The following is a 56,467-nucleotide window of genomic DNA, read 5'->3' on the forward strand; positions in this document are numbered from 1 at the left end:
GAGGTAGAGGTCTTCCTTGTCGGCGAAGTGCCGGTAGAGGACGGTCTTGGAGGTTCCGGCGGCGGCCGCGACCTCGTCCATGCCCACCTCGGCGCCGTGCCGGGAGATGGCCCGCATGGCGGCGGAGACGAGTTCCTCGCGACGGGCACGCCGGTGCGCGGCCCAACGGGTGCTCCGACCGTCGGGTCTCGTCGCGGGGGGTGGGGCCACGGTGTCCACGTCCCGACGGTACCCGGTGCGAGCGGTATCCGGTACCCGAGGTACCTGGTAGCTTGACCGGACCGCCCCGCCCCCGGAGGTCCGATGTCGCACCCGTCCGTCGCCCGCCCCGAACGCCCGCGCCGGGCCGCCGTCCTGGCCGGCAACCGCACCCCGTTCGCCCGCTCGGGTCGCCGCTACGCCCGTGCCAGTGCCCAGGACCTGCTCACCGCTGCGCTCGACGGGCTCGTCGCCCGGACCGGGCTGGCGGGTCAGCCGGTCGGCGAGGTCGTGGCCGGGGCCGTCCTCAAGCACAGCCGCGACCTCAACCTCACGCGCGAGGCGCTCCTGTCGACCGCGCTGGACCCTCGGACCCCCACCTACGACGTGCAGCAGGCCTGCGCGACCGGGCTCGAGGCCGGGGTGCTCGTCGCCAACAAGATCGCGCTGGGCCAGATCGACTCCGGCATCGCCGGGGGCGCGGACAGCGCCAGCGACGCCCCGATCGCCGTCGACGACGACCTGCGACGGGTCCTGCTCGACCTCTCCCACGCGCGCAGCACGGGGCAGCGCCTACGGGCGTTGTCGCGGTTGCGCCCCGGGCAGATCCGACCGTCGTTCCCGCGCAACGTCGAGGCCCGCACCGGGCTCTCGATGGGGGAGCACGCCGCTCGCACGGCGCTGGAGTGGGGCATCGGCCGCGAGGAGCAGGACGAACTGGCCCTGGCCTCCCACCGGAACCTCGCCGCGGCCTACGACCGCGGTTTCTTCGACGACCTCCTGACCCCCTACCTCGGGCTGCGCCGCGACGACACGCTGCGCCCCGACACCAGTCTCGAGAAACTCGCCGCCCTGCCGCCGGTGTTCGGACGAGGATCGGCCGGGACCGCCACGATGACCGCGGGGAACTCCACCCCGTTGACCGACGGGGCCGCCGCCGTCCTGCTCGGGTCGCACGAGTGGGCGGCCCAGCACCGGCTCGAGGTGCTCGCCGACGTGGTCGACGCGCAGACCGCCGCGGTCGACCACGCCCGGGCGGGGGAGGGTCTGCTCACCGCCCCCGTCCACGCCGTCCCGGTCCTGCTGCAGCGCAACGGTCTCACGCTGGACGACCTCGACGTCGTGGAGATCCACGAGGCGTTCGCCTCGACCGTGCTGGCCACCCTCAAGGCCTGGGAGAGCGAGGAGTTCTGCCGGGACCGGTTGGGTCTGCCCGGTGCGCTGGGTTCCGTCGACCGGTCCCGGCTGAACGTCGCCGGGTCCTCCCTCGCCACCGGTCACCCCTTCGCGGCGACCGGTGCCCGCCTCCTGGCGAGCACGGCGAAGCTCCTGGCCGAGCGCGGCGGCGGGCGGGCCCTCATCTCCGTCTGCGCGGCCGGGGGTCAGGGGATCGTCGTCCTGCTGGAGCGCTCGTGAGCGCCGACGCCTACGCCGACCTGGTCCGCAGCGGGGTGGGGGCGGCGGTGGCGAAGCGGGTCGGGGCCCCCCGCCCGCCGCGGTTGCGCCGCCACCGCCCCGGGGACGACCTCCTCGTCGGCCCGGCCGTGCTGCTGCCCGGCCCGGACGCCTCGCCCGACGTGGCCGCGCTGCTCGCGGGGTTCGCGGACGGGTCGGTCGCACCCGAGGAGGACACCCGGTACGGGGCGGTCGTGCTGGACGCGCGCCACGTCCGCGAGATCTGCGACCTCGCCCCGATCCGGCGGGACCTGGCGCCGGTGTTCCGGGGGATGCGGGGCAACGGCCGGGTGATCCTGCTCGGGGCCGACCTCGCCCCGCTCCCGGGGATCGAGGCCCGGGCGGCCCAGCGTGCCCTCGACGGCATCGTGCGCACCCTGGGCAAGGAGGCCCGGGGCGGGACGACCGTGAACCTGCTGCGGGTCGCCGAGGGCAGCCGCGGGCTCGGCCCGGCGCTGGAGTTCTTCCTCTCGGCCCGGTCGGCCTTCGTCGACGGGCAGGTCCTCACCGTGGGGCCGACGTCGGAGGACCCGACTGGTCCGCAGACCCCGGAGGAGCCGCGGGTCGCGGTCGTCACCGGTGCGGCGCAGGGGATCGGGGCCTCGATCGCCGAAATCCTGGCCCGGGAGGGCGCGCACGTGGTCTGCGTCGACCTCGCGGCCCAGGGCGAGGGCCTGGCCCGGGTCGCCAACCGGGTCGGGGGTTCGACCCTGCACCTGGACATCACCGCCCCGGCCGCGGCCCAGCGGCTCGGGGAGCACCTGCGCCGCCGGTTCGACGGGGTCGACGTCGTCGTGCACAACGCGGGGATCACCCGCGACCGGAGTTTCGTCAACCTCGACGACCGCGGCTGGGACTCCGTCCTGGCGGTGAACCTGCAGGCTCCGCTCCGGCTGACCGAGGGTCTGCTGGACCAGGGCGACGTGCTGCGGGCGGGCGCGCGGATCGTCTGCCTCTCCTCGATCAACGGCATCGCCGGGGCCAAGGGGCAGAGCAACTACGCGGCCAGCAAGTCCGGGGTCATCGGCCTGGTCGAGGCGCTGGCCCCGGTCCTGGCCGAACGGGGGATGACGGTGAACGCGGTCGCCCCGGGTTTCATCGAGACCGCGATGACGGCCGCGATCCCGGTGGTGGCCCGCGAGGTCGGCCGCCGGGCCAACAGCCTGCAGCAGGGCGGTCTCCCCGTGGACGTCGCCGAGGCCGTCGCCTGGTTGGCCGCTCCCGGCACCCTCGGGGTGACGGGGCAGGTCCTGCGGGTGTGCGGGCAGAACCTGGTGGGCGCGTGATGGTCGACGTCGCCGACCGGTCCCCGGGACTCGCCGGGAACTACGTGCGAGCCCTGCTGCCGGCCCGCGCGGGCCGACCGGAACTGCCCCGCACCGTGCTGGGGGCCGACGCCGTCCGCGTCGATCCCGGTCGGTTCGCCGCCCACGCCCGGCTCTGCGGCTTCCCCCTGCGCGACGAGATCCCCCTGTCCTTCGTGCACCTGCTGGCCTTCCCGCTGCAGGTGCAGCTCCTGGTCCGGGAGCGGTTCCCGTTCCGAGTGCTGGGTCTCGTGCACCTCCGCCAGGAGTTCGAGCAGACCCGTCCGCTGCGGGCGGAGGAGCCCCTCGACCTCCGCGTCCGGGCGACGGCGCTGCGGGCGCACGCCAAGGGGACCGTCGTCGACCTGGTGGCGACCGCCGCCCCCCACGGGTCGGAGGTGGTCTGGACCGGGCGCAGCTCATACCTGGCCCGTGGTCGGCGGTTCCCCGGACGCGAGGCGCCCGAACTCGAACCCCTGCCGGTCCCCGACGGCCCCGGACAACGGTGGACCGTCCCGGCGGGTACCGGGCGCGCCTTCGCCGCGGTCAGCGGGGACGTGAACCCCATCCACCTCAGCGCCGCGACCGCGAAACTCTTCGGGTTCCCCCGCGCGCTGGCGCACGGGATGTGGACCGCGTCGCGGTCCTTGGCGGCGTTGGGGGCGGCCCCCGCCGGGCCGTCCCGGTTCCGGGTGGAGTTCCGCAAACCCCTGCTGCTGCCCGCCACCGTCGAGCACGTCGTCGCCGCCGCCCCGGACGGGAACGGCTGGAGCACCGCCGTCCGCAGCCGGGACGGGTCGAGGCTGCACCTGGTCGGCCGGGCGGACTGACGGCCCGGGCGCCGGCCCCGGATGGGAGAGTGGCGGCCATGGTGACCCCTGCCGCCCCCCACCGCCCGGTCCTCCTGCTCGGTGGACGCAGCGAGATCGGCCTGGAGGTCGCCGAGCGGCTGGTCCGCGGCGGGGCCCGGACCGTGGTGCTCGCCGCCCGCCGCAGCGGCGAGCTCACCGCGGAGTCGGGTCGGTTGCGCGAGGCGGGCGCCACGCGGGTCGACGTCGTGGAGTTCGACGCGGACGACCTGGCCGGGCACGCCGGGCTGCTCTCCGGGGTCGTCGCCGAGCACGGGGCCCTGGACGTCGTCGTCGCCTTCGGGATCCTGGGGGACCAGGCGCGCGCCGAGCGGGACGCCGCGCACGCCGTGGCGGTCGTGCACACCGACTACGTCGCCCACGTCTCGGTCCTCACCCATCTGGTCCGCGAGCTCACCGACGTCGGCGGGCGGATCGTGGTGTTCTCCTCCATCGCCGGGTGGCGGGTGCGACGCGCCAACTACGTCTACGGCTCGGCCAAGGCCGGGCTCGACGGGTTCACCAGCGGGTTGCAGGACGCCTTGCACGGCAGCCGGATCCACCTCCTGCTGGCCCGCCCGGGTTTCGTGGTCGGACGGATGAGCGCCGGGATGAAGCCGGCGCCGCTGTCGAGCACCCCGGCCCAGGTGGCCGACGCCGTGCTCGCCGGCCTGGCCTCCGGGGCGGGGACGGTCTGGATCCCGGGCCGTCTCAAACTGCTGGCGGCCGCCATGGCCGTCACCCCGCGCGCGGTGTGGCGGCGGGCTCCGCGCTGAGTTCCCGTCCGGGGGATAGCGTGAGTGCCCGTGCCCGCCACGCCCCCCGGTCCGGCCCCGCTGAGCGTCGCCGACCGCCTCGACGACCTCCCCTTCACGCCGCGGCACCGCCGCCTCCTGCTGGGGTCCGGCGTCGGCTGGGCGCTCGACGCGATGGACGTGGGTCTCGTGGCCTTCGTGCTGCTCGCGGTGACCGCGCAGTGGGGGCTGAGCCCGTCCACCGCGTCGCTGATCGCGTCGGCCGGGTTCGCGGGGATGGCCTTGGGGGCGAGCCTGGGCGGGCTGCTGGCCGACCGGATCGGGCGCCGCCAGGTGTTCGCCCTGACCCTGCTGGTCTACGGCGTCGCGACGGGTGCGGCCGCGCTGGCCTGGTCGGTGACCGCCTTGATCGTGTTCCGGTTCGTGGTCGGGTTGGGGCTCGGTGCGGAACTCCCGGTCGCCTCGACCCTGGTCAGCGAGTTCGCCCCCCGGCGGATCCGCGGGCGCGTGGTCGTCGCGCTGGAAGCGTTCTGGGCGGTCGGATGGACCGCGGCCGCCCTGCTCGGCTACCTGCTCGTGCCGATCTCCGACGACGGGTGGCGCTGGGCGTTGGCGGTCGGAGCGATCCCCGCCCTGTACGCCATCGTGGTGCGGCGGGGGTTGCCGGAGTCCCCACGGTTCCTGCTCTCCCGTGGCCGTACCGGCGAGGCGGAGGCCGTCGTGGCGCAGTTCGAACGATCGGCCGGCCGGACGCCACCGCGGGCCGTCCTCGTCGCCGAAGCCCCGCCGGCCCGGACCGGGGACGAATCCGCCGCCGGGGGACCGGGGCTGTTCTCCCCGGCGCTGCGCCGTCGCACGGCCGGCCTGTGGCTGGTGTGGTTCTGCGTCAACTTCAGCTACTACGGGGCCTTCACCTGGATCCCGACGCTGCTGGTCGCCGACGGGTTCACCCTGATCCGGTCGCTGCAGTTCACCCTCGTCATCACCCTGGCCCAGCTGCCGGGGTACGCCCTCTCGGCGATCCTGGTCGAGACGTGGGGGCGGCGGCGCACGCTCGCGGCGTTCCTGACCGGTTCGGCGGTGGCGGCGTTCCTCTACGCCGGGGCCGACGGGTCGGGTCAGGTGCTGGCGGCCGGGATGTTCCTGTCGTTCTGCAACCTGGGCGCCTGGGGCGCCCTCTACGCGACCACCCCGGAGGTCTACCCGACCGCGGTCCGGGCTCGGGGGGCCGGCGCCGCGGCCGGGTTCGGGCGGATCGCCTCGATCGCCGCCCCCGTGGTGGTGGCGGCCATCTTCACCGGCGCCGGCAGCGGCCCGGTGTTCGTGGTGCTGGGGGCGGCGTTCGTCGTCGCCGCCCTGGGGAGTTTCCTGCTCCCCGAGATGCGGCGCCAGGCCCTGGACGGCTGACGTCCGGGGTGGTCACCAGCCCCGTTCGCGCCACTCCGGCAGGTGCGGCCGCTCGGCGCCGATCGTCGTGGGCGCGCCGTGCCCGGGGTGGACGACGGTGTCGTCGTCGAGGCTCCCGAAGAGACGCTCCTCGACGTCGGCCACCAGCGAGCGGAAGTTCTCGGCGCTGCCGAACGTGTTGCCGACCCCGCCCGGGAACAGGGAGTCCCCGGTGAACACGTGGTCGGGACCGTGCGCGTCCCGCAGCACCAGGGCGACGGAACCCGGCGTGTGACCGCGCAGGTGGACGACGTCGAGCCGGACCCCACCGACGATGACGGCCTCCCCGTGCGTCAACCGGCGGTCGACGGTGACGGGCAGGTGGTCGGCGTCGTCCTCCCCGGCCGCGGTGTGCGCCCCGGTCGCCTCCACCACCGCCGCGAGCGCTCCCACGTGGTCGTGGTGGCGGTGGGTGGTGATGACGGTGGCCAGCGTCGTGCTGCCGTCCGGACTGCCGGCGCGGACGAGGTCCAGCAACCGTTCCGGCTCGGCGGCGGCGTCGACGAGGACCTGGCTGCCGCTGCTGCGGCAGGTGATCAGGTAGGCGACGTTGTCCATGTCGCCGACGTGCAGCTCGCGCACGTCGGCGGAATCGGTCCGGGCCACCTCGTCCATGAGGGTCTCCTCCGCGGTCGTCGGTCGACGGGTTCCGCGAGGCTACTGACCGGTGCCGGGGTCGGCGCGGCGGGGGCCGTCCGGCCCGGATGGTCAGCCCGGCAGCTGCTCGAGGACGAGCGCACCCGCGATCAGCACGTAGGTGGCGGCGAACACGCGGTTGGCCCGGCCCGCCAACCGGGGGCGCCGCACGAGCACGGGACGCAGGGCGGTGGCCGCCAGCCCGTAGGCGCAGAAGACCACCAGCGTCACCGCCGTGAAGACCGCGGCCAGCAGGGCCATCCGTCTTGCGCTGCCCGGTCCGGGCGGGACGAACTGCGGCAGGAACGCGACGAAGAAGAGGGTGAGCTTGGGGTTGAGCAGGTTGAGGACGACGCCGTCGCGCAGCACCCGCGCCGTGGTCGGTGCCGTCGTCGATGCCGTCGAGGGGGTGGTCGCGTCCCGCCGGGGATCCGCGGCCCGGACCAGTCGGTCCCCGGGGTCCGACCAGGTCAGCACCGCCAGGTGGAGCAGGTAGGCGATGCCCGCCCAGGTCAGCAGGGCGTAGGCCAAGGAGCTGGTGCGCAGCAGCGCCGCCAGCCCGGTGATCGAGCAGACCAGGTGCGGGACGATCCCCAGGGTGCAGGCTCCGGCGGCCAGGACCGCCGTCCGCCGACCGTGCCGCAGACCGGCGTCGAGGGTGTAGACCACGCCGGTGCCGGGGGTGGCGACCAGGACGAGGGTGGTCATCAGGAAGGCCGGGGTCACGACGACCGGCCCGGGGCTCGGCGCTGGGGCCGGGGCGGCCGCGCGGTGGGTCCGGACCGCGTGGAGGTGGGGGTGCGGGGGAGGGGGTCGGTCACGTCATGATGCTGACCAGTCGGATGGTCGCCGTAGAAGGGCCAATCCTGGGCCGGGAGGACGGACCAATGACCACGGGTGCCGATTTCCTGCAGCTCGACCCCGCGGCGGCGCCGCCCAGTGGCCGGGCGTCGTGGTTAGCCGCGCGGATCCACGACGCGGTGCTCGACGGTGTGGTCGGGGTCGGCGACCGGCTGCCCCCGAGCCGGCAGCTGGCCGCCGAGCTGGGGTGGTCGCGGGGGGTCGTCGTGGAGGCCTACCAGCGGTTGACCGAGCAGGGTCTCCTCACGGCCCGCTCGCGGGCCGGCACCCGGGTCGCGCTGGTCCCTGCGCCGCTCGCGACCCCGGACGCCGCGACCCCGGACGCCGCGCCGTTCACCGCCGCCGCGACGACGGCCCCACCGGCGATCGACCTCGGTCCGGGCGTCCCGGACCTGGACCGCTTCCCCCGCGCCGCGTGGCTGCGGGCGGAGCGGGAGGTGCTGACCCGGTCGTCGGTGACCGCGCTGCGCTACGGCGACCCCGCGGGGGACCTCGGCCTGCGCACGGCCCTGGCGGGGTGGTTGGCCACCCACCGCGGACTGCGGACCACCCCCGAGGCGGTGGTGATCGTCTCCGGGGTCGCCCAGACCCTGGCGCTGACCGCGCACGTCCTGCGTCGTTCCGGGCACCGTGCCATCGCCGTGGAGGACCCCGGCTCACGCGGCGCCCGCGACGAACTCGCCTACTGGGGTCTGCGCCCGGTCGGCGTCCCCGTGGACGACGAGGGCCTCCGGGTCGACGAGCTGGAGGCGGGCCCCGCGCGGGTCGTGCTCACCACACCCGCCCACCAGTACCCGACGGGCGTCGCCATGAGCCCGCGGCGACGCACCCGGTTGCTGGGCTGGGCGGCGCGCACCGGCGGGCTGGTGATCGAGGACGACTACGACGCCGAGCACCGCTACGACCGGACCCCGACGCCGGCGCTGCACCCGTCGGCCCCGGAGTCGGTGCTGCACACCGGCAGCGTGTCCAAGGCGCTGGCCCCGGCGCTGCGCCTGGGGTGGGCGGTGGTCCCCGCGCACCTGCGGGCGGCCTTCCTGGAGGCCAAGTACGCCAGCGACATCTGCGCCCCCGGCCTGCCGCAGCTGGTCCTGGAGCGGCTCATCGGCAACGGCGCCTACGACCAGCACCTGCGTCGCGCCCGGCGCCACCAGCGGAATCGGCGCGACGTGCTCGTGGCGGCGCTCAATACCGCGGTCGCCCAGGTACCCGGTGCCAGGATCTCCGGTGTCGCGGCGGGACTGCACCTGCTGGTGGACCTGCCCGGCGTCGACGACGTCGCCCTGGCCCGAGCGCTGCTGGCCGACGGCGTGGTCGTGGACACCCTGAGCCGGCACCGCCTCGCGCCCGGACCCGGTGGCCTGGTCCTCGGTTACGCCGCGCGCAGCCCCCACCAGCTCAGGGCGGCGGCCGACGCGATCGCCCGAGCGCTGGCGCGCTGAGCGGCCAGGCCCGTCGCGGAGCCCGTCTCAGGAGGACCGGACGGGGGCCACCGCGGTGTCGCGGAGGTCCAGGGTCCGCACGTCGACGACCCGGACGGGGCGGGTGGACGGACGCGGGCGGCGGCGCTCGCGCAGGGCCAGGACGAACAGTGTCGCGGCGACGGCGTAGAACAAGGCCCGGGCGGGCGTCCCCTCGAGACCGAAACCGATCACGAGCAGCGCGCACCCGACGGCGCCGATCCCGTGCACGACGTCGATGAAGGACGACCAGATCTCTTCCACGTCGGCATCGTGCCGTGTGATCACGCAGGGTGTCGCGTTGGATCAAGATGAGTAACTACTCGGACGTGCTTTCGTTGCGCTGGGTAGCGATACGCCACGGAGGGTGGTTGTCATGGTGGAGTTGAAGACCCCGGGCGAGATCGAGGCCATGCGGGCGGCGGGGATCGTGGTCGCCGACGCGCTCGCGGCCGCCCGCACGGCGGCAGCGCCCGGGGTGAGCCTGCGCGAGCTGGACGAGGCGGCACGGGCGGTGCTCGCCGCCGCGGGGGCGACCTCGCCGTTCCTCGGTTACCAACCCCGGTTCGCCCCGGTCCCCTTCGACGGGGTCCTCTGCCTGTCGGTGAACGACGCGGTCCTGCACGGGCTGCCCACCGACTACCGCCTGCAGGAGGGGGACCTGCTGTGCGTCGACGGGGGAGCCACCCTCGACGGGTGGACGGGGGACTCGGCCACCACGTTCTCGGTCGGGGAACCGCGACCGGGCGACACGGCCCTCGTCGAGACCACCCGTTCGGCCCTGCACGCAGGGATCGCCGCGGCCGTTCCCGGCAACCGGATCGGGGACATCTCGGCGGCGATCGCGGCGATCGGCCACGCCGGCGGATGCGGGATCAACACGCAGTTCGGCGGGCACGGGGTGGGTCGGACCATGCACGAGGAACCCTCGGTGCCCAACGACGGACGGGCCGGACGCGGCCTCGTGCTGCGGCCGGGTCTCGTCATCGCGATCGAGCCGTGGTTCCTGGCCGGGGGTCGTCCCGAGATCGTCACCGATCCCGACGGGTGGACCCTGCGCAGCGCCGACGGGAGTTCCGGCGCCCACGAGGAGCACACCGTCGCGGTCACCGAGGACGGGCCGCGCGTCCTCACCGCCCCGCGGGACTGAGGCGACCGGCGCCCCCGCGGGTCCCGTGCCGTCCCTCGGTCAGAGACCGCCGATGGGCGGTTCCCCGGTGTCCGGCACGAGGACGGGGGTGTCGGCGCGCAGCGTCTCGCCCCGGAAGAAGTCCCGCAGGCCGAACACCTTCAGGCGGAGGGCGCAGGCCAGCATCAGGGGGACACCGAGGACGAGCATGCCGACCCCGATGACGAAGACGCCGCCCAGACCGCCGATGACGGTGTAGCCGTAGTCCGGGGCGATCATGTCGATCGCGCTCTGCCCGAAGGCCCACAGCATCGCCAGCCCGCCGAGCAGGGGCAGGACCCCGCGCAGCAGGAGGTGGCGGGGGGAGCGGAACAGGGTGGCGCGGAAGAACCAGACGCAGGCGAAGGCGGTGACGCCGTAGTAGAAGGCCACCGCCAGACCCAGCGAGGCGACCGAGTCCTGCAACGCGTTCTGGCTGACGAGGGCCAGGACGAGGTAGAACACGACCGCGGAGACGCCCATGACGACGGTCGCGAAACCCGGGACCTTGTAGCGCGGGTGCATCGAGGCGAAGCGTTCCGGGACGGCCCCGTAGACCGCCATCGACAACGCGCCGCGGGCGGTGGGCAGGATCGTGGTCTGCGTCGAGGACGCGGCCGAGGCGGCGACCGTGAGCAGCAGCAGCGCACCGAGGGCGGGTCCGCCCACCGGTTCGCCGAGCAGGGTGAGGACGTCGTCGGCGTTCTCGGGGTTGCCCAGGCCGATCCCCGTCGTGCCGAAGCCGGCGAAGGCGCTGACGGCCACCGACACCAGGACGAACGTGACCAGCAGGATCACGGTCGCCAGCAGGGCGGCGCGCCCCGGCGTCCGGTCGGCGTCCTTCGTCTCCTCGGCCACGGCCAGGCAGGCGTCCCAGCCCCAGTAGACGAAGATGCACAGGATCATCGCCTCGGCCAGGGCGTGCTCGGGGACCCCGCGCGGGTCGAACCAGCCCCACTCGGGGCGGACCGCCTGCGGGCCGGCCTGACCGGAGTAGACCAACCAGAGCGCGCCGACCGCCATCACCCCGAGCACCGCGAACTGCAGGAGGATCAGGACGTTCTGCAGGCGTTCGGAGATCGTGATGCCGCGGTAGCTGACCCAGGTCGCCCCCACGATGAACGCGACCCCGAGCAGCACCCGGACGAGCAGGTTGTCGGCGGCGGCGTCGAGTCCCATCAGGCGCAGCGAGTAGATCGAGGCGATCTCGGCGACGTTGGCGAGCACGATGATCGCGGAGACCGCGACGCCCCAGCCGCCCATCCAGCCGACCCAGGGGCCGAACGCCTTGGTGCCCCAGGTGAACGTCGTGCCGCAGTCGGGCACCGCGCGGTTCAGCTCCCGGTAGGCGACGGCGACGAGCAGCATGGGCAGGAACGCCAGGAGGAACATCGCCGGCGCCTTGTCGCCGACGGCCAGCACGACGTAGCCGAGGGTCGCCGCCAGACCGTAGGCCGGCGCGGTCGCGCCCAGACCGATGACGGTGTTCCCCCACAGGGACAGGGCTCCGGTCTTCAGACCCTTGCCGTCCACCCCCGCCGTGTGCGTGCTCATGGGCGGGAAGGTTACCGAAGATCGAGCATCGTCCCGTTTCCGCTCGATCCGAGGGATGACTCCTCGTGGACGACGGAATGCGTGGCGTTCATGCTTGCCAAGCGTGATTCGGGGAGCCAGACTGCCGACGTGCCGCACCCGTTGTCACCGTTGACCACCGCCGAGTTCGAGGCGAACCGCGACATCCTCCGGGCCTCGGGCCGGATCGCGGAGACCGTGCGCTTCGCGACCGTCACCCTGGCCGAACCGCCCAAGGTCGACGTCCAGGCCTGGCGCAGCGGCGACCCGGTCCCCCGACGCGCCCGCTCGATCATGTGGGACCGCGCCGACAACAAGACCTACGAGGCGGTCGTCGACCTCGTCGCCGGGGAGGTCGCCGAGTTCGAGCATCTGCCCGGGGTCACCCCGAACTTCACGGTCGACGAGTGGCACGACTGCAACGACGTGCTCAAGGAGGAGCCCCGGGTCGTCGCGGCGCTCGCCGCGCGCGGGATCACCGACCTCGACCTCGTCCTGCTCGACGTGTGGACCTACGGCCACGGCGTCATGCCCGAGATCCACCGCGACCGACGACTCGGCTGGGTCGACGTGTGGGTGCGCGAGACCCCGCACGGCAGCCCCTACGCCCACCCGCTGTCCGGTCTCAAGTTCGTCGTGGACATGAACACGTTCGAGCTGCTGGAGATCGACGAGGCCGAGGTGGTCGCCGAACCGGCCCCGGTGATGGGGGAGTACGAACCCGACCTGCTGCCCGCCGAGCTGGCCCCGCAGGCCGTGCGCGCCGAGCTGAAGCCGCTGGAGATCACCCAGCCCGAGGGGCCCTCGTTCACCGTCGAGGACGGCGAGCTGCGCTGGCAGAACTTCTCGGTGCGTCTCGGGTTCACCGCCCGCGAGGGCCTGGTCCTGCAGCAGCTGCGCTACGACGACCACGGCCGGGTCCGCGACATCGCCTACCGGATGTCGTTCGCGGAGATGATCGTCCCGTACCGCGACCCCGGGTTCGACCACTACCGCCGCACCGCCTACGACATCGGCGAGTGGGGCCTGGGGTACATGACCACGTCGCTCGAGCTCGGCTGCGACTGCCTGGGGGAGATCCGCTACCTGGACGCGGTCCTGACCGACTCCCACGGCACGCCCTACACGATCACCAATGCGATCTGTCTGCACGAGGAGGACGACGCCGTCCTCTGGAAGCACGTCGACAACCTCGGCCGGGCCGAGGTGCGGCGCTCGCGGCGCATGGTGATCTCGTTCCACGCCACCGTCGCCAACTACGAGTACCTCGTCTACTGGCGGCTCTACCTCGACGGCACCATCGAGTGCGAGGTGCGGGCGACGGGGATCATGGTCACCACGCCCATCCCCGTGGGAGAACCGACTCCGGCCACGGGGACGCTGGTCGACGAACGCACCTACGCCCCCTTCCACCAGCACTTCCTGGTGGCCCGCCTCGACCTCGACGTCGACGGCCCCGAGTGCACGGTGTTCGAGGTCGACTCCCACGCGCTGCCGATCGGGGAGGACAACCCGCACGGGCTGGCGGTCGGGACCACCAGCACGCCCATCCGTTCCGAGCGTGAGGCCGGCCGCGACGTGGACTGGCAGCGCCAGCGGACCTGGAAGGTGGCCAGCGCGACCGCGAAGAACGCGTGGGGGGCGCCGACCGCCTACAAGCTCGCCTCGACCGCGGCGATCCCGCACCTGTTCGACCCGGAGGCGCCGCAGTTCAAGCGGGCCCCGGTCATCGGCCACGACGTCTGGGTCACCCGCCACCACGACGACGAGCTCTGGCCGGCCGGGGACCACCCCACCCAGAGCGAGGTCGACCACGGCATGAGCCGATGGATCGCCGACGACGAGTCGCTCGAGGGCACCGACGTCGTGCTCTGGCACGTCTTCGGCATCCACCACGTCACCCGCGTCGAGGACTGGCCGATCATGCCGGTCGACACCGTGTCGTTCCAGCTCAAGGCGGCCGGGTTCTTCGACCGGAACCCGGCCCTGGACGCGCCCGCGACCGTCCGCGCCACGGGGCACGGCTGCCATTGAGCACCCGTCCCGGAGGTCCGCTCGACGACGTGTCCAAGCGCATCGTCGAGCACCTGCAGGTGGACGGGCGGATGTCCTACGCCGCCCTGGCCAAGGTGGTGGGGCTCTCCGAAGCCGCCGTGCGGCAACGGGTCCAGCGCCTGCTGGACAGCCAGGTCATGCAGATCGTCGCGGTCACCGACCCCTTGCAGGTCGGGTTCCGCCGGCAGGCCATGGTCGGCGTGCGCACCGACGGCGACGTCCGGGAGGTCGCCGACCGGCTCGACGAGATCCCCGAGGTCGAGTACATCGTCGTCACCGCCGGCAGTTTCGACCTCTTGGTGGAGGTGGTCTGCGAGGACGACGAAGGCCTCCTCGACGTGATCAACGGGCGCATCCGGGCGACCCCGGGCGTGGTGACCACCGAGACCTTCGTGTACCTCCAACTGCGCAAGCAGCACTACAACTGGGGAACTCGCTGACACCCTGCGTCATCCCTTGTCCTGCGTGCCGCTGCGGCGCACCATGAGAGAGGGGACTTTCCCCCGCGAGGAGGCGGTGGCGATGAGCGGGTCGACGTTCCGGGTCACGGTGGGTTTCTCCGGGTCGGGTGCGTCCCGACGCGCCCTGCGATGGGCGCTGCACGACGCGGCCGAGCACGGGGGCGACGTCCACGTCGTCGCCGTGGACCCGCCCCATCCCGGCGGGCCGGCGGGGCCGTTGAGCCCGCTGTCGCCGTCGCAGTCCCTCGCGGCGCACCTGCCCGAGGAGATCGAGCACCTGGCCGGGCGTGCGCCGACGGTCCGCACGACCACGCTGACGGGGACCCCGGCGACGGCCCTCCTGCTGGCCGCGGCCGACTCCGACGCGCTCGTGCTGGGCTGCGGGCGCAAGGTCTCGCCGGTGGGACCGGGCACCGGGCACGTCGTGCGCGACTGCGTCCCGAACGCCCCCGTCCCGCTGGTCCTGGTCGGACCGCAGGCGGTCGTGGGCGCGTCCCGCCGCCTGCTGGTCGTCACGTCGGAGGACGACGCCGGGGAGCGCTGGGCGCTGCACCGGGCCCAGGAGGCCCGCCTGCCGGTCCGGGTCCTGACGACGTGGGTCCAGAACCCGTTGCTGGCCCTGGCGACCGACCAGGACCGACCGTTGCACCGGGACCAGGCGCAGGCCCGGCACCACCGGGCGTGCGAGACCCTCGCCCCGGTGGCCCGACGGTCGGTGCAGGCCGACGTCGTCGAGGCCTACCTGCGCGACGTGCTCGCGCACCGGGTCGGCGTCGGGGACCTCGTCGTCCTGGGCTCGGCCGAGGCCCACGAGGTTCCGCTGCGGACGTTGCGCGCGCCCGTGCTGCTGGTGCCCCCGGTCCGGCGGACGGTCGATCTGACTGCGCTGGAACGGGAGTCGAGCTTCAGCGGGATGGTCGGCAGCGGGCGGTAGGGCCCGGACGTCAGGGACGCAGGGCCGTCGCCGGGATCCACCCGTCGGTGAGGACCGGTCGACCCCGCCCGTCGAGCCGGACGAAGGCGACACGGCCGAACCAGGTGGGGCCCTCGCGCCGCCAGGCCAGGAGCACCCCGGGGAAGGGGCCCGGGTCCTCGGCCGGACCCAGCACCCAGCAGTGCCGTCCCGCGCTCAGCTCCGGCCCCGGGTCGGGGGCGCCTCCCGTGGGCCCGGTGGGCCCGGTGGGGGTGCCGGCGGGATCGCGAGCGGGGTGCGGGACCGCTGTGCCGCCGTCGGGTCCGGTGGTTGGTCCGGTGGTGGGTCCGGCGAAGGGCGACGGTTCGCCGCGGCGCCGCGCAGCCCGGTAGCGGTCCTCGTAGGACTTGCTCCACCGCCCGCCCGCCACCGGCCCAGGATGCCAGAACTTCCGTACACCCGTTCTATTGCGGGTTCGGCATCCGCACCCCTCCCTCCCCCGTGATCAAGGAATGACTGAGCTGCCGTCCCATCCGTCGCCGTCGACACGAGGTGGGTGGCACGGGGTGGCCCGCTCACCCCACCCGGAGGCGTTCGCGCAGCGCCGGCACCCCCGGGCCGTCCAGGGCGCGCAGTCCCTCGGGCCGGCCGGAGACGGCGAGCAGGAGGTCCAGGTCCGGTCCGCGGACCTCGGCGCCGGACCCGTGCGACCACGAGGAGTCGGTGGACGCCAGGTGCAGTCCCCGTACGCGCCGGGGCGCGCCCATGAAGCGGTTGCCGACGACGTGGGCCAGGCAGGCGGTGACGACGTGAGCGGGCGGCGACCAGGCCAGTCGCAGGGGACGCGCGACGTCCTGGGCGTGGACGACCAGGTCCATCAGCGGGTCCAGGGGGCTGCTGCCGGGGAAGCGACGGGTGGACCGGGCGCTCTCGTGCAGGTGCTCGAGGAGCTCGGTGGTGCCGTGCCGCCCGGCGCGCTCGGCGGCCAGGTTGATCTCCATGCGGTCGAAGGAACCGCGGGCCCGGACCGCTTCGCGGACCAGGAGCGGCACCGTCAGACGCGTGGTGGTGGTCAGGTGGGCCAGGACGTCTCGCACCGTCCACGCGGCGCACAAGGACGGTGCGCCCCACTGCTCCGGGCCGAGGGTCGCCAGGCGGTCGACGAGCCGGAGGCGTTCGTCGCGGACCGCGGCGGCCGTCTGTGCGGCGGTCAGCGGGAACGGGGTCGTCACCATGACCCGGAGACCGTCGCCGGGCCCGGAACTCATCGACGACGCGCGCCCGGGGACGGGCGGGAGATCGCGGTCGTCGGTGGGGGTCGCCGCTACCGTCCGAGGATGGAGCTGCCGGGAGCCGACCTGCGCGTCGTTCCGCCGTCCACCGGGACGGTGCGCGGTGGGTGAGTCTTTCGCCGGGTTGCGTCCGGTCGAGGACCCGGACGCGGTGGGTGGAGGGATCGCCCCGCGCACCGGGGGGCTGGGCAGTTCCGTGACGGACGTGGTCCCCCGGGGTTTCCCGGCCTACGCCCGCATCCTGCACCCCGTCGACCTGGGGGGCGACGAAGAACCGGGCACCTGGGCGGGCGTCGCCGCCCGGACCGGCCGGGTCGTGCACGCCCTCGCGCAGTGGCGTTCGATCGTCACCCCCGTCGCGGGGCAGGACCTGCCGGTGGGGCCGGAGGGGCGGTGGGCGGACGTGCAGGTCCGTGAGGGGCACCTGGAGCCCGAGGCGCTGCGGGCCGTGCTGAGCGTGCTCGCGCCGTTCACGGGGGACCAGGAGTGCGTGCTCGGGATGTGGGAGGGGTGGGGGTGGTTGCACGGCTCGACCGGGGTCCGGTACACCTCGGGCGGGAAGGGCTCGCCGCCGCCACCGCTTGCCCGCCCGCCGATCCCCGACGTGGTCAATGCGGCAACGTCCTACCCGCACCTGCACCTGCCCGGTCGGGACTACCTGCTGTTCCAGGGGCCGCTGGACGCGGCGCTGAGGACCGGGAAGCAGATCACCCCCGACTGGTTCGACCCGCAGTCCCCGTCCCTGGTCTGGCCGCTGGACCGGTCGTGGTTCCTCGCCTCCGAGATCGACTTCGACTCGACCCTGCTGGCCGGGTCGGCGGAGCTGGTGGCGGCGCTGCTCGCGGCCCCCGGGATCGAGGCGTGACCGGTCGAACCCGGTGACGACGTGGGGTGGAACGGCGACCTCGTGAACGGCTGACCCGACTCAGACCGCCTCGACGGTCTCCACGGGCTCCACCGCCCGGGAGGACGGGCGCTGCACGAACCGTCCCAGTCGTTCCAGGGGCAGGAACGCCGCCCAGCAGACGACCGTGGGCAGGAAGTGGATGCCGAGGGTGAGCCACGTCGAGAGGTGGAACACCATCGCGGCGCCCACCGCGAACCACAGCCAGCGTCCCCGCAACCACAGCGCGACCGGGGCACAGAACTCGCAGACGAGCACGACCCACTGGGTCACGACCAGGAACTCCGGGAAACGCCCGAGCCAGTCGCCGAGCCCGGAACCCCGCCGCGTCACGGCCCACACGGTCACCGCGCCGTTGGCCCAGGCCCACGGGGTTCCGCTGCGGACCCACTTGCTCACGGCGGATCCGCAGTAGGTGGCCACCGTGGCGATCTGCACGCAGCGCAGGGCCCATCCCGCCCGCCGGGACGGGGTGAGGTCGTCGAGGTCGGCCCGCCCGGCGGTCAGCAGCACGATCATCGCGACGACGATCGCCATGTGGTCGTGGGCGACGTAGCCGAAACCCATCGACCAGAGGATCCAGGCCAGGTAGCCGAGGGACGTGCACCAACCGGCCGCCGTCCGTGTCCGGGGGGCCAGGGCGAGCGCCACCCCGGCCACCAGGGCGGTCATCGCGAGCGTCGCGGTGAGGGTGGTGGGCGGGGGGACGTGCAGGAGTCGACCGAGGAGCGTGGGGCGCCAGAACTCGGCGACGTGGACGTGGCTGAACACGTGGTTGGTGAGCAGGGTCGCGTCGGCCAGGGCGAAGACCGCGAGGATCAGGCGCAACCAGGCGACCCGGGCGCGGGGGAGGGCGGGGACGACGAACGCGCCGACCCGGGCGGCGAGGTTCACCCCTGCCCCCCGGTGGGAGCCCAGGTCGCGAGCACCCGGACCGTCGGGGACCCCACGAGCCGGGAGTTCCGCATCGACTGCTCGCTACGGACCAACCGCAGTTCGCGCAGGGCGGGGGAACCCGGTCGCAACCGGGCGTGCGAGGCGGCCAGCACCCCGAGCAACGACGGGTCGGCGATGATCTCCTGGCCGTGCGCCTCGAGCTCGGCCCGCGACATCCCGACCGAACCGGGACTCAGGGGGACCGGGACGATCCGCCCGTCCGTGGTCAGACCCTCCAACGAGGTGGAGACGACGCTGCCGTCGACGGGGCGCGGGGTCGCGTACTGCGACAGCGACCCCAGCGGGAACCAGTCGTTGGTGTCGGCCAGCTGACCCCCGAGGAGGACGACCAGTCCGACCCCCACCGCGCCGACCCGCCACGCCACCTGCGGCCTCGACAGGTCCGACCCGCTCCCGACGATCACGGGGACAGTCTGGCCGACCCGGCAGTCCCGGGTGGCCGAACACGCGGACGGGGGCTTGTCCCGGCGGGTGCCCCCGGGTGATCGTCGGGGGGTGCGGGAACGCTGGGGGGCGGGGTACCTGGGGCTGGTGGCGCTCGGGGTGCCGGGATGGTGGCTGCTGATGGCCGTCCTACCGCCCTTCCGTGCCTGGTTCGACCTCGGTCCGCCGTCCGTCCTCGACGCGTTCCGCCCCGCCGACGTCGGTCTGTGCCTGGTCGCGGCCGCGGCGAGCCTGGCCGCCGGGCTCCGCCACCCCTCGGCCCGGGCCCTGGCCGGCGCGACCACCGGGGCCCTGGGGTACGCGACGATCCTGACCGCGACGCTGGCCCACCGGAGCGGGTCGGGGTGGGTCGGGTTCGTCGTGATGCTGCTGGGCACCGCGGGGGCGGGTCTCGTCACGACCAGGGTGGGAACCCCGGCCCCGCGGCGGGCGGATCCGTGAGGTTGTACCGGCTCGCCCGTCCGGCGAGCGCCGGGCGGCACCTGCGCGCGACGTTCGGCTGGATGGTCCTCGTCTGGTTCCTGGCCCTGGTCGCCCTGCCGGTCGTCGTGACGACCGGGGAGCGATGGCTGGGGATCGCGCGGGTCGAGATCCCGGGGGCCCCGGTGTGGGCGGCCGTCGTCCTGGTGCCGGCCAGCCTGATCGGCATCCGGTGCGCCACGGTGATGGCCCGCGGGGAGGGAACTCCCGTGCCCTTCGACGCGGCCGCCCGCCTGGTCGTGGAGGGTCCCTACCGGTTCGTGCGCAACCCGATGGCCGTGACCGGGATCGCGCAGACCGTGGGGGTCGCCCTGCTCCTGGGTTCGCCCGGGTACTTCCTCGTCCCACCCGTGGGCGCGCTGGTCTGGCACGTCGTCATCCGCCCGTCCGAGGAGCGCTTCCTGGAACGGTGCTTCGGCCAGGCGTACCGGGACTACCGGGACCGGGTGCCGCTCTGGGTCCCGCGCCGGCGACCGCTGCCGCGGTCCGGGGGTCAGGCGCCCATGTAGCGACCGGGTCGATGGTTCATCGAGAGGACCAGGTTCAGCACGACGGCTCCGGCGGCCGACAACCCCGCCACCGCGAACGGGACGACGGTGAGGGCCGAGAGCACCACGACGGCGTCCAGGGCGAGCTGGACGTACCCGGCCCGCCAGCCGAACCGTTCCTGGGCCAGCAACGCCAGGACGCCGAAACCGCCCAGGCTCGACCCGTGCCGGAACAGGATGAGGATGCCGATGCCGGCGGCAAGGTTGCCGAACAGCACGGCGTACACGGGGCTGACGTCGAGGTGCGGCAGGGCGGCGGCGTGCAGCGGCGACCACAGGGCCAGGGCGAGCACGGCGCCGGCCGAGCGCAGCGTGAACCAACGGCCCTTCACGCGGGCGGCCAGCACGAAGAACGGGAGGTTGACCGCCACGAGGAGGATCGCGAAGGGGACCGGGGCGGCGTAGCTGAGCAGCAGGGCCAGACCGGCCGTGCCGCCCGTCACCGCGGTGGTGGCGTGCAGCAGGTGCAGGCCGAAGGAAGCCAGGAACGTCCCGACCAGCAGCCCGACCAGGTCCTCCACGGGCGAGTGCGGTGGGGCGGGGACGCGGGCGGCGGGCGGCGCGGACAGGCTCACCCGCCCAGGGTCACGGGACGGAGCTGGTGGAGGCAAGCGAGGGTCGACGAACTGAGCAGACTGTCGACATGGACGGCCGCATCCGAGCAGAATGCTCAGGCGGGACCGATCCGGGTCCTCGGCGGACGAATCGCGGTGGGTCACGGGGCGTTCACGTCGCCGCGACAGCTGGTCACGACGAATCCCGTCGCAGTCGGACCACCGTCACTCGGATCCCGTCGCTCCCTGGACGGTCCGGCGAGGGAAAGGTTACCTTCGGCCCACCGGAGACACCGGTGACGGGAGCGCTCGACATGACCACGACGACGCCGACCTCGGCGACGCAGAACTCGACGACGTACGACTCGACCACACCGACCACCACCCGACGGGGGACACCGCTGGCCCGCGCGGCCCGTGAGCACCTCTGGTTGCACTTCGCCCGGCACGGTCCCCTCGACGAGGGCGCCGAGGTCCCCGTCATCGTCCGGGGCGAGGGGGCCCGGATCTACGACAGCCGCGGCAAGGAGTACCTGGACGGGCTCGCCGGGCTGTTCACCGTCCAGGTGGGGCACGGCCGGACCGAGCTCGCCGAGGCGGCGAGCCGGCAGATGTCCACGCTGGACTACTTCCCGCTGTGGTCCTACGCGCACCCGCCCGCGATCGACCTGGCCGAGCGGTTGGCCGCCGAGGCGCCGGGCGACCTCGACCGCGTCTTCTTCACCACCAGCGGCAGCGAAGCGGTGGAGTCGGCCTGGAAACTCGCCAAGCAGTACTTCAAGCTGGTCGGGAAACCCGGCAAGCACAAGGTGGTCTCGCGCTCGGTCGCCTACCACGGGACGACGGCCGGGGCGCTGTCCATCACGGGGATCCCCGACGTCAAGGCCCCCTACGAACCGCTCGTCCCGGGCGCGTTCCGCGTCCCCGCCACCAACCAGTACCGGGCCCCGCAGGGCCTGCGCGAGGACCCGAAGGCGTTCGGACGGTGGGCGGCCGACCGGATCGCGGAGGCCATCGAGTTCGAGGGTCCGGACACCGTCGCCGCGGTGTTCCTGGAGCCGGTGCAGAACGCGGGCGGGTGCTTCCCGCCCCCACCGGGTTACCTGGAACGGGTCCGCGAGATCTGCGACGAGCACGACGTCCTGCTGGTGGCCGACGAGACGATCTGCGCGGTGGGGCGGATCGGGGGGATGTTCGCCTGCACCGAGTTCGGGGTCGTCCCCGACGTCATCACCTGCGCGAAGGGACTGACCTCCGGGTACGCGCCGCTCGGGGCGATGATCGCCTCCGCCCGGTTGTTCGAACCTTTCCGGCGGGGCAGCACGTCCTTCCTGCACGGCTACACCTTCGGGGGGCACCCGGTGGCCGCCGCGGTCGCGATGGCCAACCTCGACATCCTCGAACGGGAGGGGTTGTTCGACCACGTGCGGGAGAACGCTCCGCTGTTCCGCACGACGCTGGAGCGGTTGCTCGACCTTCCGCTGGTGGGCGACGTCCGCGGGGCCGGGTTCTTCTACGGGATCGAACTGGTGCGGGACAAGGAGACCCGCGAGACGTTCACGGGGGCCGAGGCCGACCGGTTGCTGCGCGGGTTCCTGTCCCCGGCGTTGTGGGAGGCCGGGTTGTACTGCCGGGCCGACGACCGCGGGGACCCGGTCGTCCAGCTCGCCCCGCCGTTGACGATCGGGAGGGCCGAGTTCGACGAGATCGAGCAGAAGCTGCGCGACGTGCTCACCCGCGCCCAGGGCGTGATGTAGTGGCGGACCTCGTCCTGCACTCCGGCCGGGTCTTCGACGGTCGCCGACGGCACCCGACGGCCACGGCCGTCGCCGTCACCGACGGTCGGATCGTCGCCGTGGGGACGGACGCGGAGGTGCGGGCGGCGGTCGGGCGGGCCGACGAATCGGTCGACCTCGCGGGTCGCCTGCTGCACCCCGGTTTCGTCGACGCCCACCTGCACCCGGTGCAGGGCGGCATCGAGCGGCTGGGGTGCGACCTGTCCGAGACCCGTGGGGTCGAGCGGTACCTGGACGTGGTGTCGGCGTTCGCGGCGGCGACCACGGCCTCGCCCGATCCCTGGATCCTCGGCGGGGGCTGGGCCATGGCCGAGTTCCCGGGCGGGGTCCCGCGGCGAGAGCTGCTCGACGCCCGGGTGCCCGACCGACCGGTGTTCCTGGTCAACCGCGACCACCACGGCGCCTGGGCCAACAGCCGCGCCCTGGAACTCGCCGGGATCGACGCGTCCACCCCCGACCCGGCGGACGGGCGCATCGAGCGCGACCCCGACGGCCGCCCGACCGGGACCCTGCACGAGGGGGCGATGGAACTGGTCGTACGCGTCGCGCCCCGTCCCACGGCCGAGCAGGTCCGCGCCGGTCTGCTGGCCGGGCAGGCCTACCTGCACTCGCTCGGGGTCACCGGCTGGCAGGACGCGATCGTCGGGGAGTACGCGGGTATGCCCGACTCCCTCGACGCCTACGTCACCGCGGTCCGCGCGGGGGAGCTGACCGCGCGGGTCGTCGGGGCGCAGTGGTGGCCGCGGGGCGTCGAACCGGACGGGGTGGCCGCTCAGGTCGAGCGCCTCGCCGCGCGCCGCGACCGGGTGCGGGCGGCCCTGGGGCCGGCGGGACGGTTCCGGGCCGACAGCGTCAAGATCATGCTCGACGGGGTGGCCGAGAACCAGACGGCCTCCCTGCTCGAGCCCTACCTCGACCGCTGCGGGTGCGCCGGGGCCGACCGCGGGCTCAGCTACCTGGACGCCGAGCTGCTGCGGCAGGTGGTCCCCGCCCTCGACGAGGCCGGGCTCGACGTCCACGTCCACGTGATCGGCGACCGGGCGGCCCGCGACGCCCTGGACGCGGTGGCCGCCGCCCGTCGGTCCCCGCGCTCGCGGGGTGGTCGCCACCACCTGGCCCACCTGCAGCTCGTGGCCGCCGAGGACGTGCCGCGGTTCGGGGAACTGGGGGTCGCGGCGAACGCCCAGGCGCTCTGGGCCTGCAACGACGCCCAGATGACCGAGCTGACGGTGCCGTTCCTCGGCTCCGACCGGGTGGCCCTGCAGTACCCCTTCGCGGGGCTGGTCCGCGGGGGAGCCCGGCTGGCCATGGGTTCCGACTGGCCGGTCTCGTCCCCGGACCCGTGGGCGGCGATCGCGGTGGCGACCACCCGGCGACCCCCGGGATCGCCCGGCACGCCACCGCTCGTCGCCGAGCAGGCCGTCGGGCTGGAGGTCGCCCTCGGTGCCTACACGGCCGGTTCCGCGTGGGTGAACCGTCGTGAGGACGAGACGGGCCTCGTCCGCGTGGGGGCGCTGGCCGACCTCGTCGTGGCGTCGGTCGACCCCTTCGAGCTGCCGCTCGCCGAGCTGGCCGACGTGCGCAGCGACCTCGTGCTGGTCGACGGTCGGGCGGTGGCCGGCTGACCTGCCCGTGCGGAAGCGACCCCCAGGCGCGAGGATCGGCAGCGGCGGGACGGCGGGTGGTCGGAGGTGGGATGCAACGTCTGGACCTCGACGCCGCCCTCGCCTCGGCCGCCCGGGCCCGTCGCTGGGTGCGTCGCGCCCTGCAGGCCGAGCACGCGAGCACGGACCGCGGGGCTGAGCTCGAACTCCTCGTCACCGAGCTGGTGACCAACGCGGTGCGCTACGGGGGAGCCCCGATCGCACTGACGCTGCGCGCGACGCAGCGCGGGATCCACGTCGAGGTGTCTGACGGCAGTCCCGTCGAACCCGTCCTGCGCCGACCCCCGCCGGAGTCCACCGGGGGGCGGGGGGTCGCGCTGGTCGACGCGCTGGCCCTGCGCTGGGGGGTCCGCCCGGGACCCGGCGGGGGGAAGACCGTCTGGGCGGACCTGCCAGACTCGGCCGGGTGAGCACCCAGGAGCAGATCAACCCCCAGGACAGCACGCTGGACCTCGCCCGGCGCATCCCGAAGGTCTCCCTGCACGACCACCTCGACGGTGGGTTGCGGCCGGGGACGATCGTCGAGATCGCCTCGGCCAACGGTCACACGCTGCCCACCACCGACCCCGAGGAGCTGCGGGCCTGGTTCCGCGACGCCGCGGACTCCGGCTCCCTCGTGCGCTACCTCGAGACGTTCGACCACACCGTCGCGGTCATGCAGGACGCCGAGTCCCTCGCCCGGGTCGCCACCGAGGCGGTCCTCGACCTGGCCGCCGACGGTGTCGTCTACGGCGAGCTGCGCTACGCCCCCGAGCAGCACCTGCGCGGCGGGTTGAGCCTCGACGAGGTCGTCCTCGCCGTCGAGGACGGCATGCGCCGCGGGGAGCAGCTGGCCGTCGAGGCGGGGACCCCGATCCGGGTCGGCACGCTGGTCACCGCGATGCGGCACGCCGACCGGTCCGAGGAGATCGCCGAGCTCGCCCTGCGGCACCGCGAGGCCGGCGTGGTCGGCTTCGACATCGCCGGCGCCGAGCTCGGGTTCCCGCCCGCCCGCCACCTCACCGCGTTCAACCGGCTGCACGCCGAGAACCTCCCCGTGACCATCCACGCCGGGGAGGCCGACGGCCTGGGCAGCATCTCGGAGGCCGTGCACGAGTGCGGGGCCCAGCGCATCGGTCACGGGGTACGGATCGCCGACGACATCACCCTGGGGTCCGGTTCCGACGCCGCCGGGATGCCGGTGGCCGAGCTGGGCCCGCTGGCCACCTGGGTCCGCGACCAGCAGCTCGTCCTCGAACTGTGCCCGTCGTCCAACGTGCAGACCGGGGCGGCCACCAGCGTCGCCGAGCACCCGATCACGCTGCTCAAGGACCTCGGCTTCGCCGTCGCGGTGAACACCGACAACCGGCTCATGTCCGGGACGTCGCTGAGCCGCGAGTTCGCCCTGCTCATGGACCTGTGCGACTGGTCGGTCGAGGACGTCCGCAAGGCGACCCGCACCGCCCTGGCCGCGGCCTTCCTGCACTACGACGAGCGACTCGCCCTCTCCGCCCGCCTCGACTGACCCCTCCCCCCCTCCCACTCCCCCGTGATCAAGGAATTTCCCGCTCCTGCCGTCCCGGGACGCCCGGGCCGGGTGCGAAGAATTCCTTGATCACGGGGGGGCAGGGGTGGGGTCAGCGCAGGACCGGGGTGAGGGCGGTGAGGACGTCGAGCCCGGGGCCCGGGTGGGTCGGGTCGGGGGACGGGGTGAGGACCACCCGCCCGCCCGCCGCGACCAGGGTGTCGCGCAGGGCCTCGACCGGGTCGGGTCCGTCGCGCCCGTCGGACCCGTCGGACCCCGCGGACCCGGGCGGGGCGGGTGCGACGGCGCGACGCAGGTCGAGGGCGGCGCCGACGGCCCCGGCGGCCGTGCCCAGGGGCCCGGCGACCTGGGGGTCGGCCCAGTCGGGGTGGTCGGTGAGCAGGCCGGGTGGGAGGGCCGCGCCGAGGCCCGCCACGAACTGCGCCGTCGCGCGTCCGGCACCGGGTCGGGGGAGCAGCAGGACCGCGCCCCCCGTCGCCAGCACGGGCAGGACCGTGCGTGCCGCCGTCCGGACCGGTTCGCCCCCGCCGCCGAGGACGAGCACGACGGTGCCGGACCCGGGGGCGGGCAGGTCGAGCATCCGTGGGACGAACGCTCCGACCTTGTCCGTCCAGCCCGCCCAGCGGACCGTCTCGTCGACGGCCGCATCGACGTCCGCGACCGCCTCGGAGAGTCGGAACCCGCTGCCGCGCAGCTCTTCCACGACGACCGAGCGTCGCTCCTCCAGATCCGCGGCCGCCTCCAGCAGCGTCCGACCCCGTTCCAGCGCGGGCCGGGCCGACCACGCCACGGCCGCGCGGGCCGCGGCCCGCAGCACGTCCTCGGCCGGGACGCGGCCACCGCCGGGACGGGTCCGCAGCGGGGGCCGGCTAGCCACAGCAGGTCCGCAACCACCGCAGCGCGCGCCGTAGCCGCGGGGGGCCCGCCGGGTGGCGGGGGCCGCCGCGCTCCCACACCTGCACGGCGCCGACCGCGCCCAGGACCCGGCGCGCGGCGGCCTCGTCGGGGACCGTCCGGACGCCCACCACCGGACCCGGGGGCAACGGGGACGAACGACGGGGCAGCTGCAGCACGACGGGCAGGGCCCACCAACCGCCCGCGGCGAGGTCCACGGCCACCGCCGAGGGTCGCGTCCGGCAGGCGGCCGCCGCCTGCGCGAGCGCCGCGGTGGGGCAGGGCCCGAGCCGGGTCGAGGGCAGCAACGGGTCGCCGGGGGTCAAGGGCTCCACGACCGCGCGCAGGCGCAGCGTGAGGTCCTCGGCGACCGCGTCCTCGACCAGGACGAGGTTCCCGCCGGGGTGGGCCTGGGCCCCGCCCAGCACCCGGGCGAGCACGGCCTCGGCGACGGCGTCCAGGTCGGCGCCGGTCAGGACGAGGTCGACGGCGGGGGCGTCGGTCGTCCCGCACCACGGCAGGTCACGGGCCGCGGCCCGCACGGCCAGCGTCCGGACCGCCCCCGCGTCGCCGTCCAGGGTCACCGCCACGGTGTCCGGGGCCTGCTCCAGGGCGACGTCGGTCCCCGGGAAGGCGCCCGGGACCACCGCGACCAACCCGTCCGGGAGTCCGGCGGCCCGCAGGGCCTCGCGCAGGCGCAGGGCCACCGGCGCCGCCTCCGGACGCGCCCGCACGACCGCGCCGGCCCCGGCGGCCAGCGCCACGAGGACGTTCTCGGCGAGGTCGGCGGGGGTGGCCCGCCAGTCGGCCCGGATCAGCGCGGCCCCACCGCTGCGGGGGCGCAGTCCGACCGCGGGCAGCTTGTCGGCCCACCCCGCGGCGGAGAACGCGGCGTCGGCCAGCGCGCCGGGGGCGAGCGTCGTGCTGACCGGTCGTCCCGTGGTCAGGGTGTCCAGCAGCCCGGCCCCGCGGGCGTGCTCGGCGAGGGCCTGCGCCGCGGCGAACAGGTGCCGCGCGCGGTCCTCGCCGCTCAGCCAGGCCCACGCCCGGCCGGCGCTCGCGGTGGCGGTGAGGGTGCGCAGGGCCAGCGCCGGATCGGTGTCGGCGACCCGGGTGAGCGGTCGGCCGGTGGCGGGGGAGACCAGGTCGAGCAGGGGGGACAGACCCGGGTCGTCGGACGCGGCGCAGAGGTCGGGGAGACGGGCCTCGGTGGTGTCGACCGGCCGGGTCCCACGGGTGCGCGGGGGGCGCGCGGGCGCGACCTCCTCGGCCTTCCGTAGCTGGGCGCTCACATTCAGTGACTCTACGGGTGGGGCTGGTGGGACGGGGCGCGGGGCGCGGCGCCGACCGCGGCTGGCAGGGTGGGGGAGTGCACTCCCACGGGCCGGCGTCCCTTCCTCCGCGCACGGACGGCGACGACCGCGACCACCGCTGGTTCGCCGGCGACCACCACATCCACACGACGTTCTCCCGGGACGCCATGTACACGGTGGACGACCAGGTGCGGCGGGGGACGGCCTGCGGGTTGGACTGGATGGTCCTCACCGACCACGGCGGCCCCGACCACGCCAAGCAGTCCGTGGCCCTGCAGACCCCGCTGATCGAGCAGGCGCGCCGCGACCACGACGTCCTCGTCTTCCAGGGCATGGAGTGGAACATCCCGGGGGCCGAGCACGCGACGTTCATCGCCCCGCACCACCACGGGACCCCGCACCTGCTGCAGGAGTTCGAGCGGCGCTTCGACGGCGACGTGCTCGCCGCCTCGTCCAACCCCGACGGGCCCGGCCTGATCCAGCACTCGGTGCAGCCCACCGCGACGGCCCGGGCGCTGGGGCTGGACGCGATCTCCTGGCTGGTCGCGCAGCTCGCCGACGGGGTGGTCGACGAGGCCCTGCTGCTCTCCAACCACCCGATGCGGACGGGACGGGTCAGCCCGTCGATGGTCCGCGACTGGCGCGACGCCGCCCCCGGCCTGTTCGTCGGGTGGGAGGGGGCTCCCGGGCACCAGGCCGCCGCCTTGCCCCCGCCGCTCGGGCGCGGTCGCGGGCGCGGGCAGTACGACGAGTTCCCGACGTCGTGGTCGTTCCCCGGGTACGACGTCGACCAGTACCGCACCTGGGGCGGCTTCGACGCGGCCACCGCGCGCCTCGGCGGGCTGTGGGACTCCCTGCTCGCCGAGGGTCTGCCGTGGTGGGTCACCGCGAACTCGGACAACCACTTCGACCACGGCGACACCGTGCGGGTCGAGGACCTGAGCCGGGAGTTCTACCTCGAGCACGGGCACCGGGGGACCCCCGTGCCGACCGGGGTCCCGCAGCACGGGTACGTCGACTTCGCGCCGGGTTTCTACTCCCGCACCTGCGTCGGGGCGCCGACCCGGGACTACGCCGCGGTCATGGCCGGGTTGCGGGCCGGCCGGGTGTTCGTCGTCCACGGCGGGTTGGTCCGCGGGGTCGAGGCCCGGGTGCGTCCCGGCGGCGTCGGCCCCGGTGTGACGTTCGGGGCGCGGACCGCGGTCACCCGCGGCGGCGACGTCGAGGTGGAACTGCGCGTCGATCCCGCGACCGGCCCCAACGGGTCCGGGGAGGTCCCGCGCTCGGCGCGGTGGGACCTCATCGTGGGGACCGTGACCGGCAGGGTCGCCGACCTCGACCGGGACCTGTTCGAGGCTCCGGGCACCCGGGTGGCCGAGAGCTTCGAGATGCCCGCCCACGCGGCCGGCCCGGTGACGTTCCGCACGACGCTGCGCGGGGTCGCCGATCCGCTCTACCTGCGTTTCCGGGGCTCCGACGGCAAGCACATGCGCTCCGACGGGCACCCCGAGGTCGACCGGATCGGGGACTCCGACCCCTGGGACGACCTGTGGTGCTACACCAACCCGGTCTTCGTCGACGTGGTCTGACGGGTCTGACGGGTCTGGCGCGAACGCAGACGCCCGGCCGGGGGTACCGGCCGGGCGTCGTGCGGGTGCGGGGCGTGCGGGCCGTCAGTGCCCGGCCGGTCCCTCGCCGGCCACGGCCTTCTGCTCCTCGGTGAGGGAGACGTTCTCCCCGATCGGCTTGCCGAACTTCTTGTTCACCACGAAGGCGATCAGCACGACGGCCCAGGACAGCAGGCTCAGGGTGATCTGGGAGCGGGTGGACTCGATGAAGAACATCTGCACGAGGATCGCGACGATGCCGACCGCGGCCAGGATCGACAGGAACGGGAAGGCCCACATCTTGACCTTCAGCGTCGACTCGTCGGACCGGCGCCGCAGCTGGATCTGCGACAGCGCGATGAGCAGGTAGACGAAGAGGATGACCGCGCCCGAGGAGTTCAGCAGGAAGCTGAACACGCCGTCCTCGTCGACCGCGGCCGCGATGACGCAGAGGAACCCGATGACCGAGGACGCGAGGATCGCGTTGGCCGGGACGCTGCGACTGTTGATCTTGACCAGGGCGGCCGGGGCCTCGTTCCGTGCCGCCAGCACGAACAGCATGCGCGAACCGGTGTAGAGCCCGGAGTTCAGGCAGGACAGGACCGCGGTGAGCACGACCGCGTTCATGATGTGGTCGGCGTAGGGGATGCCCATCTGCGTGAACGCGGCCACGAACGGCGAGGCGGACAGGGTCGCGTCGTTCCAGGGCAGGATCGTCACCAGGAGGAACACCGAACCGACGAAGAAGATCGAGATGCGGACGATGACGGCGTTGGCCGCCTTGGCCACGGCCCGCTCCGGGTCGTTGGACTCCGCGGCCGCGATGGTCGCGATCTCGGCCCCGACCATCGAGAAGATCACGGTCACGACCGCGATGGTGATGGCGCCGGTGCCGTTGGGGAAGAACCCGCCCTGGGCGGTGAGGTTGCTGAACCCGGCCTCGTTGTTCCCCCACAGGCCGAGGGCGTAGGTGCCGCCGATGGCCAGGAACAGGATGATCGCCGCGACCTTGATCCCCGCGAACCAGTACTCGAACTCACCGAAGGACTTGACGCTGATGAGGTTGGTCGCGGTCATCAGCAGCATGAGCACGAGCGCGGCGGCCCACAGCGGCACGTCGATCCAGTACTGGATCACCCCGGCGCCGGCCACGGCCTCGAAGCCGACGACGATGACCCAGAAGTACCAGTACAGCCAGCCCGCCGAGAAACCGGCCCAGGGGCCGAGGGCGGTGCGGGCGTAGTCGGCGAACGATCCGGTCTGCGGGTTCGCGACCGCCATCTCGGCGAGCATCCGCATCACCAGGATGATGAGGATCCCGCACAGCGCGTAGGTGAGGAACGCGGCCGGGCCGGCGTTCTTGATCACCGTCCCGGAACCCACGAACAACCCGGCGCCGATGACGCCGCCCATGGCGATCATGGTGAGTTGTCGTTGCGAGAGTGCCTTCTTCAGACCGTTGCCACTGTCCAGCTGCACGGTGTCCTCCATGGTTGCGGAGCGCCACCTCGACGCCCCGACGTATCGGCCATCAGTAGCGCGCAGCCCCCGGGAACGGCTCCGTACCGGCCCCGGGCACTGCTGTGGTCAGAGAACTACCTGACCTCGTGTTGCGTGCGTGTTGCAAGCGACCTCGGTGTCGCGCAGACAGACCCTAGTGGACCGGTGGACGCCCGGGGTTCACCTGCGGGACACGACTCGTCCGGCGGTGATCGTGGCGGTCACCGGCATCCGCCGCAGCCCCTCGGCCCCCTCCCGGTCGAGGACCGTCCGGGGGTGCTCGGGCAGCAGGACTAGGTCGGCCGGGTCCCCGACCCGGACCTGCCGGCGGCCCCCGGAGGCCGCGGCGAGCGCGTCGTCGAGGTCGAGGTGGTGCTCCGGGTGCCAGGGCGGGCGTGCGTCGATCGAGCGGTGCACGGCCGCCGCGATCGCGTCCCACGGGTCCAGGGCCGCGACGGGGGCGTCGGAACCGAAGCGCAGCTCGGCCCCGGCGGCGAGCAGCTCGGCGAAGCAGAACGCGCGCCCGGTCGCCCCGGCCCAGTGCCGTTCGGCGGCGTCGCGGTCGTCGGGGCAGTGCCGCGGCTGGACGCTGGCGACGACGCCCAGCGCGGCGAAACGGGGCACGTCCTCGACCCGGACCTGCTGGGCGTGCTCGATCCGGCCGCCCGTCCCCGCGGCGGCGAACCCGTCGAGGGCCAACCGCACGGCGGCGTCACCGATGGCGTGGACGGCGACCGAGAGCCCGACCGCCCCGGTCCGCCGCAGCCACCCGGCCAGCTCCTCGGCCTCGAGCCGGCGCACCCCGTGCCCCCCGTCGGGGTAGGGGTGGCTGCAGAACGCCGTGCGGGTCCCCAGCGACCCGTCGGCGAACAGCTTGACCGGTCCGACCCGGACCAGCCCGGCGGGGTCGAGGGCGGAGCCGGTACGCAGCCCGGCCGCGACGGTGGCGGCCACGAAGTCCGGCCACACCCCGACCGCGACCCGGGTCGCCGGGGCCCGGAGCCGGGCGCGCCGGACCCAGTCGGTGGGCGGGGCCAGCTCGAAGTCGGTGACCGCGGTGACCCCGCGGGCCGCGGCCTCGTCCAACGCCTCCAGCGACCAGCGGTCGGCCGTCCCCGGGTCGAGGGTGCCCGCCTCGGTCAGCAACCGCATGGCCTCGTCCTCGCGCACGACGCCGGTCGGCTCGGTGACCCCGAATTGCCGCGCCGCCGCCGAGTTCACCCAGGCGCAGTGCAGGTCCTGCGAGACGGCGACGACGGGGCGGTCGCCGAACTGCTCGTCGAGCACCGCGCGGTGGGCGGGTTCGGACCACAGGGCGTCCCGGAAACCCTGGCCCACGAGCAGCTCCGTCCCCGGACCGGCCCCGGCCAGCGTCCGCGCGGCCTCCTGCGGGGAGGTGGTCGCGGACAGGTCGACCCGGCGGCGGGAGACGGCCCACTGGGTCAGGTGGACGTGCTCGTCGCGCAGGCCGGGCAGCAGCACCCCGCCGCCCAGGTCCTCCTCGCCGGGCCGTCCCGTCCCGTCGTCGGCGAGACCCGGCCCCACGGCGTCGACCACCCCGTCGCGGACGCGGACGTCGACCCGGGGGCCCTCGGCGCCCAGGCGGACGTCGCGCAGCAGCACCTCAGGCGAGACCCGTCGCGCTGCGGATGTCGGCACGGACCGCGGTCAGGCGCTCGTCGGCCTGCGCCCGGGCGGCGGCCAGGTCGGACCCCACCTCGACGACCACCTCGCAGTAGCACTTGAGCTTGGGCTCGGTCCCGCTCGGGCGGACGACGACGCGGGCGCGGTCGGCCGTACGCAGGCGCAGCCCGTCGGTCGGCGGCAACCCGTCGACCCCGGCGCCCAGGTCCTCCACCGACACCACCGGCGACCCGCCCAGCGTGCGGGGCGGGTCCGCGCGCAACCGCGCCATCGCCGCGGGGATGAGCGAGAGGTCGTCCACCCGCAGGGACACCGGACCGGTCGCGTGGACCCCGTGCTCGCGGGCCAGGTCGTCGAGGACGTCGAGCAGGGTCCGGTCCTCGTCGGCGAGCACGCGGGCCAGCCGCGCCACCAGCACCGAGGCCGAGATCCCGTCCTTGTCGCGCACCACCTCGGGGGCGACGCAGTAGCCGATGGCCTCCTCGTAGCCGAAGGTCAGCCCCGGCGGCCGGGCGATCCACTTGAACCCGGTCAGGGTCGGGGCGAACGCGGCCCCGTGCGCGGCCGCGACGCGGGCCAGCAGCTCCGAGCTCACGATCGAGCAGGCCAGCACGCCGTCCGGGGCGGCCAGCACGTCGCCGAGGACCGACCCCAGCTCGTCACCGGTCAGCACCCGCCAGTCGCCCGCCGACCCGCCCCCCTCCGCGCCGGCGGGGAACGGCACGGCGACGCAGCAGCGGTCGGCGTCCGGGTCCACGGCGAGGACCAGGTCGGCCCCGACCTCGCCCGCCAGGGCCAGCGCCCGGTCCAGCGCTCCCGGCTCCTCGGGGTTGGGGAAGGCGACGGTGGGGAAGTCCGGGTCCGGGTCGGCCTGCTCCGCGACGACGTGGAGGTCGGAGAAACCGTTGCGGCGCAACGCCTCCTGCAAGATGTCTCCACCCACCCCGTGCAGCGGGGTCAGCACGATCCGGAGGTCGCCCGGGCCGCCCGTCCCGAGCGCCTCCCCGACGGCGTCCAGGTAGGACTCGACCCCCGCGTCGTCCAGGACGGTCCAGCCCTCCCGGGCGCGGGGCAGCTCGGCGAGGGGCCCGACGGCGGCGATGGCGGCCGCGATCTCCCGGTCGACCGGGGGGACGATCTGGACGCCGCGGCCCTCCGCGGTGCTCGCCCGCCCGCCCAGGTAGACCTTGTACCCGTTGTCCTGCGGGGGGTTGTGGCTCGCCGTGACCATGACCCCCGCGTCGGCGTCGAGGTGGCGGACCGCGAACGCCAGGACGGGGGTCGGGAGGGGGCCGGGCAGCAGCAGCACCTCGCACCCCGCCGCGGTCAGGACGGCCGCGGAGTCGTCGGCGAACTCGCGGCTGCGGTGCCGGGCGTCCAGCCCGACGACCACGCGCGGGCGCTCGAACCGACCGGTCAGCCAGGCACCGAGCCCGGCCGCGGCCCGTTGCACCACGGCCCGGTTCATCCGGTGCTCGCCCGCGCCGACCGCCCCCCGCAACCCGGCGGTGCCGAACTCCAGCGGTCCGCTGAAACGCTCGGCCAGCTCGGCCGCGGCGCCCGCGTCGGAACCGGCCCGTTCCAGCAAGGCCCCGAGCTCGGCGCGGTCGCCGGCGTCCGGGTCGTCGCCGATCCAGTCCTGCACCCGGGCCCGCAGCGCGGCCGGGACCGGGTCGGCGGGACTGGGGTCCTCGGGGGTGGGGTCCTCGGGGGTGGGGCTGCTCACGGGCGCGACCCTAACCCTCGGGCAGGATGGGGGCGTGGCGGACGTGCCGGTGGTCGTGCTCGCCGGATTCCTCGGGGCGGGCAAGACCACCGTGCTCAACCACCTCCTCCGTTCGGCGGCCGACGTGCGGCTCGGCGTGGTGGTCAACGACTTCGGTGCGGTCGGCATCGACGCGCTGCTCGTCTCCGGCTGGGCCGACAGCACCGTCTCCCTGGAGAACGGCTGCCTGTGCTGCTCGACCGACGACGGCACGGTCGAGGAGCTGCTGCGGCGCCTGCTGTCGGGACGGGCCGGCGGTCGGCCGGACGCGGTGGTCGTCGAGGCCAGCGGCGTCGCCGAACCGAGCGCCATGGTCCGGCAGGTGCTGGCCGCCCGCGTGCCCGGGACGAGCTACGGGGGCCTCGTCCTGTGCGTCGACGCCGTCGAGTTCGACGCGACGGCCAGGCGCCACCCGGTCCTGCTCGACCACGTCCGCATGGCCGACGTCGTGCTGGTGACCAAGACCGACCTGGCCGCCCCGGAGGTGCTCGCGGCCGTCCTGCGCCGCTGCCGCGACCTCAACCCCTGGGCCGCGCTGGTGCCGGCCGACCGGGGACGGGTCGACGCCCGCCTGCTGTTCGAGACCCCCTCGCGTCCCCAGCGACAGCTCGCCCTGGGCGAGGAGGTCGAGGAGACGGGCGCGGACGGGCACGAGCAGCACCTGCACCACCTCTACGAGACGGTGACGTTCACCTCCGAGGACGCGCTCGACCCGCGCGCCTTCGTCCGGTTCCTGGAGGACCGCCCTTCCGGGGTGTTCCGCATCAAGGGGTTCTGCCGCTTCGCGGTCGTCGGCCACGGGGAACGGTTCCTGGTCCAGACCGTGGGCGCGGCCGTCCGCTTCACCCGCCGTCGCCGGGGGCCCGCGGGCACCTCGCTGGTCCTGATCGGGACGGGCCTCGACCGCGAGGAGGTCCTCGCGCGGTTGCAGGCGTGCGTGCGCACGGGCCCGCCGCTGGAGGACGAGCTCGCGATCATGGGGGTGCTGCGCGACACCGAGGACCTGCCCGAGCGATGAGTTCCGTCCCCGGCGACGGTCGCAGGGGAGTCACGACGATCGGTGGAGGGAACATGTCGGAGGCCAGCCCTAGTGTCGGTCGCATGGTTCAGGACAACGGTGGCCCCGCGACGGGGTCCGCGCCCACGACGGCCCGGGGCAGCGCGGTGCAGGCGCGGGGTCTGGTCAAGAAGTTCGGTGAGCTCACCGCGGTCGGCGGGGTCGACCTCGACGTCCCGACGGGGACCGTGCTCGCCCTGCTCGGCCCGAACGGGGCCGGCAAGACGACGACCGTGCGGATGCTGACGACGCTGCTGAAGCCGGACGGGGGGTCCGCCACGGTCGCCGGGGTCGACGTCCTGGCCGACCCGCGCGAGGTCCGCCGGCGCATCGGGCTCTCGGGGCAGTACGCGGCCGTGGACGAGAACCTCACCGGTTTCGAGAACCTCGACATGATCGGGCGGCTGTACCACCTCGGTCGCAAGCCGTCCCGCGACCGGGCCCGGGTCCTGCTCGAGCAGTTCCGGCTGACCGACGCCGCCAACCGGCCCGTGAAGACCTACTCGGGCGGGATGCGTCGCCGGCTGGACCTGGCCGGCGCCCTCGTCGCCGAACCGCCCGTCCTGGTGCTGGACGAGCCGACCACCGGGCTGGACCCGCGCTCGCGCAACGAGATGTGGGAGCTCCTCAGCTCGATGGTGGCCGGGGGCACGACCCTGCTGCTCACGACCCAGTACCTGGAGGAGGCCGAGCGGCTCGCCGACGACATCGTGGTCATCGACCACGGTCGCGTCATCGCCCGCGGGACGGCCGACGAGCTCAAGACCCAGGTCGGCGGCCAGCGCGTCGAGGTCGTGGTCGCCCGGGACGAGGAGGTCGACCGGACCGTCGAGGCGTTGCGTCCGCTCGCCCTGTCCGAACCCTCGGTGCAACGGCGGGCCCGCCGCGTCACCGCCTCGGTCAGCAGCGGCCCCGCCGCGCTGGTCTCGGCCCTGAACCTGCTGCAGGAGCGCGGGATCGTCCCGTTGGACGCGGGTCTGCGCCGCCCCACGATGGACGACGTGTTCCTCAGCCTGACCGGTAAACCGGCCGACGAGGTCGCCGGTCACGACGACGAGGAGGACGGCCGGTGAACACGCTCACCCGGGCGATCGCGGACGGCGCGGTCATCGCCAAGGTCAACATCATCAAGATCAAGCGCATCCCCGACCTGCTGGTCGGGACCCTCATCTCGCCGATCATGTTCATCCTGCTGTTCGGCTACGTCTTCGGCGCGGCCATCCCGCTGGAGAACTACCGCGAGTTCCTCATCCCCGGCATCTTCGCCCAGACGGTCATCTTCGGCGCCACCATCACCGGGGCGGGGCTGGCCAACGACATGCAGAAGGGCATCATCGACCGGTTCCGGTCCCTACCCATGGCCCAGTCGGCCGTCCTCATCGGCCGGACCGCGGCCGACGTGATCACCAACGTCCTCGTCATGATCATCATGTCGGTCACGGGGTTGCTCATCGGCTGGCGCATCCACACCTCCTTCCTGGAGGCGGCGACCGGGTTCCTGCTGCTGCTCCTGTTCGCCTACGCCGTCTCCTGGGTGATGGCGCTGCTGGGCCTGCTCATCCGCACCCCCGAGGCGTTCAACAACCTGACGTTCCTGACGGTCTTCCCGGTCACGTTCCTCACCAGCGCCTTCGTGCCCACCGAGAACTTCCCCGCCGCGCTCAAGGTGATCTCGGACTGGAACCCGGTGACCGCGCTCGTCCAGGCGGCCCGGGAGTCGTTCGGGAACGTGCCTCCGGGGACGGTGCTGGAGACGTGGTCCCTGCAGCACGCCGAGCTCTACACGCTCATCTGGATCGTCGGCATCCTCGCCGTCTTCGTGCCGTTGGCGGTCAAGCAGTACGGGCGGGCCGCGGCCCGCTGAGCCGGGCCCGTCAGCCGGGGAGGTCCCAGTAGGCCCGGGGATCGCGGGCGGACGTCCCGTTCCATCGGATCACGCCGTGCTCGCGGAGCGACGTCAGCCGCCGCAGGGCCGCTGGCCGGGCGAGGCCCATGACCTCGGCCAGGTCACGCGTCCCCAGTCGACCCGCCTCTCGCAACGCCAGGACGACCGCGCGGGTCTCCTCCGGGAGGCGATCGGCGAGGTCCCGTTCGACGAGGTCGGCCGTCAAGATCAGTCGGACGCTGCCCTCGGTCTGCTGGTAGAGGGGTTCGTTGAGCCCGGCCAGGCGCATCTCCTCGAACATGCGCCGGATCCCCTGCCCGAACGCCAGATCGGCGCAGACCCGGGCGATGCGAGGGTTGCGCGCGAAACGGTGGATGGAGAGGGGGTCGCGCAGGTCGGACAGGCCGGGGAAGCGTCCGGGGCTCTCGATCTCGATGCGGTCGTCGAAGACGTCGACGTGGATGTGGTCGTTCTGCAGGCTGTAGGAGCGGTGGACCACCGCGTTGACCACCCCTTCGAGCCAGGCGTCCTCGGGAACCGCGGGAACGTCCTCGAAGCGACCGCCGCGGCCCAGGGCCCGGCGCCGCGGTTGCCGTTCTCGGACGTGGGCGATGGATCGGTCGAGCACCAGGGGCAGGGGGCCTTCGAAGCGCTCGTCGGAGCTGACCTGCTGCCGGGCTCCGGTGCCCCGGTCCCGGCCCGCGAACCGGGTCACCCGGACGTGGGCGTTCGGCAGCTCTGCACCGGGGTTCCGGCCGAAGAGCAGCAGCCCGGCCATGGTCAACCTGCCGTCGCGGAGGAGCCCTCGAGCGCTGAGCAGACCCCGCCACTGGGGGTGCCCGACCCGGTCCGCGTACGCCTGCACCGCGCTCTCGTCGACGTCGTCCTCACCGGCCCGCGTCAACTGGGTCTCGAACCCGGCCTGACGGCGATCGAAGGTGAGCTCGCGCCGCTGGACGTAGGTGAGGCGACGGGTCTCGTCGCCGAGGCGCAGGAAGACCTCGTCCCGGAGGGTGGCGTGCACCTCGTCCCCCGGCGACACGTCGAGCACCAGGAGGTGGTCGGGTCGCCCCTCGTCGGTGAGGCACTCCACCAGTCGGGTGCGGACCCGCGCCGGCGGCTGGACCAGGTCCAGGTGCACCTGCTGGAAGGTGTTGCGGCGGTCGGGATCGGCGTCGGTGCCCTCGACCAGGCCGCTATGGATCCCGACGACGATCGTGCCCCCCTCGGCGTTCGCCAGGGCGACGACCGCCTGTGCGAGCTTGGCGGCACTGACGCGGACGCTTTTCCTCTCGAACCACTGGTCTTCGGCGAGCGCTGCGATCGAGCTGCCGACCGCCTGGGGTCCGGCCCCGAGGGCCACGGTGACGTCTGAGCGCTGCATGTCTCTACTCTAACGCTGTTAGAGTAAGGAGGAGCTGCACTCGCACGATCGGCTCCCGCTAGCGTCGGGCGGATGCTGCCCGAGCTGTCCGTCATCGTCCTGCCCGACGTGGCCCCCGCCGACTTCGTCGCCCAGACCCGGGAGGCGGAGGCCGCGGGGGTCCGTCGCGTGTGGACCTACGACCACCTGTCCTGGCGGGACCTGCGCGACGGTCCGTGGCACGCGACCGTCCCGCTGCTCACCGCGGCGGCGCTGGCCACCGAGCGGGTGCGGATCGGCCCCCAGGTGGCGAGCCCCAACTTCCGTCACCCGGTGACCTTCGCCAAGGAGGTCATGACCCTCGACCACCTCTCCGGCGGCCGGGTCGACCTCGGGATCGGGGCGGGGACCGCGGCGCACGACGCCCAGGTGCTGGGGGAGCCGGTGCTGACCCCCCGGCAGCGGCAGGACCGGTTCGAGGAGTGGACCGGGCTGCTGGGCCGGCTGCTGCGGGGCCCGCAGGGAGAGGCGCTGGGCGTCGACCACGCCGGGGAGTACTGGACCGCGGTCGACGCCCGCACCATCCCGGGCTGCGTGCAGGCGCCCCGGGTGCCCTTCACCGTCGGGGCGACCGGCCCGCGGGGGATGCGCCACGCGGCCCGGACCGGGGCGGCGTGGGTGAGCATCGGTGCGCCCCGCACGGTCGAGGGGCTGGACGACTGGCTCGACGGGTTCGCCGAGCAGGCCGCCGCCTTCGACCGGGCCCAGGAGCAGGTGGCGGCCGAGGCCGGCGCCGACGCGACCGCCGACCCCCGGGTGCGGCGCATCGCCCAGATCGGCCTCGACCGCCCCGAACCCTTCACCGACGCGGGCACCTACGCCGACGTCATCGCCCGGCTGAGCGCCCTCGGCTACGACGAGGTCAGCATCCACTGGCCGCGGGCCGACGGCCGGGGCGTCCCGGCCGCCGCGCTCGACGCCGTGGTCGCGCTGCACGCGGTCTGACCCGGATCCGCGAGCAGTGACGTGATGGCTGCCGCGTGGAGACAGCGAAGGCGCTCTCTGACCAGGCATGATCGGGATGGCTGACGGCCAAGATCTGCCACCCCAGAAGGGCCGGTCCTCGTGTGATCGGACGCCGACCCAGGCGGCACCAGGCTGTCGACGACCCGACCCTCGTTTCCGAGCTCATGACAGCGTCGCCACCGTTGCTGTTGACCATGACCTGTAGGCCGAAACTCGACCTGATGGAGTCGGAGCGCAGCGACTTGCTGCCGTATCCGATGGTGTTGGCGTCGACGACGCGGTCGTGCCGCATGAGGAGAGCATCCGAACTGCTGGCGTTGATCAGCGCTGGCAGGGGTGTCGGGTCAGTTGCGATCGGCGCCAAGAACAAGACCCACTCGGGGTGTGGGTTCTTGTCGGACGAACAGCTTCCCTTGGAAGCCCTTCGGGGCTTTTCCAGGGAGACCTCCTCGTCGTCGTCGCTGGTGAGTACGTCGCTGGTCAGGGGGCGCTCGCTTGGAGACGGTGTAGCGTGATGCTTACTGCCGTATCCCGTGATCCGTGGCATTCGTACGCTCCGTCTGAATGCTGAGGTAGTGTGCGTTTCGCCCGACACCCAGGCCGCGTTCCAGGAACCCGGCCTCCACGAGCCGGTCGAGGTGCCCACGACCGCCGGTCGTCGTGAGGCCCACGAGACGGCCGTACTCGCCGGAGGAGATGCTGGGGTGGTGTGCGAGCCACTGGCGGACCACGGCGAGCATCTGCTGTTCGTCGGTGGGGCGTCGGTACGGGAGAACCCCACTCGCTGTCGCCCCACGGCGGCGTTCGAGGATCTCCAGTGACGTGGTGCTGAGCACCCAGACATCCTTGAGTTCTTCGATGAGTGCGCCCTGTCCGATCCGGGCTGCCGCTGCGACCTCGATGGCTTCAGCCGCGTACAGCGGGTCCCGCTGCAGGACGGGCGCCAACGTTTCGGCATTGACGAACGGGTGGTGCAACAGGGTGTGCACCAGGAGAGCCACCTTCACGTCGTTGCGACGTGCGGATGGACGAATCGCAGACATCAGTTCGAGCACGGGAAGCACGGGATCGCCCCCGCGCAGGCGAGTACGGACCCGAGGGCCGGAGGTCTGTTCGATGGCAGGTGGCCGATGCCCCAAGGCCACCATCTCGCGGTACATCCGGTCGACGCCGATTCCCTTCTTGTCGACGAGCCCCACTGCCCGCATCAGATCGGCGAGGGCGGGGTACCGGGCGTAGTGCTCGGCCAGGATGTTGCCGGCGTCCACTCCGCCGACGAAACCGCCAGGGCTGACGACTTCCAGCGCACTGTCGAGGTCAATCCACGTCACGCGAGTCGGTTCGTGGGTCGTCCAGTCGCGGTGCGTCACTCCGTTCAGGACGGCCTCGCGAACTGCGCGCGGGGGCAGCCGACGGACTGTGGTCTCCGCGAACGACCCCTTGATCGTGATAGCGGTGTTGACCGCGTCGAGTCGCTGCTCGACCGTGGCGATCTGCTCCAGCAGACTCTGCCCCCGCAGCTCCGGGCCTCGGTCGATGACATCCCCGCCCTCCACGTCCCACCGGCCGTAGTCGATGAGGGATCGCTCGGAGGGGCAGAAGAGCAGAGCACCTGCCTGCGTGAGGTTCCCCCCGGGAGGGAGGACCCCGAGGTGGCGGAGCAGGTCGGCATCGTCCATGACAGAGTCGCTGACGCCTTGGACTTGCTCGAGGTTGGCTCGAGCGATCAGCAGGGCCCCGGGCGCCACGTCGCGCAACGTCCGGTTGGTGGGCTCGGCCATGGCGTCGTGACGCCGGCGACGCTGCTGGTGCAGCCACCACTCTGCCGGGTCGATGGGCGCGCAGTGCCCGCCGACCCGCCACCGCAGGCGGGAGCGGGTGTCCTCCACCGGCTCGCGTGCCTCAGCCACCAGGAGCACGAGGATACGGCTGCCGTCGAGGTGGCGTTCCTCGATCGTGGGCGCGATGTCGACGCGTTGGTGGATGCGGTGTCGGAGCCATTCAGGATCGAGGTCTGCCCCCACCACCTCAGCTGTCTTGTCGTCGAAGCCCACCAGCAGGGCGCCGCCACCGGGGGTGTTGGCCATGCAGGCGACCTCGTCGGCCAGACGGTCCGCGGCCTCCACGTTCCGGGCGTTCCTGGGAGGAGGGAGCCGTCCCGGCCGCGTCGGCCTGCCTCCTCCTTGAAGTCCAGGTGTGTGCTCTCGTGACCGTCGAGTGGACCTCCCGTCGTACGGGACGTCAGGGCCGGGCCGACCTGCTCGACCCGTGCAGCCCTCGCTGCTCCGTTGACGGACGCGGCCGACGGCGCGGCGTCCCTGGCGGCGCTGCGACCGAGCAGGCCCGGACGATCAGCGACGTCGCCCTCACCCTCGGCGTCCTCGCGGGTCTCGCGATCGTCGCCGTCGGGGTGTGGAGGTGGCTGCGCGGGCGGACCCACCCGCGGACGTCGGGATGGATCCCTCTCGCCGAGCCGGCACGCGCCCCAGGCGGGAGAAGAGTCAGGATGTGGTGGTGCGCACCGCTGCCCTGTCCCGCGTCTGGCACACCGTCCTCGCGCTCGTCGTCGCCGCGACCCTCGCGACCCAACTCGTCATCGACGTCCGCGGGGGTTCGGGTGCCGGCTCGCTCGGGACCCGGCTCGCGGAGACGTTCAGCTACTTCACCGTCCAGAGCAACGCGCTCGTCCTCCTCACCGCAGTGTCCCTCGCCCTCGACCCGCGCCGCGACGGAAGGTTCTGGCGGATCCTGCGGCTGGACGCCATGCTCGGCATCACCGTCACGGCCCTGGTGTACGGGACCGTGCTCGCGGGGTCGGTCCAACGCGCCGGCATCGACTGGTGGGTCGACGCGGGTTTCCACGACGTCTCACCCGCCATGGCCCTCGCGGGTTTCCTCCTCTTCGGGCCTCGCCCCCGGATCGACGGCCGTACCGTCGCGTGGGCCTTCGCGTGGCCGTTGGGGTGGATCGCGTACACGTTCGTGCGGGGGGAGGCCGTGGGCTGGTACCCCTACCCGTTCCTGGACGTCGCCGAGATCGGCCTGGGAGCCTCGCTGCGCAACACCGGCGTCGTCGTGGTGCTGTCGGTCCTGCTGCTGCTGGGGTTCCGATGGGCCGACCGTCGGTTGCCGGGCCGGGACGCCTCACCCCCTCCCCGCTGAACCCTTCGACGGCGTTCCGCAGCGCCGATCCCTAGAGCTGCGGGACGATCCCGGCCAGCAGCCGCGAGCAGCGCGGGGCGGCCTCGCGGCCGGCGTCGAGGACCTCCTGGTGCGACAGCGGCTGCGCCGAGACGCCCGCGGCGAGGTTGGTGACCAGGGAGAGGCCCAGGATCTCCAGCCCGACGTGCCGGGCGGCGATGGCCTCCAGCGTCGTCGACATCCCGACGAGGGAGCCGCCCATCACCCCGGCCATCCGCACCTCGGCCGGGGTCTCGTAGTGCGGCCCGCGGAACTGCACGTAGACACCCTCGGGCAGGTCGGCGTCGACCGTGCGGGCCAGCTCGCGCAGGCGGGCGGAGTACAGGTCGGTGAGGTCGACGAAGGTGGGGCCCTCCAACGGGGAGGCCCCGGTCAGGTTCAGGTGGTCGGCGATCAGCACGGGCGAGCCCGGCCCGATCTCGGGGTCCAGGCCCCCGCAGCCGTTGGTGAGCACCACGGTCCGGCACCCGGCCGCGCGGGCGGTCCGGACCCCGTGGGCGACCGCGCGCACGCCGTGGTTCTCGTAGAAGTGGGTGCGCGGCAGCACGAGCGCGTGCAACGGCTCCTGCCCGGGGCGCTGGACCGCGATGCTGCGGGCCACCCCCGCGTGACCGACGACGGCGGGGGGCAGGAAGCCGGGCAGCTCGGTCGCCGGGACCGTGGCGACGGTCTCGCCGATCTCGTCGGCGGCGGCCGCCCACCCCGAGCCCAGGACCAGGGCGACGTCGTGCCGGGGGACGCCGCTCAGCTCGGCCAGACGGGCCGCGGCGGTCTCGGCGAGGGCGAAGGGGTCGTCGGTGGCGCTCACGGGGTCACCCTAGGCGTCGCCCCTCCGCGTCGACCCCGCGCGTCGCCCCTACGCGTCGTTGGAACGGCAGGGCCGCCCCCGCATCGCCAGCACGTAGTCGTGCGGGGCGCCCCCGGCCTCGGCCGCGTCGGCCAGGCTGCCGAGGTAGCGGGCGGTGGGCAGCCCGCCCTCGTAGTCGTCGAGCACGTAGGTCCAGGCCACGACGTCGCCCTCGAGGGTCGTCACCCGCACCTTGACCTTGCGGAACAGACCGATGCCCATGCCTTCGGCGGCGTCGAGGCGGACCTCGTCGGCTTCGGTGACGTCGTAGAGCGCGACGTAGACCTGGTCGCCCTCGGCCTCGACGACGGTCGCGAGCGGGCCCTGCCAGCTGCGGTCCTCGCCCCCGAACGTCATCCGCCAGTCGACCAGCCAACCGGTCGACCGCAGCGGGGAGTGCGGGGCCTTCTGCGCCATCCGCTCCGGATCGAGGTTGGTGGCGTACGCGGCGTAAGCGGGCACGAGGCCCCACCTTAGGGCGTCCGCCGAGGACCGCGACGTCCCGGCGCAGCGCGGCCCGGGAACCGGTGGCCCTGCGACACGGCGATGCCGACCAGCACCAGCCCTGCCCCCAGCGGCTGGTTCCACCGCAGGTGCTCACCCAGGAACGCGACCCCGACGACGGCGGCGACCACCGGCGTCAGGTAGGTGACGCTGCTGGCGGTGCTCGCGCCCCGGGCCGCGACGACGTGGAAGTTCAGGACGTAGGCCAGACCCGAGCACAGCGCCCCGAGCGCGACCATCGCCGCCACCACCGTCGGCGTCGGCGGTGCGGTCGGGGTCGTCCCGCTGAGGGCCAGGACCGGCAGCATCAGCCCGGTGGCGAGCAGCACCTGGGCGGTGGCCAGGGCCACCGGGCGTGCACCGCTGCTCGCCAGGTGGCGCCGGGCGTAGGGGAAGGCGACGCCGTAGCAGGCCACCGCGCCCAGGCAGGCCAGCACGCCCGTGAGCTCGCCCGCAGCGAGACCCCGCCAGACGCCGAGCACGACGGCGACGCCGACGAAGCCGGTCAGCAGGCCGGTGGTGCGCCGGCGGGTGGGTCGCTCCTCACGGAAGGCGACCAGGATGACCAGGAGGGTGGCCAGGGGGGTGGTGGCGTTGATGATGCCGGCCAGCACCGAGGACACGCTCTGCTGCCCGACGGCGAACAGGGTGAAGGGGGCGGCGTTGAGCAGCGCCGCCAGGACCAGCAGGTGGGCCCACGTGCGCCGCCCGCGGGGCAGGCGGGTGCGGGTGGCGGCGCTGACGACGAGCAGGGTCGACGCCCCGAGCGCCAGCCGCCAGAAGGCGACCTGGACGGGGGTGAGGGCCCGCAGGCCGACGTGGACGAGGGCGAAGGAGCAGCCCCACAGGACGGCCAGGGCGACGAAGGCGGGGACCCAGCCCGGTCGGCCGGGGGCGGACGTCGATTCCTTGATCACGACGGGAGGGTAGGAAGGGGCCGGTCCGGCGGGCACTCCGCTGCGCGCCGCCGCACGATGAGCGCAAGGAGGCCCCGGGGGTGGCGCGGCCCCGGGCGCGCTGGCCCCCGAGGTGACCCGGGCACCCGGCTGCGCAACGATGCTCGGGTGAACGCATCCTCGTCCTCGCCCGCCTCTCGCCAGCGCGTCGCCATCCTCGGTGGCGGCCCCGGTGGGTACGAGGCGGCCCTGGTCGCCGCCCAGCTGGGGGCCGAGGTCACCGTCGTGGAACGGGACGGTCTCGGCGGGTCGACCGTGCTCACCGACGTCGTCCCCTCCAAGACGCTCATCGCGACCTCCGAGCTCATGGCGACGGTGGCCGGGGCGGTGGAGCTGGGCGTGCGCTTCCCCGGTCACGGGACGTCCGACACCGAGCCGGAGGGGGCCGTCACCGTCGACATCGAGCGGGTCCACCACCGCGTGAAGGCGTTGGCCTTCGCCCAGTCCATGGACATCCGGGCCCGGTTGGAGAAGGAGGGCGTGACCGTCCTCAACGGTCTGGGCCGACTCGACGGACCGTCGACGGTCGAGGTCACCGAGGGCGAGGACGCGGGCACCCGGGTCGAGGCCGACGTGGTCCTGGTCAGTGTCGGCGCCTCGCCGCGCGAGCTGCCCAGCGCCAAGCCGGACGGTGAGCGGATCCTGACCTGGAAGCAGGTCTACGACATGACCGAGCTGCCCGAGCACCTGATCGTCGTCGGTTCCGGGGTGACCGGGGCCGAGTTCGCCAACGCCTACGACGCCCTCGGGGCCCACGTCACCCTCGTCTCCAGCCGCGACCGGGTGCTGCCCGGGGAGGACGCCGACGCCGCCGAGGTGCTGGAGAACGTGTTCCGCCGCCGCGGCATGACGGTCATGTCCCGTTCCCGGGCGGAGTCGGCCGAGCGCCGGGGCGACTCCGTCGTCGTCACGCTGTCCGACGGTCGCACGGTCGAGGGTTCGCACTGCCTCATGGCGGTGGGGTCGATCCCGAACACCGCCGGGATCGGGCTGGAGGAGGCGGGCGTCTACCTGTCCGACTCGGGCCACGTCGACACCGACAAGGTCTCGCGGACGTCGAAGCGTGGGATCTACGCCGCCGGGGACTGCACCGGCGTCTACCCGCTGGCCTCGGTCGCGGCGATGCAGGGCCGGATCGCCATGTGGCACGCGCTGGGCGACTCGGTCGAACCGCTGAAACTCCGCTCGGTGGCCTCCAACGTCTTCACCGCCCCCGAGATCGCGACGGTCGGCTGGACCCAGGCCCAGATCGACGCGGGCGAGGCGCAGGGCGACATCGTCAAGCTGCCGCTGTCCACGAACGCCCGGGCCAAGATGCTCGGGATCCACGACGGGTTCGTGAAGCTGTTCTCCCGCATCGGGTCCGGCACCGTCATCGGCGGCGTGGTGGTGGCCCCGCGGGCGTCGGAGCTCATCTTCCCGCTGACCCTGGCGGTGGAGAAGCGGCTCAACGTCGACGACGTCGCCCACGCGTTCAGCGTGTACCCGTCGCTGTCGGGGTCGCTGGCCGAGGCGGCCCGGCAGCTGCACCGCCTGGCCGACTGACCCGCCGACCGTGCAGGCGGGCTGGGTGCTGCTCACCCTGGAACTGCTCGGTGTGTTCGCCTTCGCGCTCAACGGGGCGCTGACCGCCATGCGGGACGCGACCCTGGACCTGTTCGGCGTCCTGGCCCTCGGGTGCGTGACCGCGCTCGGCGGCGGGGTGATCCGTGACGTCCTGCTCGGCGAACCCGTCGCCTCGCTGCAGGTCTGGTGGTACCTCGCGACCGCCACCGTGGGCGCGCTCGCCGGGTTCTCCGGGCACCGGGTGTTCGCCCGGATGGGCCGACCGCTGCTGGTCTTCGACACCGCGGGGTTGTCGCTGTTCTGCATCACCGGGGCCCAGGTCGCCCTCGACGCCGGTCTGCCCGCCGGGCAGGCGATCCTGCTGGGCATGATCACCGCGGTGGGCGGGGGGACCCTGCGCGACGCGATCGTGCTGAAGATCCCCTCGATCCTCACCGGCGGGCTCTACGCGGTGCCCGCCCTGGTGGGCGCCGCGATCGCCGTGCTGGGCAGCGAGGTCGGCGACGTCGGGCTCCTGCCGGCCCTGCTCGGGGCGGGGGCCTGCGCGGCCCTGCGGGCCGGCGGGGTCCTGCGCGGCTGGCACGCCCCGCAGGCCCGCCTGGACCCGCCCCGCAACTCCTGACCGCGGATCAGGCGTCGACGATCTCGCAGAGGGTCGCCCCGGTCGTCGTGGTGTCCCCGGGCTTGGCGGTCAGCCCGGTGATCGTCCCGGCCCGGTGGGCGGTCAGCGGCTGCTCCATCTTCATCGCCTCGAGCACCGCGACGAGGTCGCCCTCGGCCACCGTGTCGCCCTCGGCCACGTTGATCTTGACGATGGTGCCCTGCATGGGGGTGACCAGCGCGTTCGGGTTCTTGGCCGACCCGCCGCCCTTCTTGGCCCCGGGCTTGTTGCGGCCGCCGCGGTGGGTCGCGTTGCGGTAGGCGCGGGCCACGGCGGCACCGGTCGCGACCCCGGCGCGGGAGATCTCGTGCCCGGCCCGGGTCAGTCCGGCGTTGAGCTGCTCAACCGGGATCGAGACCTCCAGACGCTTGCCGCCGACCTCGACGACGATCGTCTCGCGGTGGGCCGGCTCCTCGCCGTCGACCAGCGGGCCGGAACCGGGCAGCGACGTGGCGTCGAACTCCGTCTCGATCCAGCGGGTGTGGATGTCGAAGGGCTTGCCGTCGCGGGGCGCGAAAGCCGCGGTCCGGACGATCGCGCGGTGGAAGTTGAGGACGGTGGGGACGCCCTCGATGACGAACTCGCCGAGCGCGCGCGCCGATCGGGCCAGGGCCTCCTCGCGGGTGCGGCCGGTGACGATCAGCTTGGCCAGCAACGAGTCGAAGTTCTGCGAGACCTCGACGCCGCCGTCGATGCCCGCGGCCCGCGGGTCGATCCCGGTGTCGACGCGGACGCCCGGGCCGGACGGCAGCGAGAACCGGGTGAGCTTGCCGGGACGGGGCAGGAACCCGGCGGTCGGGTCCTCACCGTTGATGCGGAACTCGATCGAGTGCCCGCGGGTCTGGACCTCGTCGTACCCGAGCGCCTCACCGCGGGCGATGCGGAACTGCTCGCGGACGAGGTCGATCCCCGAGATCTCCTCGGTGACCGGGTGCTCGACCTGCAGGCGGGTGTTGACCTCGAGGAAGGCCAGGGTGCCGTCGGCGGCGACGAGGAACTCGACGGTCCCGGCCCCGACGTAGCCGGCCTCCTTGACGATGGCCAGCGACGCGCGGCGGAGCTCGGCGTCCTGCTCGGGGGTCAGGAACGGCGCGGGGGCCTCCTCGACCAGCTTCTGGTGCCGCCGCTGCAGGGAGCAGTCGCGGGTCGAGACGACGACCGCGCCGCCGTGGACGTCGGCCAGCACCTGGGTCTCGACGTGCCGGGGGCGGTCCAGGTAGCGCTCGACGAAGCACTCCCCGCGCCCGAAGGCCCCGATGGCCTCGCGCACCGCGGAGTGGAAGAGGTCCTCGATGTCGTCGCGGTGGCGGGCCACCTTCAGCCCGCGGCCACCGCCGCCGAAGGCCGCCTTGATGGCGATGGGCAGGCCGTGCTCGTCGGCGAAGGCCACGACCTCCTCCGCCCCGGCCACGGGGTCGGGCGTCCCGGCCACCAGGGGGGCTCCGGCCCGCGCCGCCAGGTGCCGCGCGGACACCTTGTCGCCCAACGCCTCGATGGCACTCGGCGGCGGCCCGATCCAGGTCAGCCCGGCCTCGACGACGGCCCGGGCGAAGTCGGCGTTCTCGGAGAGGAACCCGTACCCGGGGTGGACCGCGTCGGCCCCGGACCGCTTCGCGACGTCGATGATCTTGGCGATGTCCAGGTAGGTCTCGGCCGCGGTCGTCCCCGCCAGGGAGAACGCCTCGTCGGCCATCCGGACGAACAGCGCGTTGCGGTCGCCCTCGGAGTACACGGCCACCGAGCCGATCCCGGCGTCGCGGGCGGCCCGCACGACGCGGACGGCGATCTCCCCTCGGTTGGCCACGAGGACCTTGGTGACGGGTCCGGTCACCGTGGTGGGGGAGGACATGCGCAGGCTCCGGGGGGTCGAGGTGGGTGGTCGGGGGCTGAGACTACTGCCCGGGGGCCGCGGTCGCGGCTGAGCCGGGCAGGGACCACAGATCCGTCCAGGTGACCCCGGCCTCCCGGAGCAGGTCGCGCAGCAGCGGCAGCGAGATGCCGACGACCGCGTGCGGGTCGCCCTCGACCCCGCGGACGAACGCGCCGCCCAACCCGTCCAGGGTGAACGCCCCGGCCACCCGCAGCGGCTCGCCGGTGGCGACGTAGGCCTCGATCTCGGCGTCGGTCACGTCGGCGAAGTGCACGGTCACCGAGGCGACCCCGCCGACCGTGGCGCCGGAGCCGCCCTCGCGGTCGTCGACCAGCCAGTGACCGGTGTGCAGGACCCCGCTGCGACCCCGCATCCGCCGCCAGCGGGCCACCGCCTCGGCCGCGTCCGCCGGTTTGCCGTGGACCTCGGTCCCGTCCGGTCCCTCGATCTCCAGCACCGAGTCGCAGCCGACGACGAGGGCGTCACCGACCTCGTCCAGCGCGTCGGAGGCGACGACGTCCTCGGCCTTCGCCTTGGCCAGGACCAGCGCCACGTCCTCGCCGTCGGTCACGCCGTACCGGGCCACGACGGCGGGTTCGTCGACCGTGGAGACCACGACGGTCGGGTCGAGGCCGGCCGACCGCAACGTGGCGAGGCGGGCCGGGGACGCGGAGGCGAGGACGAGGGTCGAGGCGGGCACGCCCGCATCCTCCCCTACGCGGGGATCAGGGCCGTGCGCAGCACGTCCAGCCCGAGCGAGCCCACGGTCAGCGCGCGGGAGTGGAACGCGCGCAGGTCGAAGGGCTCCCCGGCCCGGCGGGCGCGGTCGGCGGCCTCGTCGCGGACCTCCTCCCAGAGCCGCTGGCCCACCTTGTAGCTGGGGGCCTGACCGGGCCAGCCCAGGTAGCGGTCCAGCTCGTAGCGCAGCACGCCCTCGTGCTCCCCGGAGCAGGAGCGCAGGAACGACCACGCCTTCTCGTAGGTCCAGTCCCCACCCTCGACCTCGGCCGGGGCGCCGAGGCCGCAGTGCACGCCGATGTCGATCACCACCCGGGCGGCGCGCAGCAGCTGGGCGTCGAGCATCCCCAGGACCTCGCCCGGTCCGCGCAGCAGACCCAGGTCCAGGCTCAGCCGCTCGGCGTAGAGGGCCCAGCCCTCGCCGTGGCCGGAGACCCAGCTGCTCGGCGAGCGCCGCCACCGGTTGAGCAGGTCGGTGCGGATGGTCGAGACGCCGAGCTGCAGGTGGTGACCGGGCACGCCCTCGTGGTGCACGGTCGTCGCCTCCCGCCAGGTGGCGAAGGTCTCCTGCCCCTCGGGGACCGCCCACCACATCCGGCCCGGCCGGGCCAGGTCCTCGCTCGGCGGGGTGTAGTAGATGCCGCCCGTGGTCGTCGGGGCGATCCGGCACTCCAGGCGTCGCAACGGTTCCGGGATGTCGAAGTGGGTCCCGGCCAGGGCGGCCACGGCCTCGTCGGAGCGCTGCTGCATCCAGTCGCGGAACGCCTCCGCACCGGGCAGCACGACCGTGGGGTCGGCCTCGAGGGCGGCGATCGCGGCGGCGACGTCGGGCGAACCGCAGATCTCCGTGGCGACCCGGCCCATCTCGACGCGGATGCGGCGCACCTCCTCCAGGCCCCACGCGTAGGTCTCGGCGAGGTCCACCTCCGCCCCCAGGAAGGCCCGCGAGAAGAGGGCGTAGCGCTCCTCCCCGACCGGGTCGGCCGCCGGGGCGAGGGGGAGCAGGTCCTGGCGCAGGAAGGCCGCCAGGTCGGCGTAGGCCTGGGCCGCGTCGCGACCGGCGCGGCGGCGGGCCTCGTCGTCGTGTCGGGCGGCGTACGTGGCGAAGAATCCGTCCGGGGCGGCGTACTGCTCGCACTCGGCGGCGCAGGCCAGCACCTGACGGCGGGCGGAGACCCGACCGCGGTCGGCGGCCAGGCGCAGGCTCTCGACGTAGCCGGTCACCGCCGCGGGGACCGACGCCAGCCGCGCGGTGACGTCGGCCCGTTCGTCCTCGCCGTCCTCCGGCAGCAGGTCGAAGACCATCCGCAGGTCCTGCACGGGGGAGTCGATGACGTTGAGCGAGGCGAGGTCCTCGTGACGCTCGTGCAGGGCGAGCTCCACCCCCAGCCGGTCGCGCAGGGCCGCGGCGGTGACCCGGTCGACCTCGTCGCGCACCGGGACCCGTTCCAGCCCGGCCAGCGTCCGGCGGTGCTGCTCGGCCACCGCGTCGATCCCGTCGGGGGACCGGTCCCCCAGCCCCGGGGCGGCGTCGGGCACCCCGAGGGCGAGGGCCAGGGTGGGTTGCCGGCGCAGGAGCGCCGCCAGGTGGGCCTCGGCGAGCTGGTCCAGGGCGGACGCGGTGCGGGGCGGGGTCGGCACGGCGCCTAGCCTGCCCGGGTGACGTCGGAGCAGCGACCGCGGGGGGCGTGGAGCGACCTGGGCCGACCCCCGCTGCGGGTGCAGGCGTTGCGCCGGGCGCTGCTGGCCGCGGAGCCCGGTGGTCCCGGTTTCAGCGCGCTGGACGTGGTGGCCGAGACCGGGTCGACCAACGCCGACCTGCTGGCCCGGCCCGCCGCCCTCGACCGGACCGTGCTGCTGGCCGACCACCAGGTGAGCGGGCGCGGCCGGGTCGGGCGGGCCTGGACCTCCCCGCCGCGCACCGCGACCGCCACCTCCGTCCTGCTGCGCCCCGACGTGCCCCGCGAGCGGTGGTCGTGGCTGCCGCTGCTGACGGCGCTCGCGGTCACCGACGCGCTGCGCGAGCGGGCGCGGGTGGACGCGGTGGTCAAGTGGCCCAACGACGTCCTGGTCGCCGCACCCGGGGGAGGGCATGGCGGGGACGCGCGCAAGGTCTGCGGGATCCTCGTCGAGGTCGGCGCGGACGGGCGCGTGGTCTGCGGGTGGGGGCTCAACGTCCTGCAGCGGGCCGACGAGCTGCCGGTGGCCGACCCGGACGCGGTGCCGGCGCCGACGCCGGCCACGTCGTTGCTGCTGGAGGGGGCGGCGGTCACCGACCGCGACACCCTGGCCCGGGCTGGCCTGCGGGCCTTCGAGGCGCGCCTGCGGGCGTGGGTCGCGGCGGGGGGAGACCCGGTGCGCAGCGGTCAGCTGTCCGACTACCGGGCCGCCTGCGACACGCTCGGCCGGGAGGTGCGGGTGCACCGGCCGGGCGGGGACGTGCTCACCGGTGCGGCCGAGGACGTCACCGAGGACGGGCGGCTCGTCGTGCGGCCCGCCGGCTCAGTGCCGGTGCACCTCTCGGCCGGTGACGTCGTGCACGTGCGGCCCGTCCCCGGGAGCGCGCGTCGTGGTTGAGGTGGGGGGCTCGCCGTCGTGCCAGCCCTCCTGCTCCAGCTCCTGGACGAAGACGAACTTCCGGTAGGCCCACCAGCGGAAGAGCGTGCCCAGCACCAGGCCGACGCCGTTGGCCGACACGTTGGAGGCGACCGCGCCCCGCAGGTTCAGCACGTAGTAGGTGAAGCCGAGGCAGGCCAGCGAGATCGCCAACCCGGCGGCGTTCATGACGACGAAGAGGATCAGCTCGCGACCGGCCGAGGCCCGCCGCCGGAGGCGGAAGGTCCAGTACCGGTTGCCCAACCACGCGACCAGGATCGAGATGGCGACCGCGATCACGTTCGCGGTGAGCGGCTTGTGGTGCAGGACCCCGATGCCGTCGGGTCCGCCGTGGCGCAGCAGGTTGAAGACGCCGATGTTGACCACGAAGGCCACCGCGCCGACGACGCCGAACTTGGCCGCCTCGCGGGCGAGCACCTCGTACGTCGAGCGCAGGCGCTGCACTAGTCCTGCCACGAGGGGGGATCTCCGATCATCGGGGACGGGTCGACCCCTGAGTGTGACTCACCCCGACGGTGTTCGTGGCCCCGGACGGCGACCCGCCGCCACGTCCCCTCAGGATCGCCACAGCGGCCTCGCCCGGCGGATCACGCGGACCGGCGGCGGGATCAGTTCCGTTCGTGGACCCGCTGGGTCTCGGAACGGCCGAGCCGCTCCTCCATCTTGGTGGCGCCGACGATGCCGGCGGTCATGAGTGCGACGCAGGCGATCACTGTGAACACGACTTCGGTTCCCCCTCCATGGGTCACCCGCGGGCGCGGGCGGACCGATGCTCCCCCAGACCGGTGTCCGGGGCATCCCGACCCGGTGAACGGGAGGGGACGAGGGTCCGACGCACGGGACGGTCCCGGGGCTCCATCGGCAGGCCCTGTCTTACACCTGAGTGATTCGCCCACGGCGAGGGGGCCCGCGCCGAGCGACTACCCTCGTCCCACGTGACGCGCCTCGACCCGGCCCCCTACGACCGTCCCGGAGGATTCCCCGTCGTCGGGGTCGTGGGGGGTGGTCAGCTGGCGCGGATGATGCAGCCGGCGGCCGTCGCCCTGGGGCTGCGGCTGCGGGTCCTGGCCGAGGGGCCGGACGTCAGCGCCGCGCAGGTCATCACCCCCGCTCCCGTCGGGGCGGCCTCCGACGCCGAGGCCCTCGTGGCCTTCGCCCGGGAGTGCGACGCGGTCACCTTCGACCACGAGCACGTGCCGACCGGACTCCTCGCCGCGATGGCCGAGGTCACGTCGGTCCAGCCCGGGGCCGAGGCGCTCGTCCACGCCCAGGACAAGATCGTCATGCGCGAGAAGCTCACCGCGCTGGGGGTCCCCTGCCCGCGCTGGGCCCGCGTCGCGAGCCCGGAGGACGTCGAGGGTTTCGCGGCCGGCGCAGGGTGGCCGGTCGTGGTGAAGACCCCGCGCGGCGGGTACGACGGCAAGGGCGTCCTGGTCGTGGACTCCGCCGCGGACCTCCGGTCGGGGCCGGCGGCCGACGTGCTGGCCGAGTGGTTCGCGCGCGGAGAACTCCTGGCCGAGGAGCGGGTCCCCTTCACCCGGGAACTCGCCGCGCTGGTGGCGCGCAGCCCCTCCGGGCAGGCCGCGGCCTGGCCCGTCGTGGAGACGGTGCAGCGCAACAGCATCTGCCACGAGGTCACCGCGCCCGCGCCGAACCTGTCCGACGACCTGGCCGCCGAGGCCACCGACATCGCGCTGCGGATCGCCGGTGGCCTCGGGGTCACCGGGGTGCTGGCCGTGGAGATGTTTGAGGTCGAACGCGACGGGGTCGTCGACGTGGTCGTCAACGAACTCGCCATGCGTCCGCACAACTCCGGGCACTGGAGCATCGACGGGGCCGTCACCAGCCAGTTCGAGCAGCACCTGCGCGCGGTCCTGGACCTGCCGCTCGGGTCGCCGGAACCCCGGGCCCCGTGGACCGTCATGGTCAACGTCCTCGGCCCGGCCAGCATCGAGGCCCGGCACGCCGACCTGTACCGCTCCTACCTGCACGTCATGGCCCACGACCCGGGGGTCAAGGTCCACCTGTACGGCAAGGAGCAGCGCCCCGGACGCAAGCTCGGCCACGTCACCGTCTACGGCAGCGACCTCGAGCAGGTGCGCGAACGCGCCCGGCACGCGGCCGCCTTCATCGCTGGGGAGATCGACGAATGAGCACGACCGCGACCGTCCGGGTGGGCCTCGTCATGGGCTCCGACTCCGACTGGCCCGTGATGGAGGAGGCCGCGAAGGCGCTCGCCGAGTTCGGGGTGGGTTTCGAGGCCGACGTCGTCTCCGCCCACCGGATGCCGCACGACATGGTCGCCTGGGGGGCCGCGGCGGCCGAACGGGGCCTGCAGGTCGTCATCGCCGGGGCCGGCGGCGCGGCCCACCTGCCAGGGATGCTGGCCAGCGTCACCCCGCTGCCGGTCATCGGCGTGCCGGTCCCGCTGCGCTATCTCGACGGCATGGACTCGCTGCTCTCGATCGTCCAGATGCCCGCCGGCGTCCCCGTCGCGACGGTCTCCATCGGCGGCGCCCGCAACGCGGGGCTGCTGGCCGTGCGCATCCTCGCGGCGGGCGACCCGGAGCTGCGGGAGAAGATGGTCGCGTTCCAGGAGTCGTTGCGGCAGACCGCCTACGACAAGGGTGCGGCCCTGCGGGCGCGGGCCGGGCGGGCCGGGGTGGGTTTCGGTTCCTGACCGGTCCCGGCCAGGCGCTCAGGCCGCCCGGCCGCGGATCTCGGTGGAACCGCCGGGCGCCAGGGTGACGACGGTCCCGATCCCTCGCCGGGCGGCCGCGGCCTCGAACTCCTCGATCGGGGAACGGAAGACGCCGTAGTCGCTGTGGTGCACCGGAAGCACGGTCCGGGGGCGCAGCAGCCCGACCAGGTCGGTGCCGTCGTGGGCGCCGAGCGTGACGACGGCCCCGCCCGGCAGGGTCGTCCCGCCGAGATGGACGACCGCGGCGTCGAGGTCGGGGTGGCGGTCCGCGATCTCGGTCAGGCCGGGGAACAGCACGGTGTCCCCGCTGACGTAGAGGCGGACCGCGGTGCGTCCGTCGGGTCCGGCGAACTCCAGCAGCGACCCCATCACCGTCGGCAGCAATCCTCGCAGGAGCCGCCCGCGGGCGTGTCGTGCGGGCAGCGAGGTGATCGTGGCCGTGCTGCCCGCCCGGGTGAGCACGCGGCTCTCCCACGTCCGCAGGCCCTCGGCCCGGCGGAACCCGGCGAGCGCCTGCAGACGTCGGGCTGCGCGGGGCGTGGTCACGACGGGGAGGCCCCGGTCCAGCCCTCGTCGGGCGATGCGGTCGAAGTGGTCGCCGTGCAGGTGCGAGAGCAGCACGGCGTCGAGATCCGGCAGGTCCTCGACCCCGAGGGCCGGTTCGGTCAGGCGACGGGTGACGAGCCCGTGCCCCAGCCAGGCGAGCTGGCCGCGGTGCAGGAAGTTGGGGTCGGTCAGGAGGGTGAACGGCCCCCAGCGGATCACCGTCGTCGCCGTGCCGACGAACTGCACGGTCGCGGGGGTGTCGAGGTCGGCCACGTCCCCACCCTCCGCGCGGCCTCCCTCGATCGCACGATGGACGCTTTGGACTGACTGTGCGTCGTCATGGTGCCCACCAGGGGTTGCCCATGAGGTACCTGAGGGGTCAGGCTCGGCCGGGTCAGTGACCCCGGGACACCGAGGTCCCCGTCCGAGCCTGGCCCTGGAGGCCTTGTGCGCAGAGTCATCCTGTCCTCAGCCGTGTGCGTCTCGCTGGCCGCGGCCACCCTGGCCGCGACCCAGACCGCGTCCGCCGACCCCGCGACGAGCGTCGCCCCGGGCGAGGTCGAGAGCTACGTCGTCCTGTACGAACCCGGGGCCACCGACGCCCTGGCGCTGCCCTCGATCGCCGAGGCCGGTGGTCGGGTCGTGAGCAGCAGCAGCGGCGCCGGGTACGCCGTGGTCGAGAGCGCCGTCGCCGACTTCGCCGAGCGGGCCGCGCGCTCCGACGTGCTGGTCGGGGCGACGCTGGACCGTTCGATCGGGACCGCGCCGCAGGTCCGGCTGCGGTCCGCCGCGGAGGACGCGCGGACCGGTGACGGGCACGTGGAGGCCGCCACCGACGCCGAGCGCGCCGAGGCCGCGGCGATCCGGGACGTGGTCCGCGACGTCGACGAGGCGCCGGGGGCCGAACCGCT

Annotated in this window: 54 protein-coding genes and 1 pseudogene (2 of these 55 only partly in view); 29 read left to right on the forward strand and 26 right to left on the reverse strand. The window is 74.0% G+C overall.

Going from position 1 to position 56,467, the window contains the following annotated elements; all coding sequences use genetic code 11:
- Positions 1–219, reverse strand: the beginning of a protein-coding gene (locus ACFFKU_RS03800) for a TetR/AcrR family transcriptional regulator (protein WP_380135785.1). Its footprint begins 453 nt before the window's first position; 219 of the gene's 672 nt are visible here — the first part of the coding sequence; it begins with the start codon at positions 217–219; its stop codon lies beyond the left edge, outside the window.
- Positions 220–303: 84 nt separating this feature from the next.
- On the opposite strand from ACFFKU_RS03800, the gene ACFFKU_RS03805 reads away from it, so the two are divergent.
- From ACFFKU_RS03805 to ACFFKU_RS03825, 5 genes are read left to right on the forward strand one after another with little or no spacing between them, the layout of a single operon-like run.
- Entirely contained in the window at positions 304–1,614 is a 1,311-nt protein-coding gene (locus ACFFKU_RS03805) for an acetyl-CoA C-acetyltransferase (RefSeq protein WP_380135787.1), read from the forward strand.
- Positions 1,611–2,939 (forward strand): 3-oxoacyl-ACP reductase, encoded by a 1,329-nt coding sequence (locus ACFFKU_RS03810; protein WP_380135789.1) that lies wholly within the window; start codon positions 1,611–1,613, stop codon positions 2,937–2,939. Before ACFFKU_RS03805 ends, ACFFKU_RS03810 begins: the two co-directional genes overlap by 4 nt.
- Positions 2,939–3,787, forward strand: a complete 849-nt coding sequence (locus tag ACFFKU_RS03815; protein ID WP_380136116.1) for a MaoC/PaaZ C-terminal domain-containing protein — start codon at positions 2,939–2,941, stop codon at positions 3,785–3,787. The genes ACFFKU_RS03810 and ACFFKU_RS03815 overlap by 1 nt, the downstream gene beginning before the upstream one ends.
- Positions 3,788–3,825: 38 nt before the next feature.
- Positions 3,826–4,581: an SDR family NAD(P)-dependent oxidoreductase gene (locus ACFFKU_RS03820; protein ID WP_380135790.1), complete on the forward strand. Its 756-nt coding sequence runs from the start codon at positions 3,826–3,828 to the stop codon at positions 4,579–4,581.
- Positions 4,582–4,611: 30 nt separating this feature from the next.
- Positions 4,612–5,967, forward strand: coding sequence for an MFS transporter (locus ACFFKU_RS03825; protein WP_380135791.1), 1,356 nt, complete (start codon positions 4,612–4,614; stop codon positions 5,965–5,967).
- 12 nt (positions 5,968–5,979) lie between these two features.
- On the opposite strand, the gene ACFFKU_RS03830 is transcribed toward ACFFKU_RS03825, so the two are convergent.
- Both ACFFKU_RS03830 and ACFFKU_RS03835 read right to left on the reverse strand, forming a co-directional pair.
- Positions 5,980–6,621 (reverse strand): MBL fold metallo-hydrolase, encoded by a 642-nt coding sequence (locus ACFFKU_RS03830; RefSeq protein ID WP_380135794.1) that lies wholly within the window; start codon positions 6,619–6,621, stop codon positions 5,980–5,982.
- A gap of 93 nt (positions 6,622–6,714) precedes the next feature.
- Positions 6,715–7,368 carry a LysE family translocator gene (locus ACFFKU_RS03835; RefSeq protein ID WP_380135797.1) on the reverse strand — a complete coding sequence of 218 codons (654 nt, stop codon included), beginning with the start codon at positions 7,366–7,368 and terminating at the stop codon, positions 6,715–6,717.
- A gap of 161 nt (positions 7,369–7,529) precedes the next feature.
- Between ACFFKU_RS03835 and pdxR the strand changes: the two genes are divergently transcribed.
- A complete protein-coding gene (pdxR, locus tag ACFFKU_RS03840) occupies positions 7,530–8,945 on the forward strand; it encodes a MocR-like pyridoxine biosynthesis transcription factor PdxR (RefSeq protein WP_380135799.1) in 1,416 nt (471 codons plus the stop codon).
- A 27-nt stretch (positions 8,946–8,972) separates the two neighbouring features.
- Here pdxR and ACFFKU_RS03845 read toward each other — a convergent pair whose 3' ends face one another.
- Positions 8,973–9,227, reverse strand: a complete 255-nt coding sequence (locus tag ACFFKU_RS03845) for a hypothetical protein (RefSeq protein ID WP_380135802.1) — start codon at positions 9,225–9,227, stop codon at positions 8,973–8,975.
- Positions 9,228–9,339: 112 nt separating this feature from the next.
- On the opposite strand from ACFFKU_RS03845, the gene map reads away from it, so the two are divergent.
- Positions 9,340–10,113, forward strand: a complete 774-nt coding sequence (gene map / locus ACFFKU_RS03850; RefSeq protein WP_380135805.1) for a type I methionyl aminopeptidase — start codon at positions 9,340–9,342, stop codon at positions 10,111–10,113.
- A 39-nt stretch (positions 10,114–10,152) separates the two neighbouring features.
- Here map and ACFFKU_RS03855 read toward each other — a convergent pair whose 3' ends face one another.
- Entirely contained in the window at positions 10,153–11,685 is a 1,533-nt protein-coding gene (locus tag ACFFKU_RS03855) for an APC family permease (RefSeq protein ID WP_380135807.1), read from the reverse strand.
- Between the two features lie 90 nt (positions 11,686–11,775).
- On the opposite strand from ACFFKU_RS03855, the gene ACFFKU_RS03860 reads away from it, so the two are divergent.
- From ACFFKU_RS03860 to ACFFKU_RS03870, 3 genes are all read left to right on the forward strand, one after another.
- Positions 11,776–13,737 carry a primary-amine oxidase gene (locus ACFFKU_RS03860; protein WP_380136117.1) on the forward strand — a complete coding sequence of 654 codons (1,962 nt, stop codon included), beginning with the start codon at positions 11,776–11,778 and terminating at the stop codon, positions 13,735–13,737.
- Positions 13,728–14,198: an Lrp/AsnC family transcriptional regulator gene (locus ACFFKU_RS03865; RefSeq protein WP_380136118.1), complete on the forward strand. Its 471-nt coding sequence runs from the start codon at positions 13,728–13,730 to the stop codon at positions 14,196–14,198. The genes ACFFKU_RS03860 and ACFFKU_RS03865 overlap by 10 nt, the downstream gene beginning before the upstream one ends.
- Before the next feature lie 82 nt (positions 14,199–14,280).
- Positions 14,281–15,153: a universal stress protein gene (locus tag ACFFKU_RS03870; protein ID WP_380135809.1), complete on the forward strand. Its 873-nt coding sequence runs from the start codon at positions 14,281–14,283 to the stop codon at positions 15,151–15,153.
- 10 nt (positions 15,154–15,163) lie between these two features.
- On the opposite strand, the gene ACFFKU_RS03875 is transcribed toward ACFFKU_RS03870, so the two are convergent.
- Both ACFFKU_RS03875 and ACFFKU_RS03880 read right to left on the reverse strand, forming a co-directional pair.
- Entirely contained in the window at positions 15,164–15,562 is a 399-nt protein-coding gene (locus tag ACFFKU_RS03875) for a hypothetical protein (RefSeq protein WP_380135811.1), read from the reverse strand.
- Between the two features lie 145 nt (positions 15,563–15,707).
- The gene (locus tag ACFFKU_RS03880; protein WP_380135814.1) at positions 15,708–16,367 is read right to left on the reverse strand and encodes a maleylpyruvate isomerase family mycothiol-dependent enzyme; all 660 of its coding nucleotides are present in this window, start codon (positions 16,365–16,367) and stop codon (positions 15,708–15,710) included.
- A gap of 160 nt (positions 16,368–16,527) precedes the next feature.
- Here ACFFKU_RS03880 and ACFFKU_RS03885 point away from each other — a divergent pair, with 160 nt between their 5' ends.
- Positions 16,528–17,289, forward strand: coding sequence for a hypothetical protein (locus ACFFKU_RS03885; RefSeq protein WP_380135817.1), 762 nt, complete (start codon positions 16,528–16,530; stop codon positions 17,287–17,289).
- 60 nt (positions 17,290–17,349) lie between these two features.
- On the opposite strand, the gene ACFFKU_RS03890 is transcribed toward ACFFKU_RS03885, so the two are convergent.
- Together ACFFKU_RS03890 and ACFFKU_RS03895 are read right to left on the reverse strand one after the other, a co-directional pair.
- Positions 17,350–18,222, reverse strand: a complete 873-nt coding sequence (locus tag ACFFKU_RS03890) for an HTTM domain-containing protein (protein ID WP_380135820.1) — start codon at positions 18,220–18,222, stop codon at positions 17,350–17,352.
- Positions 18,219–18,689 (reverse strand): hypothetical protein, encoded by a 471-nt coding sequence (locus ACFFKU_RS03895; protein ID WP_380135823.1) that lies wholly within the window; start codon positions 18,687–18,689, stop codon positions 18,219–18,221. The genes ACFFKU_RS03890 and ACFFKU_RS03895 overlap by 4 nt, the downstream gene beginning before the upstream one ends.
- A gap of 91 nt (positions 18,690–18,780) precedes the next feature.
- Here ACFFKU_RS03895 and ACFFKU_RS03900 point away from each other — a divergent pair, with 91 nt between their 5' ends.
- Positions 18,781–19,170 (forward strand): hypothetical protein, encoded by a 390-nt coding sequence (locus ACFFKU_RS03900; RefSeq protein ID WP_380135824.1) that lies wholly within the window; start codon positions 18,781–18,783, stop codon positions 19,168–19,170.
- Positions 19,167–19,718: a methyltransferase family protein gene (locus tag ACFFKU_RS03905; RefSeq protein WP_380135826.1), complete on the forward strand. Its 552-nt coding sequence runs from the start codon at positions 19,167–19,169 to the stop codon at positions 19,716–19,718. The genes ACFFKU_RS03900 and ACFFKU_RS03905 overlap by 4 nt, the downstream gene beginning before the upstream one ends.
- On the opposite strand, the gene ACFFKU_RS03910 is transcribed toward ACFFKU_RS03905, so the two are convergent.
- Positions 19,703–20,332, reverse strand: coding sequence for a YitT family protein (locus ACFFKU_RS03910; RefSeq protein ID WP_380135829.1), 630 nt, complete (start codon positions 20,330–20,332; stop codon positions 19,703–19,705). The genes ACFFKU_RS03905 and ACFFKU_RS03910 overlap by 16 nt on opposite strands.
- 293 nt (positions 20,333–20,625) lie before the next feature.
- On the opposite strand from ACFFKU_RS03910, the gene ACFFKU_RS03915 reads away from it, so the two are divergent.
- The 4 genes from ACFFKU_RS03915 (at position 20,626) to ACFFKU_RS03930 (ending at position 25,275) form a co-directional block, all read left to right on the forward strand.
- A complete protein-coding gene (locus ACFFKU_RS03915; protein WP_380135832.1) occupies positions 20,626–22,068 on the forward strand; it encodes an aspartate aminotransferase family protein in 1,443 nt (480 codons plus the stop codon).
- Positions 22,068–23,732, forward strand: a complete 1,665-nt coding sequence (locus ACFFKU_RS03920; RefSeq protein ID WP_380135835.1) for an amidohydrolase — start codon at positions 22,068–22,070, stop codon at positions 23,730–23,732. The genes ACFFKU_RS03915 and ACFFKU_RS03920 overlap by 1 nt, the downstream gene beginning before the upstream one ends.
- A 71-nt stretch (positions 23,733–23,803) precedes the next feature.
- Entirely contained in the window at positions 23,804–24,181 is a 378-nt protein-coding gene (locus tag ACFFKU_RS03925; protein WP_380135837.1) for an ATP-binding protein, read from the forward strand.
- Positions 24,178–25,275, forward strand: a complete 1,098-nt coding sequence (locus ACFFKU_RS03930) for an adenosine deaminase (RefSeq protein WP_380135839.1) — start codon at positions 24,178–24,180, stop codon at positions 25,273–25,275. The genes ACFFKU_RS03925 and ACFFKU_RS03930 overlap by 4 nt, the downstream gene beginning before the upstream one ends.
- A 112-nt stretch (positions 25,276–25,387) precedes the next feature.
- On the opposite strand, the gene ACFFKU_RS03935 is transcribed toward ACFFKU_RS03930, so the two are convergent.
- Both ACFFKU_RS03935 and ACFFKU_RS03940 read right to left on the reverse strand, forming a co-directional pair.
- Positions 25,388–26,173, reverse strand: a complete 786-nt coding sequence (locus ACFFKU_RS03935) for an aldehyde dehydrogenase family protein (protein ID WP_380135840.1) — start codon at positions 26,171–26,173, stop codon at positions 25,388–25,390.
- On the reverse strand, positions 26,166–27,482 hold the full coding sequence (locus ACFFKU_RS03940; protein WP_380135842.1) for an aldehyde dehydrogenase family protein: 1,317 nt from the start codon (positions 27,480–27,482) through the stop codon (positions 26,166–26,168). Before ACFFKU_RS03940 ends, ACFFKU_RS03935 begins: the two co-directional genes overlap by 8 nt.
- 77 nt (positions 27,483–27,559) lie before the next feature.
- On the opposite strand from ACFFKU_RS03940, the gene ACFFKU_RS03945 reads away from it, so the two are divergent.
- Positions 27,560–29,092: a histidinol-phosphatase gene (locus tag ACFFKU_RS03945; RefSeq protein WP_380135845.1), complete on the forward strand. Its 1,533-nt coding sequence runs from the start codon at positions 27,560–27,562 to the stop codon at positions 29,090–29,092.
- Positions 29,093–29,221: 129 nt separating this feature from the next.
- Here the strand turns inward: ACFFKU_RS03945 and ACFFKU_RS03950 are convergent.
- The 3 genes and pseudogenes from ACFFKU_RS03950 to ACFFKU_RS03960 all read right to left on the reverse strand — a co-directional run.
- Positions 29,222–30,601 (reverse strand): annotated as a pseudogene (locus ACFFKU_RS03950) (amino acid permease); the annotation flags it as partial.
- Between the two features lie 189 nt (positions 30,602–30,790).
- Complete coding sequence (locus tag ACFFKU_RS03955) at positions 30,791–32,233, reverse strand: amidohydrolase (RefSeq protein WP_380135847.1); 1,443 nt, start codon at positions 32,231–32,233, stop codon at positions 30,791–30,793.
- Between the two features lies 1 nt (position 32,234).
- Positions 32,235–33,911 (reverse strand): phospho-sugar mutase, encoded by a 1,677-nt coding sequence (locus ACFFKU_RS03960; RefSeq protein WP_380136119.1) that lies wholly within the window; start codon positions 33,909–33,911, stop codon positions 32,235–32,237.
- A 103-nt stretch (positions 33,912–34,014) separates the two neighbouring features.
- On the opposite strand from ACFFKU_RS03960, the gene ACFFKU_RS03965 reads away from it, so the two are divergent.
- The 3 genes from ACFFKU_RS03965 to ACFFKU_RS03975 all read left to right on the forward strand — a co-directional run bounded on the left by ACFFKU_RS03965 (position 34,015) and on the right by ACFFKU_RS03975 (position 36,940).
- Positions 34,015–35,037: a CobW family GTP-binding protein gene (locus tag ACFFKU_RS03965; protein ID WP_380135849.1), complete on the forward strand. Its 1,023-nt coding sequence runs from the start codon at positions 34,015–34,017 to the stop codon at positions 35,035–35,037.
- Between the two features lie 83 nt (positions 35,038–35,120).
- Positions 35,121–36,149 carry an ATP-binding cassette domain-containing protein gene (locus ACFFKU_RS03970; protein WP_380135851.1) on the forward strand — a complete coding sequence of 343 codons (1,029 nt, stop codon included), beginning with the start codon at positions 35,121–35,123 and terminating at the stop codon, positions 36,147–36,149.
- Positions 36,146–36,940 (forward strand): ABC transporter permease, encoded by a 795-nt coding sequence (locus ACFFKU_RS03975; protein WP_380135853.1) that lies wholly within the window; start codon positions 36,146–36,148, stop codon positions 36,938–36,940. Before ACFFKU_RS03970 ends, ACFFKU_RS03975 begins: the two co-directional genes overlap by 4 nt.
- A gap of 10 nt (positions 36,941–36,950) precedes the next feature.
- On the opposite strand, the gene ACFFKU_RS03980 is transcribed toward ACFFKU_RS03975, so the two are convergent.
- Positions 36,951–38,345, reverse strand: a complete 1,395-nt coding sequence (locus ACFFKU_RS03980) for an ATP-binding protein (protein ID WP_380135856.1) — start codon at positions 38,343–38,345, stop codon at positions 36,951–36,953.
- A gap of 72 nt (positions 38,346–38,417) precedes the next feature.
- On the opposite strand from ACFFKU_RS03980, the gene ACFFKU_RS03985 reads away from it, so the two are divergent.
- Complete coding sequence (locus ACFFKU_RS03985; protein ID WP_380135858.1) at positions 38,418–39,329, forward strand: LLM class flavin-dependent oxidoreductase; 912 nt, start codon at positions 38,418–38,420, stop codon at positions 39,327–39,329.
- Here ACFFKU_RS03985 and ACFFKU_RS03990 read toward each other — a convergent pair.
- Positions 39,247–39,897 (reverse strand): DUF6119 family protein, encoded by a 651-nt coding sequence (locus tag ACFFKU_RS03990; protein WP_380135860.1) that lies wholly within the window; start codon positions 39,895–39,897, stop codon positions 39,247–39,249. The genes ACFFKU_RS03985 and ACFFKU_RS03990 overlap by 83 nt on opposite strands.
- Positions 39,869–41,437, reverse strand: coding sequence for a DUF5635 domain-containing protein (locus ACFFKU_RS03995; protein WP_380135862.1), 1,569 nt, complete (start codon positions 41,435–41,437; stop codon positions 39,869–39,871). The genes ACFFKU_RS03990 and ACFFKU_RS03995 overlap by 29 nt, the downstream gene beginning before the upstream one ends.
- A 427-nt stretch (positions 41,438–41,864) precedes the next feature.
- Here ACFFKU_RS03995 and ACFFKU_RS04000 point away from each other — a divergent pair, with 427 nt between their 5' ends.
- Positions 41,865–42,512 carry a Pr6Pr family membrane protein gene (locus tag ACFFKU_RS04000; RefSeq protein ID WP_380135864.1) on the forward strand — a complete coding sequence of 216 codons (648 nt, stop codon included), beginning with the start codon at positions 41,865–41,867 and terminating at the stop codon, positions 42,510–42,512.
- A 31-nt stretch (positions 42,513–42,543) separates the two neighbouring features.
- Here the strand turns inward: ACFFKU_RS04000 and ACFFKU_RS04005 are convergent, their stop codons facing one another.
- The 3 genes from ACFFKU_RS04005 to ACFFKU_RS04015 are packed head-to-tail and all read right to left on the reverse strand — an operon-like array spanning position 42,544 to position 44,819.
- Complete coding sequence (locus tag ACFFKU_RS04005; protein ID WP_380135867.1) at positions 42,544–43,359, reverse strand: purine-nucleoside phosphorylase; 816 nt, start codon at positions 43,357–43,359, stop codon at positions 42,544–42,546.
- Between the two features lie 48 nt (positions 43,360–43,407).
- A complete protein-coding gene (locus ACFFKU_RS04010; protein ID WP_380135870.1) occupies positions 43,408–43,860 on the reverse strand; it encodes a gamma-glutamylcyclotransferase in 453 nt (150 codons plus the stop codon).
- 11 nt (positions 43,861–43,871) lie between these two features.
- Positions 43,872–44,819 carry a DMT family transporter gene (locus ACFFKU_RS04015; RefSeq protein WP_380135872.1) on the reverse strand — a complete coding sequence of 316 codons (948 nt, stop codon included), beginning with the start codon at positions 44,817–44,819 and terminating at the stop codon, positions 43,872–43,874.
- A 147-nt stretch (positions 44,820–44,966) separates the two neighbouring features.
- On the opposite strand from ACFFKU_RS04015, the gene ACFFKU_RS04020 reads away from it, so the two are divergent.
- Both ACFFKU_RS04020 and ACFFKU_RS04025 read left to right on the forward strand, forming a co-directional pair.
- A complete protein-coding gene (locus tag ACFFKU_RS04020) occupies positions 44,967–46,403 on the forward strand; it encodes an NAD(P)H-quinone dehydrogenase (RefSeq protein WP_380135874.1) in 1,437 nt (478 codons plus the stop codon).
- Positions 46,404–46,413: 10 nt separating this feature from the next.
- A complete protein-coding gene (locus ACFFKU_RS04025; protein WP_380135875.1) occupies positions 46,414–47,046 on the forward strand; it encodes a trimeric intracellular cation channel family protein in 633 nt (210 codons plus the stop codon).
- Positions 47,047–47,053: 7 nt separating this feature from the next.
- Here ACFFKU_RS04025 and ACFFKU_RS04030 read toward each other — a convergent pair whose 3' ends face one another.
- Genes ACFFKU_RS04030 through ACFFKU_RS04040 form a run of 3 tightly spaced genes read right to left on the reverse strand, consistent with a single transcriptional unit; the run spans position 47,054 to position 51,334 of the window.
- Positions 47,054–48,934, reverse strand: coding sequence for an acetyl/propionyl/methylcrotonyl-CoA carboxylase subunit alpha (locus tag ACFFKU_RS04030; RefSeq protein ID WP_380135876.1), 1,881 nt, complete (start codon positions 48,932–48,934; stop codon positions 47,054–47,056).
- A gap of 43 nt (positions 48,935–48,977) precedes the next feature.
- Positions 48,978–49,655, reverse strand: coding sequence for a Maf family protein (locus tag ACFFKU_RS04035; protein WP_380135878.1), 678 nt, complete (start codon positions 49,653–49,655; stop codon positions 48,978–48,980).
- Positions 49,656–49,669: 14 nt separating this feature from the next.
- Positions 49,670–51,334, reverse strand: a complete 1,665-nt coding sequence (locus ACFFKU_RS04040; protein ID WP_380135880.1) for a DUF885 domain-containing protein — start codon at positions 51,332–51,334, stop codon at positions 49,670–49,672.
- A gap of 18 nt (positions 51,335–51,352) precedes the next feature.
- Between ACFFKU_RS04040 and ACFFKU_RS04045 the strand changes: the two genes are divergently transcribed.
- Positions 51,353–52,270 carry a biotin--[acetyl-CoA-carboxylase] ligase gene (locus ACFFKU_RS04045; RefSeq protein ID WP_380135881.1) on the forward strand — a complete coding sequence of 306 codons (918 nt, stop codon included), beginning with the start codon at positions 51,353–51,355 and terminating at the stop codon, positions 52,268–52,270.
- On the opposite strand, the gene ACFFKU_RS04050 is transcribed toward ACFFKU_RS04045, so the two are convergent.
- On the reverse strand, positions 52,196–52,765 hold the full coding sequence (locus ACFFKU_RS04050) for a GtrA family protein (protein WP_380135883.1): 570 nt from the start codon (positions 52,763–52,765) through the stop codon (positions 52,196–52,198). The two genes, ACFFKU_RS04045 and ACFFKU_RS04050, sit on opposite strands and share 75 nt — an antisense overlap.
- Positions 52,766–53,328: 563 nt before the next feature.
- Between ACFFKU_RS04050 and ACFFKU_RS04055 the strand changes: the two genes are divergently transcribed.
- A complete protein-coding gene (locus ACFFKU_RS04055; protein WP_380136120.1) occupies positions 53,329–54,462 on the forward strand; it encodes a 5-(carboxyamino)imidazole ribonucleotide synthase in 1,134 nt (377 codons plus the stop codon).
- Positions 54,459–54,989, forward strand: a complete 531-nt coding sequence (gene purE / locus ACFFKU_RS04060; protein ID WP_380135884.1) for a 5-(carboxyamino)imidazole ribonucleotide mutase — start codon at positions 54,459–54,461, stop codon at positions 54,987–54,989. The genes ACFFKU_RS04055 and purE overlap by 4 nt, the downstream gene beginning before the upstream one ends.
- An 18-nt stretch (positions 54,990–55,007) precedes the next feature.
- On the opposite strand, the gene ACFFKU_RS04065 is transcribed toward purE, so the two are convergent.
- Positions 55,008–55,829, reverse strand: a complete 822-nt coding sequence (locus tag ACFFKU_RS04065) for an MBL fold metallo-hydrolase (protein WP_380135886.1) — start codon at positions 55,827–55,829, stop codon at positions 55,008–55,010.
- Between the two features lie 174 nt (positions 55,830–56,003).
- On the opposite strand from ACFFKU_RS04065, the gene ACFFKU_RS04070 reads away from it, so the two are divergent.
- On the forward strand, positions 56,004–56,467 hold the beginning of the coding sequence (locus tag ACFFKU_RS04070) for a S8 family serine peptidase (protein ID WP_380135888.1). Its footprint extends 1,297 nt past the window's final position; the window shows 464 of its 1,761 coding nt (coding positions 1–464); it begins with the start codon at positions 56,004–56,006; its stop codon lies beyond the right edge, outside the window.

This window comes from Kineococcus gynurae (assembly GCF_042433995.1).
Classification (GTDB): Bacteria; Actinomycetota; Actinomycetes; order Actinomycetales; family Kineococcaceae; genus Kineococcus; species Kineococcus gynurae.

Coding starts and splice junctions, on each gene's coding strand:
- ACFFKU_RS03855 (WP_380135807.1), bottom strand. CDS start 11,685: ATGAGCACGCACACGGCGGGGGTGGACGGCAAGGGTCTGAAGACCGGA.
- pdxR (WP_380135799.1), top strand. CDS start 7,530: ATGACCACGGGTGCCGATTTCCTGCAGCTCGACCCCGCGGCGGCGCCG.
- map (WP_380135805.1), top strand. CDS start 9,340: ATGGTGGAGTTGAAGACCCCGGGCGAGATCGAGGCCATGCGGGCGGCG.
- ACFFKU_RS03830 (WP_380135794.1), bottom strand. CDS start 6,621: ATGGACGAGGTGGCCCGGACCGATTCCGCCGACGTGCGCGAGCTGCAC.
- ACFFKU_RS03805 (WP_380135787.1), top strand. CDS start 304: ATGTCGCACCCGTCCGTCGCCCGCCCCGAACGCCCGCGCCGGGCCGCC.
- ACFFKU_RS03980 (WP_380135856.1), bottom strand. CDS start 38,345: ATGCAGCGCTCAGACGTCACCGTGGCCCTCGGGGCCGGACCCCAGGCG.
- ACFFKU_RS03815 (WP_380136116.1), top strand. CDS start 2,939: ATGGTCGACGTCGCCGACCGGTCCCCGGGACTCGCCGGGAACTACGTG.
- ACFFKU_RS03915 (WP_380135832.1), top strand. CDS start 20,626: ATGACCACGACGACGCCGACCTCGGCGACGCAGAACTCGACGACGTAC.
- ACFFKU_RS03995 (WP_380135862.1), bottom strand. CDS start 41,437: ATGGCCAACACCCCCGGTGGCGGCGCCCTGCTGGTGGGCTTCGACGAC.
- ACFFKU_RS03860 (WP_380136117.1), top strand. CDS start 11,776: ATGCTTGCCAAGCGTGATTCGGGGAGCCAGACTGCCGACGTGCCGCAC.
- ACFFKU_RS03970 (WP_380135851.1), top strand. CDS start 35,121: ATGGTTCAGGACAACGGTGGCCCCGCGACGGGGTCCGCGCCCACGACG.
- ACFFKU_RS03985 (WP_380135858.1), top strand. CDS start 38,418: ATGCTGCCCGAGCTGTCCGTCATCGTCCTGCCCGACGTGGCCCCCGCC.
- ACFFKU_RS03925 (WP_380135837.1), top strand. CDS start 23,804: ATGCAACGTCTGGACCTCGACGCCGCCCTCGCCTCGGCCGCCCGGGCC.
- ACFFKU_RS03990 (WP_380135860.1), bottom strand. CDS start 39,897: ATGCCACGGATCACGGGATACGGCAGTAAGCATCACGCTACACCGTCT.
- ACFFKU_RS04030 (WP_380135876.1), bottom strand. CDS start 48,934: ATGTCCTCCCCCACCACGGTGACCGGACCCGTCACCAAGGTCCTCGTG.
- ACFFKU_RS03880 (WP_380135814.1), bottom strand. CDS start 16,367: ATGGTGACGACCCCGTTCCCGCTGACCGCCGCACAGACGGCCGCCGCG.
- ACFFKU_RS04055 (WP_380136120.1), top strand. CDS start 53,329: ATGATGCAGCCGGCGGCCGTCGCCCTGGGGCTGCGGCTGCGGGTCCTG.
- purE (WP_380135884.1), top strand. CDS start 54,459: ATGAGCACGACCGCGACCGTCCGGGTGGGCCTCGTCATGGGCTCCGAC.
- ACFFKU_RS03820 (WP_380135790.1), top strand. CDS start 3,826: ATGGTGACCCCTGCCGCCCCCCACCGCCCGGTCCTCCTGCTCGGTGGA.
- ACFFKU_RS03870 (WP_380135809.1), top strand. CDS start 14,281: ATGAGCGGGTCGACGTTCCGGGTCACGGTGGGTTTCTCCGGGTCGGGT.